Below are 56,671 nucleotides of genomic sequence, written 5' to 3' on the forward strand. Positions count from 1 at the left end.
ATGGCGGCGGTCAGGTGGGCGTTGATGCCCTCGCGGTAGCAGGCGAGCTGCGCCAGCTTCTCCTGCACCGCCTGCTGCTTTTCGAGGCCGGTCTGGCGCACGTTCCACAGCGCCGCGCCGATCATCATGTCGGCGAGCTTGAGATTGCGCTGGACGAAGGCGAAGGCCGAGTAGCGGTGCAGCGTGGCGCGGATGAAGGCGGCCGCGCGGGTGTGCTGGTAGAACAGCACATTCTCCCACGGGATCAGCACGTCGTCATAGATGACCAGCGTGTCGACCTCGTCGAAGCGGTTCGAGAGCGGGTAGTCCTCGGCCGGGGCGCGGCCGGCGAAGCCGGTGCGGGAGATGAACCGTAGGTTCGGCGAGCCGAAGTCGCACACGAAGCCGACGGCGTATTCGGAGAGCTTCTCGTCGCCCCAATTGGCGATGGTCGGCTTGGTGAAGGCCTGGTTGGCGTAGGCGGCGGCGGTCTCGTACTTGGCGCCGCGCACGATGATGCCGGCATCGGTCTCCTTGACGACATGCAGCAGCATGTCGGGATCCTGATCCTGCGGACGCTTGGAGCGGTCGCCCTTCGGGTCGGTATTGGCGGAGACGTGGAACGGGTCGTTCTTGATGACGAGGTCGATGTGGCGCTTGATGTTGGCGGAGAAGCGCGGGTCGACCTCGTTGAGCACGTCCTGGCCGTCGAACAGCGACCACATCTCGCCGACCGTCTCGTCGCCGACGCGGGTGACGATGCCCTTCACCTCTTCCAGCACGGTGTCGGTGGCGCGGCGCTTGTCGTGCCAGTCCTGCTGCGTGTAGGGCAGCTTGAGGCCGATGGCGTAGCGCTCGCCGCCTTCCTCATAGGTCATGACGTCGCGATACTTGGCCTCGTGCGCCATGTCGTAGATGCGCGCGCGGATGTCGACGAGCGGCTTGAACATCGGATGCGTGGTGACGTCGTTCACGCGCTCGCCATTGATCCAGATGCGCCGGCCGTCGCGCAGCGAGTCCCGATACTGATTGCCCGTCCTGATCATGTGTCGCTCACTTTTCCTGATGTGTCTGGCGTCGGCGGGCGCGCGGGCGCCTCAACTCTGGGCCGGTATGCGTGACGTCGTGCAGTAGCTGCGCCGGTTGTGCGCCAGCGGCGTGTGGTCGGCGCCGGTCGCGTGCACGACGCGGCCGATGAGCACGACATGGCTGCCGGCTTCGTGGGCGCTTTCCAGCGTGCAGTCGAAGGTCGCCACCGCGTCGGACAGCAGCCGGCAGCCGGTCGGCCCGGCCTGCCACTCGGCGCAGCCGAAATCGAACGGCGCGCCATTGGCGATCCGTCCGGCGAAAGTGTCGGAAACCGTGGTCTGGTGCGTTGCCAGCAGATTGACCGCGAAGACGCCGTTGGCGCGGGCCGCCGCCGCCGCCGGGCTGCGGCGGTTGACGCAGGCGAGCACCATGGGCGGGTCCGCCGAGACCGAGGTGACGGCGCTGACCGTGATGCCGTAGCGGCCGGCCGGGCCTTCCGTCGTCACCACATGCACGCCCGTCACCGCGCCGCTCATGGCGCTGACGAAGAGATCGCGATCGACCGAGGAGAGTGGAGCCGCTGACACGTCGTCACACTCGCCGCGGGAAGGTCGGGCAGCCGTCGAACATGACACTCCTCCAGATCAGGCACGCGCCGGTCCGGCCTCTGGTTTCACCTTGTGCTGTGGCGAGGAGTGTAGGTGATTGGCCGTATCTACATAATAAATTCTATTGAGTTCTTGCTTCGGGTTTTCCGATGTTGTGTCCCTCCCGGCCGCGATCGCGCCGGGCGGGAAGATGCGCTGGCCCCGTGCGCCGCGATCCACTAGCCTTGCCGAAAACAAGGTCAACAGCCCGTGGAAACGCCTGAACTGCCCGCTCTGCGCTCCTATCATTCATGGATCGCGAACGAGACGCTCGAAGACTATTCGCTGCGCTACACGGCGCGCTCGTTCCGCCGCTGGTCGCCCTTCGTCATCGCCAACACGGCGCTGGGCGGCATTTCCTTTCTTGCGCTGGAGACGATCGGCGGCTCGATCACGCTGAGCTACGGCTTCGTCAATGCCGGGCTGGCGATCCTGGTGGTGTCGCTGTTCATCTTCGTCACCAGCCTGCCCATCGCCTATTATTCCAGCAAATACGGCATCGACCTCGACCTGCTGACCCGCGGGGCGGGCTTCGGCTATATCGGCTCGACGATCACCTCGCTGATCTATGCCAGCTTCACCTTCATCTTCTTCGCGCTGGAAGGCGCGATCATGGCGCAGGCGCTGAAGCTCTACGCCGACATCCCGCTGGTGCTGGGCTACATCATTTCCTCGCTGGTGATCATCCCGGTGACTGTCATGGGCATCACCATGATCTCCCGGCTGCAGATGCTGACGCAGCCGCTCTGGCTGGCGATGATGATCGTGCCTTTCGTGATGATCGCGGTGAAGTCGCCCGAGGACATCGCGGCGTGGACGCGCTTCGCCGGGCTCGACACCGGCACGCCGGGCTTCGACGCGCTGGCCTTCGGGGCGGCGGTGAGCATGATGTGCTCGCTGGTGGTGCAGATCGGCGAGCAGGCCGACTATCTGCGCTTCCTGCCGGAGAAGACGCATTCCAATCGCTTCGCCTGGTGGACCGCCGTGGTCATGGCCGGTCCGGGCTGGATCATCGTCGGCGGGCTGAAGATCCTCGCCGGCGGCCTGCTGGCGGTACTGGTCCTGTCCAGCGGCCTGCCGCGGCAGACGGCGCTCGAACCGATCCACATGTATCTCGTCGCCTATGAATACGTGTTCGAGGCCCCCGCCCTGGTGCTGTTCTGCGCAACGCTGTTCGTGCTGCTGTCGCAGGTGAAGATCAACGTCACCAACGCCTATGCCGGCTCGCTGGCCTGGTCGAACTTCTTCTCGCGCATGACGCACTACCATCCGGGCCGGGTGGTCTGGCTGATCTTCAACATCCTGATCTCGCTGCTGCTGATGCTGCTCGGCATCTTCGACACGCTGGAGGTCGTGCTCGCGGTCTATTCGAACATCGCCATGGCGTGGGTCGGCGCCATCGTCGCCGATCTCTGGGTGCTGAAGCCGCTGAAGGTCAGCCCGAGCTTCATCGAGTTCAAGCGCGCGCATCTGCGCGACTTCAACCCGGTCGGATGCGGAGCGATGGCCTTCGGCTCGCTGGTCTCCGTCACCGCCTTCACCGGCGCGTTCGGCCATGTCGCGCAGGCCTATTCGGCGCCGTTGTCCTTCGTGCTCGCCTTCGTCGCGGCGACGCTGATCGGCGTCGCGACGCGCGGGCGCTACTATCTCGCCCGGCCGCCGGTCGCCGCCTTCGGCAAGGACACCGGTCCGGTCATACGCTGCGAGATCTGCGACCACGGCTATGAGCGGGACGACATGGCCTATTGCAGCTTCTACGAGCGGCCGATCTGCTCGCTCTGCTGCAGCCTCGACGCGCATTGCCACGACGCCTGCAAGAAATCCAACCAGGACCTCGAGACCTCGCGCTCGCGCTATCTCGGCGCGGGCATCACCCGGCGCATCGCGCCGCACATGCCGCAGCGCCTGCTCAAGGTCGGCGGCGTGCTGATCGCGCTCTCGGTCGTCACCGCGGCGCTGTTCCTGCTCACCTACCGCCTGATCGAGCCGGGGGCGGAGACGCCGCATCTCGACAATGGCGCGCTGTTGCTGCGGGTCTTCCTCGCCATGCTGCCGCTGCTGGCGATCAGCGCCTGGTGGATCGTGCTCGGCAATGAGAGCCGGGAACTCGCCCAGCGCAACCTCGTCGGTTCGCTGGAAAAGCTGCACGAGACGCGCGAGGAGCTGACCCGCAGCGAACGCCTCGCCGCCATCGGCCAGCTCACCGCGACGGTGAGCCACGAACTGCGCAACCCGCTCGGCACGCTGATGACCTCGGTGGCGGTTCTCCAGCGCACCGGCAAGCTCGACGGCAATCCCGAGCAGGACGAGCTGGACCGCATCCAGCGCAATGTGCGCCGCTGCGTGCGCATCATCGAGGACCTGCTGGAATTCTCCCGGCGGCCGAACGTCACCATGGTGCCGCTCGCCCTCGACGCCTGGATCGTCGAGCAGGCCGCCGACCTGCGGGCCCTGTCGGCCGTCGATCTGGCGCTGGAGCTGGGCTGCGACCGCATGATCGAGGCCGATGGCGAGAGGCTGCGGCAGGTGCTGGTCAACGTGGTGCAGAATGCCATGCAGGCGATCATGGAGCGCTCCTCGGCGCGGCCGGCCGGGCGGGTGGTGATCTCCACCGCCTGCCAGGGCGACACGGTGCGCATCACCGTGAAGGACAACGGCGTCGGCATGAGCGAGGAGGTCAAGGCCCGGCTGTTCGAGCCGCTGTTCAGCACCAAGCCGTTCGGCCTCGGGCTCGGCCTCGCGTTGGTGCGGCGCATCGTCGAGCGGCACGGCGGGAGCGTCTCCGTCGTCTCCTGGCCCGAGGAGGGCACCAGCGTCGACATCCGCCTGCCGGCCGGTCCTTCGGAGCTCGCCGATGCCGCATGATCCCCCGCTGCGCGCCGCCCCGCCGCGCCGGCTGCTGATCGTCGACGACGATCACGACTTCGCCGCCAGCCTCGCGCGCTTCCTGGCGATCGAGGGCTACGACGTCGCCGTCGCGCATGACGGCGCGGGCGCGCTGGCGGCGGTCGGTCCGGTCGACGTCGCGCTGGTCGACATCCGTCTCGGACGTGAGGACGGGGTGCAGCTCGCCACGCAGCTGCGCCGGCTCAAGCCGGAGCTGCTGGTGGTGATGGTGACCGCCTATGCCTCGGTGCAGACGGCGATCAAGGCGCTGCAAGCCGGCATTTACGACTATGTCTGCAAGCCGTTCGAGCCGGACGACCTGCTCGCCACGCTGGAGCGCTGCTTCGACCGGCAGCGCCTCGTGCGCGAGCGGGCGGAGGCGGAGGAGATGCTGCGCCACAGCCGGCGCATGGAAGCGGTCGGCCGGCTGTCCGCCGGCATCGCGCACGACTTCAACAACCTGCTGGCCGTGGTCGGCGGAAATCTGCGGCTGCTGCAGGAGGAGGTGGCGCGGGGGCGCGAGGGCGACCTCGCCATCCTGCGCGAGCTGGTGGAGGACGCGCTGAGCGCGGTGGAGGAGGGGATCGAGGCCAACCGCCGGCTGCTCGCGGTCGGCCGGGCGCAGCCGCTGCTGCCGCGCCGGCTCGATCTCGGCGCCGCCGTGGCGCAGGCGGCACGCAATTTCCGGCGCGCCCTCGGCGAGGGCGTGGCGCTGGAACTGTGCCTGCCCGACATGCCCTGTCATGCCTATGTCGACGCGCATCAGTTCGAGGTCAGCCTGCTCAATCTCGCGCTCAATGCGCGCGACGCGCTGGCGGGGCAGGGGCGGATCCGCATTGCGGTGGACCCGCTTGCCCTTGGCGCGGGCGCCGCGCTGCTGGTGGATGACATGCGGCCGGGGGCCTATGCGCGCGTCGTCGTCGAGGACGATGGCTGCGGCATGGCGCCGGACATGGCCGAGCGGGCGCTGCATCCCTTCTTCTCGACCAAGCCGTCGGAGAGCGGCAGCGGTCTCGGCCTCGCCACCGTCTACGGCTTCGCGCGCCAGAGCGGAGGCAACCTGATCGTCGAGAGCGAGCCCGGACTCGGCACGCGCGTGACGCTGCTGCTGCCGGCCTTCCTCGCCGGGCCGCAGGAAAGGGCGGAAGAGCCGTAGCGGAGCCGTGCCCGAACCAGCTTCAGTGCCGGACTTCGGTGCCGGGCCGTAGCGGCGGGGTGAAGACGTAGCCCTCGCCGCGCACCGTCTTGATCAGCCGGTCGCCGCCGCCGTCGTCGAGCTTGCGCCGCAGCTTGCCGACCAGCACGTCGATGCTGCGGTCGAACGGCGCCCATTGCCGGTTGGCGACCAGGTCGAGGATCTGGTCGCGGGTGAGCACGCGCCCGGGGCGCTGCGCCAGCGCGACCAGCAGGCGGAATTCGTGGCTGGTGAGCGCGAGGATGGACGCGTCGGGCCGCCTCAGCTCGCGGCGGTCGAGATCGAGCCGCCAGCCGCCGAATTCGAGGCGGTTGGCGGAGGCCTCCGCTTCCCGCTCGGGCGGGGGGCGGCGCTCGCCATAGGCCCGGCGCAGGATGGCGCGGATGCGGGCGAGCAGCTCGCGCGGCTCGAACGGCTTCGTCACATAGTCGTCCGCGCCGATTTCCAGGCAGATGATCTTGTCGATGGTCTCGCATTTGGCGGACAGCACCAGCAGCGGCGTGTCCGACCCGGCACGGACCGTGCGCGCCAGCGAGAGCCCGTCCTCGCCGTTCGGGAAGGTCAGGTCGAGGATGATGAGGTCGAAGCGGGCGGCCTTGAGCGCGTGCCGCATCGACAGGCCATCCAGCGCGAATTCCGCGCAATAGCCCTCGCGCACCAGGAATTTGGTGAGGAACCCGCACATCCGGCGGTCGTCGTCGACCATGAGGATGCGCTGACTGCGCACCATTTCGTTCATCACCGCGCCCCGTGCATTCCCGCTACGAGACGACCCGTTGCGTCGCCCGGCACGATCATAGCCGCTCCGGCCGGCGATGCGCGGGCAACCGCGCGGGGTTTACAAAAAATTACATTGCCGCCCCCTTGGCGCCGCCAAGGCGCTTACATGCGGCTCCTAGCCTCCTGCCGAGGGGTGCAGGTGCGGCGGCTTACGTCCGCCCGCCTGCAGGAACGGCGATAACGCCGCAGCCCCCTCGATAGGAGAGGAAGCTCATGGCGAAGACAGTCTTCAAGATCGATCTCAACAAGGCGCCGGAAGATCAGGCGATCAAGACCCACAACCGCTGGCACCCCGACCTTCCCATGGTCGAGACGTTCAAGCCAGGCGATGAGTTCCGCGTCGAGTGCTATGACTGGACCGGCGGTCAGATCGGCAACAATGACAGCGCCAATGACGTGCGCGACGTCAACCTCACCAAGGTGCACTATCTGAGCGGCCCGTTCGGCGTCGAAGGCGCCGAGCCCGGCGACCTGATGGTGGTGGACATCCTCGACATCGGTCCGATCGAGGGTTCGGAGTGGGGCTTCAACGGCCTGTTCGACAAGAACAATGGCGGCGGCTTCCTGACCGAGCACTATCCGGAGGCGGTGAAGTCCTGCTGGGATTTCCACGGCATCTACACAACCTCGCGCCACGTCCCGCGGGTGCGCTATCCCGGCCTCGTCCATCCCGGCCTGATCGGCTGCCTGCCGGACCACAAGCTGCTCGCGGAAGCCAACCGGCGCGAGGCCGCGCTGGTCGCCACCAACCCTGACCGCGTTCCGCCGCTCGCCTGCCTGCCCTATTCGGACACGGCGCTGATGGGCCAGATGACCGGTTCCCTGCGCGACAAGGCCGCCGCCGAGGGCTGGCGCACCGTGCCGCCGCGCGAGCATGGCGGCAATTGCGACATCAAGAACCTGTCGCGCGGCTCGCGCTGCTACTTCCCGGTCTATGTGAAGGGTGGCGGCCTCTCCATGGGCGACATCCACTTCTCCCAGGGCGACGGCGAGATCACCTTCTGCGGCGCCATCGAGATGGCCGGCTGGATCGACATCGGCGTCGGGCTGATCAAGGGCGGCATGGCGAAATACGGCGTCATCAACCCGATCTTCAAGCCGAGCCCGGTCGACCCGCATTTCGACGACTACCTCATCTTCGAGGGCATCTCGGTCGACGAGCATACGGGCGAGCAGTACTACCTCGACGCCCACGTCGCCTATCGCCGCGCCTGCCTCAACGCCATCGAGTACCTGAAGAAGTTCGGCTATTCCGGCGAGCAGGCCTATTCGATCCTCGGCACCGCGCCGGTCGAGGGCCGCATCGCCGGCATCGTCGACATCCCGAACGTCTGCGCGACGGTGGCGATACCGACCAAGATCTTCGACTTCGACATCAACCCGAACTCCACCGGCCCCACCCGGCAGGTGTCGGGCGTCGACGTCGCCCGCGCGAGCTGAACCCTTCCGGCAACACTGGCGCCCCGGCCGGCTCGTCCGGTCGGGGCCGAGGAGATCAACCATGCTGCTCGGACTTGGCTTGCTCTATGTCGGCGCGGTGCTCGTGCTCAACGGCCTCTGGCTGCTCGGCAAGATCGAGGACCGCGAGATCATCGTCGTGAACGTCGTCTCCGGCCTCGTGACGCTCGCCATCTCGGTGTTCTGGGCCTTCAACCCGCAGGCGGATGCCGGCTCGATCAAGGGCGCGGCGCTGACGCTGCTGTTCACCGCCACCTATTTCTGGGTGGCCTATAACCGCGTGACCAAGGTGGACGGGCGCGGACTCGGCTGGTTCAGCCTGTTCGTCGCCATAACCGTGGTGCCGGTGGCGATCCAGTCGCTGCAGGGGGCGGACAGCCCCATCGGCCTCTGGATGGGGTGGAACTGGGTGGGCTGGGCCCTGCTGTGGTTCTGCTACTTCCTGCTTCTCACCATGAAGCAGCCGATCCTGCGCTTCACCGGGGCCTTCACCGTGCTCATCGGCATCCTCACCGGGTGGGTTCCCGGCGTGTCGCTGCTGCAAGGCTGGATGCAACCCTGACCCCACGGATGGCCCACGGGCCATCCGTTCCCGTCACGGAGCGAGAAAATGCCCCTCTACACCTATTCCTGCGACGATTGCGGCCCGTTCGAGGGCTGGACCACGATGAGCGAGGCCGACAAGCCGGCCTGCTGCCCGGAGTGCAGCGCCACGGCGCTGCGCGAAATGGCGACGCCGCATCTCAGCACCATGAACGGCACGCTCCGCAAGGCCGTGGCGCGGTCGGAGAAGACCGCGTCCGAGCCGAAGGTGGTGTCACGCGAACACCTCGCCAATTGCGGCTGCTCGCTGTGCGGCGCCCGCAAGAAGAAGCCGGCGCCGATCGAGCGGCGCTGGTCGCTCGGCCACTGATCGGCACGGCGAGGCTCGCTCGGGCAGATCGCTCGGGTAGGCAGGTGCCGGACATTGCGCGGCGGCGCCTGCCTGCTTTTGCCGAGGCGCCGCCGCTAGCCGGTTGTCGCCATGTCGGCGAGCACCTTGCGCAGCCGTTCCACCCCCTCGTCGATCTGCGCCGCGCTGAACGGGCTGAAGCCGAGCGTGATGTGATCGTCCACATCGGTGTCGGGATGGCGCGCCAGCAGCGACAGCGGCATGATCTCCAGCCCGGCCCGCGCCGCCGCCTTGGCGAGCGCGCGGGCGCTGATGCCGGGCGCGAGCTGGGCGACGATCTCCATGCCGGTGTCGGTCGGCTGCGCGCTCATATAGTCCGCCAGCCGGCTGGCGACCTTCGCCAGCAGATGCGCCTGACGCTGGGCGTAGAGCTTGCGCATCTTGCGCACATGGCTGGCGAAATGGCCTTCCTGCATGAAGCGCGCGACCAGCACCTGCTCGAGGATCGGCGAGTAGCGCCCGACCACGGTGCGGGCCGAGACGAAGGCCTCCACCAGCGGCGTCGGCACGATGGCGAAGCCGAGCCGCAGGGCGGGAAACAGCGTCTTGCTGAAGGTGCCGAGATAGATCACCCGCCCGCCGCGATCCATGCCGTAGAGCGAGGGCAGCGGGCGGCCGGCATAGCGGAACTCGCTATCGTAGTCGTCCTCGATGATCCAGCTGCCGGTGCGCCGGGCCCATTCCACGAGCTGGTGGCGGCGCTCGAGCGAGAGCACCATGCCGAGCGGAAACTGCTTCGACGGCGACACATAGGCCATGCGCGCGCGCGGCGCGCGGCGCAGCGCGAGATCGACGTCGAGCCCGTCCGCGTCGACCGGCACGGCGACCGGCGTCGCGCCGGTGGCGATGGTCGAGGCGTAGATCCCGTCATAGCCGGGGTCCTCGCAGATCACCTCGTCCTCGGCCATCAGCAGCAGTCGGCAGGCGAGGTCGATCGCCTGCTGCGCGCCGGCGAAGATGATGACGTTGTCGGCCGAGCAATCGATGCCGCGCCCGAACGAGACATGTTCGGCGATGGCGGCGCGCAGCGGCGCGTAACCCTGCGGGTCGCCCTCGCCCATCAGGTGGTTGGCGGTGGCGCCGTCGAGCTTGCGATAGAGATCGGCGGCGAGCTTGGCCCAGAGCTGCACGGGAAAGGCGTCGAGCGCCGGAAAGTTGGAGCGGAAGGGAACCGGCCGGCGCATGTGGCGCAGCGTTTCGGGGGCATGGGCGAGCGCCACGCCCAGCTCGACGCTCGCGCCGGGCTCGATGCCCGGTCCGGGGTCCGCACTGACCCCGAGCTCGGCGCTGCGGTCGAGGCTGCCCGCCGCCTTGATCGCCGGGTTGATGCGGGGCGGTTCCGGCTCGACGATCTCGGCCGGCGGCTGGCGCGAGACATAGGTACCCGAGCCGGAGAGCCCTTCCAGATAGCCTTCCGCCGCCAGTTGGTCGAAGGCGAGCATGATGGTGTTGCGCGAGACGCCGAGCGCCTGCGCGAGGTCGCGGGTCGAGGGCAGGCGCTGGCCGGGCCGGATCGCCCCGCCGACGATTTCGGCCGCCAGCCCGCGATAGATCTGCCGGTAGAGCGGGGCGTCCGGCCGGCGTTCGAGGTTCAGGCCCAGCGCATCGAGCAACACGTCGTGTCCTCCGCCTTCCATGCCCTGCGGATCGACGCAATCGGCGTGCCAGCCGGCTGCCGCGGGTCCGGCGGTTACGCCGCCCGTTCCCGCTCGGGACGGTGGCCGAAGGTCGCCCGCCCCGTGAGCATGAGCACGAACATGATGCCAAGTCCGACGAGGACCACAAGGTTCACGGCGGTCGCCAGCGCGTAGAGCTCCGGCTTTACCCCGTAGCGCAGCGCGCCCCAGGCGACGGAGGGCAGCGTCGGCGTCGCGCCGAGCAGGTAGAACGAAATCTCCAGATTGTTGAACGCCATGATGAAGGAGACGATGAAGGCGCCGAGCAGCCCCGGCCAGATCAGCGGCAGCGTCACTTCGAAGAAGGTGCGGCCGGGCGAGGCGCCGAACACCATCGCCGCGTCGTCGAGCCGCCAGTCGTAGCGGTAGAGCTGCGTCGCCATGATCAGCAGCGCGTAGCTGAAGCAGTGCACCGCATTGGCGAGGATCGCCGAGACGAGATTGCCCTGCAATTCGAGGAACAGCCCGTTGAAGATCAGCGAGGCGATGCCGACGAGCACCTCGGCGACGAAGAGCGGCGCCACGAACAGGGTGAGATAGAGCCCCGCCCGCCGGCCGGCATGCCGCATCAGCCCGAGCGTGGCGGCCGCCGCCAGCAGGGTGGCGAGCGCGCCCGCCCCGATGCCCAGCACCAGACTGTTGAAGAAGGCGGTCTGGTACAGCGAGTTGGCGAAGAGCCGGCCGAAGGTGTCGAGCGTCCAGCGCGGCGGGTAGGGGAAGGTGTGGTTCCTGGCGAAGGCGCCGAGGCCGATATGCAGGATCGGCAGATAGAGGAAGAGATAGGAGACGACCAGCGTCGCCAGCAGGGCGTAGCGCCCGAGCGCTTTTTTCAGCGACGTGCCCATCATCCCCTCCCGAAGCCGGTGAAGCCGGTGCGGCGCAGATTGACCCGCAGGCCGACCAGAAGCACCGCGATGATGGAGGTGAGGAACAGCACCACGCCCATCGCCGCGCCCAGCGCCCAGGTGCCGGATTCGCCGAATTGCTGCGCCATCGCCATGCCGTAGAGCGTGCCGTTCGGCCCGCCGAGGAAGCGCGGGGCGAGCGTGGCCGACAGGCAGGGGATGAAGCACAGGGCGAAGCCGATCAGCGTGCCGAACAGGTTCAGCGGCCACGTCACCTCGAAGAAAGCCCGCATCGGGCTGGCGCCGAAGATCTTGGCGGCGTCGATCAGCCGGGCGTCGAAGTTCAGCAGCGACAGGTAGATCACCGTCACCACGATCGGCAGGTAGAGATAGACGAGGCCGATCGCGCTGGCGGTGTTGGTGTACATGATGAAGCGCAGCGGCGCGCTGCCCAGCGCCATCAGCACGCTGTTGATCAGGCCGAGCGGCCCGAGAAGCCCCTGCAGCGCGATGACGCGCAGCACCTCGCCGGTGAGGAACGGCACGGCGAAGGCGAGGGTGAGCAGCAGCCGGTAGCGTCCGCCATACAGGATGATAGCGTAGCTCACCGGCCAGGCGAGGAAGATGCAGGCCAGCGAGACGATGGTCGCCATCACCAGCGAGCGGATGAGGAAGGTGACATAGGCCCCGCCGGTCGCCAGCGTGACGTAGTTGCCGAGGTTCCAGTCCTGGATGATGTGGTAGTTCTCGGTGCGCCAGAAGCTGAGCACCACCATGGAGAGCAGCGGCAGCACGAACAGCGCCAGCAGGAACAGCGTCGGCACGCCGAGAAGAACGGAACCCGCCCAGCGCCCCCTCATGAGCATCGCTCCCCTTCAGTGTCGAAGGCGTCGATGTCGCCCGGCCCGAAGCTGGCGACCACCGCCTCGCCGGCAAGGAAGGCGCGTTCTGAACGCGGCCGGCTGGCATGGAGCTCGCGCGCGCCGAAGGCGAGGATGTAGTCGGCATAGGCGCCGCGCAGGATCACGTCCTTGACGGTGCAGGCGATGCGGTTCGGGCCGGCGGCGGCATCGGGGCCGGCGGGATCGAGCCGCAGCTTCTCGTTCTTGACGAAGAGCTGCACCTCGCCGGCGGGCGGAAGGCCTGGCGCGGAGAGGGAGAATCCGGCCCCGCAGCGGGTCGTCACGCCGCGCCCGCTGGCGTCGACCGTGCCTTGGAAGCGGTTGGAGCGGCCGACGAACTGGGCGATGAAGGCGGTCTTGGGCAGGTCGTAGATGTTCGTCCGGGCGGCGAAGTCCTCGATGCGCCCCTTTCGCACGACCGCGATGCGGTCGCTCATCGAAAGCGCCTCTTCCTGATTGTGGGTGACGTAGATGAAGGGAATGCCGAGCGCCATCTGATGGCGGCGGATCTCGACCTCCATCTCCTGGCGCAACTCGCGGTCGAGATTGGCAAGCGGCTCGTCGAGCAGGAGGGCCTTCGGCCGTCCCACCAGCCCGCGCCCGAGCGCGACGCGTTGCTGCTGGCCGCCGGAAAGCTGGTTGGGGTAGCGCTTCTCCAGCCCGCCAAGGGAGAGGATGCCCACCACCCAGGCGACGCGCTCGGTGATCTCGGCCGCCGGCAGCTTCATCATGCGCAGCGGGAAGGCGAGGTTCTCGTACACGGTGCGGTGCGGGAACAGGAGGAATTCCTGGAACACCATGGCGACGCCGCGCCTGTGCGGCGGCAGCTCGGCCGCGTCCTCGCCGTCGATGAGGACGCGGCCGGTGGTGGGCTTCTCCAGCCCGGCGATGATGCGCAGCAGCGTCGTCTTGCCGGAGCCGCTCGGGCCGAGAAGCGAGACGAACTCGTTCTTCTCGATCCCCATGGTCACGCGATCGACCGCCCAGATGCTGCCATACTGGCGCGAGACCCCGTCGAGGGTGATGTACACGTATCAGGCTCCCGGAATGTCAGGACAAAGGGCAGGGCACGGCGGCCGGGCGTGGGCGGGCTGGAACCGCCCGGCCGCCGGCGCTCAGGCGGCCTGCATCCGCGACCACACCCGCTCCCATTTCTCGGTCGAGGAGGGCTGGTCGAACATGTACATCTTGGAGAGTTCGCCGGTGCGGTCCATCAGATAGAGCTTCTGCTCCTCCGGGGTCGACAGGGAGCGTATGTCGATGGTGGTCGAGCAGCCGCTGGCCAGCGCGATCTTCTTCATCGTCTCCGGCGCGATCATGGTGTCGATGAAGCTTTGGCAGACATCGAGCATTGCGCCGTCCGGCACGCCGGAGGAGACCAGCCAGGTGTCGACCCAGCCGAGCCCGCCCTCCTTCGGCACCAGCGTGTGGGCGAAGGTGGTGTCGATCTCGCCCTTGGCCTTCTTGGCGAGCAGCTGGCGGTAGACCTGCGCGAATTCCGGCGCCGCGACCACCGCGCCGCTTTCCAGAAGCTGCGCCAGCGTGGCGTTGTCCTGGTAGCGGGTGAGCAGCAGCGGCTTCTGCTCGATCAGCAGCTTCTCGACGCCGGCCAGTTCCTCGTCGGTGAGGTCATAGGGATTGAACGGCTTGCCGTTCGGACGCGGCTTGTCGATCGTGCCCATGCGGCTGGCGACGAGGATGCCGGCCAGCGCGATGTTCTCCTCGAAGCGGGCGCTGGTGGACAGCCGCCCGGCGAAGGCGGGGTCGAACAGCAGCTCGATGCTGTCGGCCTTCCCGGCCGGTACCTCGGCGGTATTGTAGGTGGTGCCGTAGCTGCCCCAGCAGAACGGCACGCCGAAATCGACGCCGGTCTTCTCGTCGGTCAGCAGCTTGAACTCCGCCGGCTCGAATACCGGGAACAGGTGCTGCGTGCTCGGAATCCTGGCGTAGTCGACGGTGCGGATCAGCTTCTCGCGGAAATACAGGCTCGGCCAGAAGCCGTCGGCCTGCACGAGGTCGAAATCCTTGGTGCCGCCGACGCGCAGCTTGTTGTAGGCCTCGGAATTGCCGTCGAAGAAGGTCGGCGCGAACGTGATGCCGTGCTTCTCCTCGAAGGCGGCAATGACGTCGGGCAGCAGATAGCCTTCCCACATCAGGGCGCGCAACTGCGTCGGAGCGGCCGAGGCCGGGCGGATATAGGGCGCGGCGACGGCCGCCATCGCGCCGGCGGCGAAGGTCTTGAGCACCTTGCGGCGGTCGACGGAGGATCCGGCGCGCTCCGCGAGGTCCGGCGTGGCCGCTGGCTCTGCCCCGGCGGAATTCGACACGTGCGGTTTCATGTTCCTGTCCCCTTGTTCGTTGTGGCGTTGACCATCGGCGGGAACCGCCCGTCCTCTCGTGCTCTCCCGATAGCCGGCCCCGGGCTGCATCGGCCCGGGGTCCGTCTGGCTGTCCGGCTGCCGCTCAGGCGGCGACGGCGAAGGGATTGTCGGCGTCGGCATAGTTGACCGGCGTCATGTGCCAGCCCTCCTTGTGCTTGCGCCAATAGGTTTCCTTGATCTTCGCGCTGATCGGGCCGGGGCGGTCATTGCCGTAGATCCGCTCGTTGACGCGCGAGCAGGGCATCACGCCGCCGGCGGTGGTGGTGGTGAACACCTCGTCGGCGTCCATCAGCTCCTCGAAGGTGATCGGCGCCACCTTGCCCTCCAGCCCGAGCTCGGGGCAGAGGTCGAGCACGGCGAGGCGGGTGATGCCGCGCAGCGCGCCGCGATCGGGGGTGATGACCTCGTTGCCCTTCACGATGAAGACGTTGAAGCCGGCGCCCTCAGTCAGGTAGCCCTCGGCATCGAGCAGGATGGCGGTGTCGAAGCCCTTGTCCTTGGCCTCGAACATGCCGCGGGTGAAGTCGCGCCACATGTAGTTCTTCAGCGTCGGGTCGAGCGAGTTCTGCGAGATGCGGGGCACCTGCGCGACCAGCAGATGGGCGCCGCGCGCCTGCACGTCCGGCTTGATCACGTCGACCCACGGCACGGCGTAGGCGATGAAGGTGTTGTCGCAGTCGTCCGGGTCGCGCGAGCCGTAGACGCGCGGGATGCCGCGGGTCGAGATCATGGCCACGAAGGCGTCCTTGAGGCCCGACAGGGCGACCACCTTGCCGAGGATGGAACGCATTTCCTCGCGGCTCACGCCGGGGTTCAGCCGGTAGCCTTCCAGCGAGCGATGGAAGCGGTCGAGATGGTCGTCGAGGCGGAAGAAGCCGCCATCGGTGACGTGGACGACGTCATAGGTGACGTCGGAATGGGTGAAGCCCCAGTCGCCGACCGGGACCTTGGCCTCGGAAATCGGCACGTACTGGCCGTTGATGTAGGCGGCGCCTTTCGAGAAATCGGGTTTCGCCTCGCTCATCGCATGCACTCCAGGCAGTGATCGGTTGCGCCATTGCCCCGCGAAGGTGGCCCAGTGGCCGGGTCGCAGAAAGTGCCGCTTGCCTGAAAAGTGACAGTGCCAATTTTGCGGGCAGCCGTCCGGTCGATGGCCGTCCGGCGTTCTAGACGATGCCGGCGGCGCGTAGCGCCGCCCGCTCCTCCGGGGCGAGGCCGAGCAGCGTTTCCAGCACCTCGTCGGTGTGCTGGCCGAGGGTCGGCGGGGCGAGCGGCGTGCCGGGCGGGCAATCGCCGAGCCGCAGCGGGCTGCGCACCCCCGGCGCGATGCCGCCAAGCGCATGCGGCAGGTTCATCGCCAGCCCCCGCGCCAGCGCCTGCGGTTCGGCGAAGGCCTGGGCGATGGTGTTGATCGGCCCGGCGGGAATGCCCGCCGCGTCCAGCATGGCGAGCCATTCGCCCGTCGTCTGGCGCTTCAGCGCGGCCGCCACGCGCGCAATCAGTTCGTCGCGATGGGCGACGCGGTCGCGGTTGGTGGAAAAGCGCACGTCGGCGGCGATGTCGGGAAGGTCGGCGATCCGGCAGAAGCGGGCGAACTGCGCGTCGTTGCCGACGGCGAGAATGAGGTGGCCGTCCGAGGTCTCGAAGGCCTGGTACGGCACGATGTTGGGATGGGCGTTGCCGAGCCGGTGCGGCGCGGTGCCGCCGACCAGGAAGTTCAGCGCCTGATTGGCCAGGCTCGCCACCGCCACATCGAACAGCGCGACGTCGATATGCTGCCCGCGCCCGGTGCGGTGGCGCTGCTCCAGCGCGGCGAGCACCGCGATGGCGGCGTTGAGCCCGGTGAGGATGTCGACGAGGGCGACACCGATCTTCTGCGGCTCGGTGTCGGGGCTTCCGGTCACCGACATCAGGCCGGACATGCCCTGAATCATGAAATCATAGCCGGCGCGGCCGGCCTCCGGTCCGTCCTGCCCGAAGCCGGTGATGGAGCAATAGACGAGGCGCGGATTGACGGCGGACAGGCTCTCGTGATCGAGGCCGTAGCGCTTCAGCCCGCCGACCTTGAAGTTCTCCACCACGACGTCGCTCTGCTCGGCGAGGCCGCGGATCAGCGCCTGCCCCTGCGGCGTCGCCATGTCGATCGTCACCGAGCGCTTGTTGCGGTTGGCGGTGAGGAAATAGGCACTCTCGCGCGTCGGCTTTCCGTCGCCGTCGACGAGCCAGGGCGGGCCCCAGCCGCGCGTGTCGTCGCCTTCGCCCGGCTTCTCGATCTTGATCACCTCGGCGCCGAGATCGCCCAGCGTCTGCGTCGCCCAGGGGCCCGCCAGGACGCGTGAAAGGTCGAGCACCCGGATCCCCGCCAGTGCCTGCGCGGCGGGTTGGCTCGTTCGGTCGTCGGTCATGAAACGCGTGTCCATCTCGCCATACGGGTCGGCCGGGAAGCGGGACGGCGCACCCGTGTCGGGCCCCTGCGCGCCCGCCTCGCGGTACGATAGCCCCGCCCTTGCAGCCGCGCCATTGCCGGTTCGGATCATCCCCGATGCGGTCCGGCGGAGAGGGCACGATGGCCTTGTCAGGACTCATCATCTGGTATAATCACTACATCAATATATGAGTGAGCTTGTACTCACCGCCGAGGAAACGCATCAGGAGCCGCGCGCCGCGCCCGCCGACAGGCCGGGGTGGGCGGTCCCTTGTCCGGGACAACGACACGCATGACGACGCCTTCCCGTATCGAAGCCGACTACATCATCGAGACCGCGTTCGACCCGCGCGCCGCGGCCGAGGCCATGGCCGGCGAGCAGTCCAGCGGCACCTTCGTCGCCATTCCCGGCGAGACGCCCGAGCTGAAGGAGCGTTCCGCCGCCCGCATCGAGGCGCTGGAGCTTCTGGAGAGCGTCGGGGCGCCGTCGCTGCCGGGCGCGGGACGCCCGAAGGGCGGCGAGGGGCCGATCCGGCGCGCCCGCGTCACCCTCTCCTGGCCGCTCGACAATGTCGGTCCCTCGCTGCCCAACCTCATGGCGACGGTTGCCGGCAATCTGTTCGAGCTGAAGCAGTTCTCCGGGCTGCGCCTCACCGACATCCGCCTGCCGCAGGCGTTCGGCGACACCTATCCCGGTCCGAAATTCTCCGTCGCCGGCACGCGCCGCCTCGCCGGCGTCGAGGGGCGGCCGCTCATCGGCACCATCGTCAAGCCGAGCGTCGGCTTCGGTCCGCAGGAGACGGCGTTGCTTGTTAGCCAGCTATGCGATGCCGGCGTCGACTTCATCAAGGACGACGAGCTGCAGTCCGACGGGCCGCATTGCCGCTTCGACGAGCGCGTGCGGGCGGTGATGCGCGCCATCAACGACCATGCCGACCGTACGGGAAAGAAGGTGATGTTCGCCTTCAACCTCACCGGCGAGATCGACCAGATGCGCCGGCGGCACGATTTCGTGCGGGAAGCCGGCGGCACCTGCGTGATGGCGAGCCTCAACTCGGTCGGCCTCGTCGGCATGATCGAACTGTGCCGCTTCACCGAATTGCCGGTGCATGCCCACCGCAATGGCTGGGGCTATCTTTCCCGCGCGCCGATGCTCGGCTGGTCCTATGTCGCGTGGCAGAAGATCTGGCGCCTGGCCGGCGCCGACCACATGCACGTCAACGGCCTGTCCAACAAGTTCTCCGAAGCCGACGACAGCGTCATCGCCTCGGCGCGCGAATGCCTGACGCCGATGTTCCCCGACAAGCCCTGCATCGCCATGCCGGTGTTCTCCTCCGGCCAGTCGGCCAAGCAGGCGCCGGGCACCTATGCCGCGCTCGGCTCGCCCGACCTCATCTTCGCGGCGGGCGGCGGCATCATGGCCCATCCGGACGGGCCGGCGGCCGGCGTCGCCTCGCTGCGCGAGGCGTGGGACGCGGCGCTCGCCCGCGTGCCGCTCGCCGACTACGCCCGCGACCACGCGGCGCTGGCCCGGGCGCTGGAGGCCTACGCCGGATGAGCGCCGCCGCCGAGGTAACGCCGGAAGCCGGTCTTCCCGCGGGCCCGCTCCTCTCCTTCTATGGCGACGACTACACCGGCTCCTCCGCGGTGATGGAGGTGCTGAGCTTCGCCGGCATCCCGACCGTGCTGTTCCTCGGCACGCCGACGCGCGACCAGCTCGCCCGCTTCGACGGCATGCGCGCGGTCGGCATTGCCGGCGTGGCGCGCTCCATGCCGCCGGAATGGATGGACGCGCATCTGCCGGCGATGTTCGAGGTGCTGGCCGCTCTTCGCGCGCCGATCGCCCATTACAAGGTGTGCTCCACCTTCGATTCCGCCCCGCATGTCGGCTCCATCGGCCGCGCCATCGAGCTGGCGGAGCCGATCCTCGGCGGGGCCTGGCATCCGCTCGTGGTCGGCGCGCCGGCCATCGCCCGCTATCAGGCGTTCGGGCATCTGTTCGCGGCCATTGACGGAGAGGGCTACCGGCTCGACCGCCACCCGGTCATGGCGCGCCATCCGGTGACGCCGATGGGCGAGGCCGATGTGCGCCTTCACCTCGCGCGCCAGACCGACATTCCCATCGGGCTGGTCGACTTCGCGGCGATGAAGAGCGGCCGTTCCGGGGAGCAGCTCGCGGCCGCGCGCGCGGCGCAGGGGCGCATCGGGGCGCGCATCGTGGCGCTCGACGTGCTCGACGAGGAGACGCTGGCGGAGGCCGGCCGGCTCGTCTGGCAGCATCGCGGCGACCGGCTCTTCGCCGTCGGCTCGCAGGGGCTGGAATATGCGCTGGTCGCCCATTGGCGCCGCGCCGGGCTGCTTCCGGCCGAGGTTCCGGCCACCGCCGTGCCGGCGCGCGCGCGTATCGCGGTCGTCTCCGGCTCCTGTTCGCCGATCACCGCCGGGCAGATCGCCTGCGCGCTGGAGCACGGTTTCGCGGGAGTGCGGCTCGACGTCACCCGCGCGGTCGATCCGCAGGCGTGGAGCGCCGAGCTGGCGCGCGGGGCGGCCGAGGCGCTGCGCGCGCTCGGCGAGGGGCGCGACCCGCTCGTCTTCACCGCCAGCGGCCCGGACGACCCGGCGGTGCCGGCGCTGGCGACGGCGGTCGCGGCGGCCGGGGCTCCGGCCGGCGAAGTCAACGCCCGGATCGGCGACGGCCTCGGCCGGGTGCTGGACCGGGTGGTGCGCGAGGCGCGGCTCGGGCGGGCGGTGATTTCCGGCGGCGACACCTCCGGTCACGCCGGCATGGCGCTCGGCATCTATGCGGTGACCGCGCTGGCGCCGCTGGCGCCGGGCTCGCCGCTCTGCCGCGCCTATGCGGACAACGCCCATGACGGGCTCGAACTCGCGTTCAAGGGCGGCCAGATGGGCCGGTCCGACTTTTTCTGCGCCGCCAGGGATGGTGGCGTGCCCAACCGATGACAGATGGGAGTATGCCAGTCATGAAGAAGATCGCGTTGCTGGGAGCCGGCGGCAAGATGGGGGTCCGCCTCTCCACGAACCTGCAGGGCTCCCCCTATGAAGTGATGCATGTCGAGCCGTCCGAGGAAGGCCGCGCCCGGCTGAAGAAGGCGACCGGCCTCGACTGCGTCGACGGCGACAACGCGCTGGCCGATGCCGACGCGGTGCTGATGGCGGTCCCGGACCGGCTGATCGGCAAGATCGCCCACACCTTCATCGAGAAGGTGAAGCCCGGCACCGCCATCATCATGCTCGACGCCGCCGCCCCGCATGCCGGCGAACTGCCCAAGCGCGACGACGTCACCTATTTCGTCACCCATCCCTGCCACCCGCCGATCTTCAACGACGAGGTGACGCAGGAGGCCAAGAACGACTTCTTCGGCGGCGTGCATGCCAAGCAGCATATCGTCTGCGCGCTGATGCAGGGCCCGGACGAGCATTACGCCCAGTGCGAGCAGATCGCCCGCACCATCTACAAGCCGGTGATGCGCGCCCATCGCTGCACGGTGGAGCAGATCGCCATCATGGAGCCGGCGCTGGCCGAGACCATCGGCGCCACGCTGTGTCTCGCCCTGCGCGAGGCGACCGACGAGGCGGTGCGCCGCGGCGTGCCGCGCCAGGCGGCGACCGACTTCCTGCTCGGCCACTTGACCATCGAGCTGGCCATCGCCTTCAACATCTTCCCGGAAGGCAAGTTCTCCGACGGTGCGCTCTATGCGATCGACCAGGCGCGTCCGCAGATCTTCCGGGATGGCTGGCTCGACCGCATCTTCGCGCCCGAGGCGGTCCAGCGCTCGGTCGAGGAGATCTGCAACCCGCCCAAGGCGGCGTGAGGCAGGCGACCAACAGGCGGGAAGGGAGCGCGCGCACCCTTCCCGCGCGTGAAAGTGACCACGCGGGAGCGTTTCGTCTCCCCGCTCGCCACGGACCCTCGACGGTGCGTGGAACGTCCAACATAACGATGAGAGAGGAAACCCCATGAACCGGATCATCGCCCTCACGGCGGCGGCCGTGCTCGGCTTCGCCGCGCCCGCGGCCGCGACCACCGTGATCAAGGCCGGCCACGGCACGCATACCACCCATCCCACCCATCTCGCGCTGGTCAAGCTGGCCGAGATCGTCAATGCCAAGAGCAATGGCGAGATGAAGATCGAGATCTATCCCGACCGGCAGCTCGGCGAAGAGCGCGAGATGGTCGAAGGTCTCCAGCTTGGCACCGTCGACATGGCGGTGGTCTCCACCGGTCCGCTCGTCGCCTTCGTGCCCGAGCTCGGCGTCGTCGATCTGCCCTTCCTGTTCAAGAACTCGCAGCATGCCTACAAGGTGTTCGACAGCGAGATCGGGCAGGGGCTGCTGGAGAAATTCGAGACGCGCGGCATCGTCGGCCTCGCCTGGTGGGAGAATGGCTGGCGCAGCCTCACCAGCAAGAAGGAGGTCAAGTCTCCGGCCGACCTCAAGGGCATGAAGCTGCGCACCATGCAGAACCCGGTGCATATCGCCGCCTTCAAGGAGCTCGGCGCGGCGCCGATTCCGATGGTGTGGGGCGAGGTGTTCACCAGCCTGAGCCAGGGCGTCATCGACGCGCAGGAGAACCCCGTCACCATCATCTACAGCAATTCGCTGTGGGAGGTGCAGAAGTACCTGACGCTCACCCGGCACGTCTACGGCCCGCATGTCGCGCTGTTCAGCAAGTCGGTCTGGGACCGGCTCACTCCCGATCAGCAGAAGATCCTCACCGAGGCGATGATCGAGGCGACCGCCTATCAGCGGGAGACGTCGGCCAAGCTTGAGGCCGAACAGCTGAAGCTGCTCGCCGACAAGGGCATGGTGATCGAGGAGGTCGACATCGTCCCGTTCCAGGAGGCGACCGCCGACACCGCCGCCGCCTTCAAGAACATCGACCCGGCCGTCGTCGCCAAGATCAAGGCCGCCGCCAACTGACGCCGGGCCCTCCGCGCCGTACCCCTGCGAGGGGGTGCGGCGCGGCGGTGCGGCGCGGGAGGCTTAGAGCCCCGCCCCCTCATGGAGCGCGACATGCTTCGCAGATTATGGACCGGCGTGGAATGGGCGGCCAAGGCTGTCCTGGTCCTGCTGGTGACAGCCATGACGATCGCCTGCCTGGCGCAGGTGGTCTGGCGCTACGTCTTCAACGATCCGCTGACATGGTCGGAGGAGCTGGCGCGCTACCTCTTCGTGTGGGTGGGCTACCTGGCGGCCTGGCTCGCCTGGACCCAGCGCGCGCATATCGCGCTCGATGCCGTGACCTATCTGCGGATGCCGTGGCTGGAGCGCGCCTGCCTGCGTCTCGTCGAGGTGATAGTGCTCGTCTATTGCGGCTGGACCTTCTACGCCAGCCTCGGCTTTCTGCAGCTCACCAGCACCCAGCCCTCGGCCGTGCTCGAAGTACCGATGAGCTACATCTATGCCGGCTACAGCGCCATGTGCGCCCTCATCATCGGCGACATCATCGTCGGCTGGATCAGTGGCGAGCGCCACGGCCATCCGGCTCTTCCGCAGGAGTGAGCCTGATGGCCACCGTGCTTTTCATCTCTTTCGCCGCGCTGCTCCTGCTGAACATGCCGGTCTCCTTCGCGCTGGCGGTCGCGTCTGCGCTCTCATTGCTCTGGGGCGGCCTTCCGCTTGCGCTGGTGGTGCAGAAGATGACCGCCGCGATGGACAGCTTCGTGCTGCTCGCGGTGCCGTTCTTCCTGCTCGCCGGCCACCTGATGGCGCGCAGCGGCATTGCCCGCGACATCATCGACTTCGCCGACGCGCTCGTCGGCTGGATGCGCGGCGGCCTCGCCCACGCCAATATCGGCGCCGGCATGCTGATGGGCGGCATGACCGGCTCGGCCGTGGCGGAGGCCTCGTCCACCGGCGGTGCGCTCATCCCGCCCATGCTGCAGAAGGGCTATGATGGCCCGTTCACCGCCGCCGTCACGGCCAGCGCCTCGACCATTTCCGTCGTCATCCCGCCCTCCATCCCGATGATCGTCTTCGCCGTCGTCACCGGCGTGTCGGTCGGCGACCTGTTCATCGCCGGCGTCGTGCCGGGGATCCTGATGACGATCGCGCTGATGTTCACCGCGTGGCTCATCGCCGTGCGGCGCGGCTATCAGCGCGGGCCGCGCCCGACGCTTGGCTCGGTGGCGCGCGCCACCCGGGCGAGCTTCTGGGGCCTGCTGATGCCAGTCGTTATCATCGGCTCGATCCGCTACGGCATCGCCACGCCCACGGAAGCTTCCGTCGTGGCTGTCATTTATGGCCTGCTCGTCGGGCGCTACGTCTACCGTACCATCGCCTGGCGCGACGTGCCGTCGATCGTGCTCGACAGTACCGTGACGACCGGCATCGTCATGCTGATGATCGCCGCCGCCTCGGTCTACGGGCTGATCGTCACCCGCGAGCAGATCCCCCAGGCGGCCGCCCAGCTCATCCTTGAACTGACCACAAATCCCTATCTGGTGCTGGTGCTCATCCTCTGTGTCTACCTCATCGCCGGCATGCTGCTCGATCTCGCCGCCAACATCATCATCCTGGTGCCGGTGCTGTGGCCGCTGGTGAAGCAGGTCGGCATCGATCCGGTGCAGTTCGGCGTCATCACCGTCATCGGCCTCGCCATCGGGCTGGTGACGCCACCGGTCGGCGCCTGCCTGTTCGTGACCTGCGGCATCGCCAAGACCAATCTGCTGGAGGGCAGCAAGGCGGCCGTGCCCTTCATCCTCGCGCTCATCACGGTGGTGTTCCTCATCATCGCGGTGCCCGGCATCGCCACCTGGCTCCCCTACAGCGCCAAGGCCATGCACTGAGGAGGACGGGCGGCGTACTGGTCCGCCGGAAAGCGCGCTGGTATACTGAACACACCAAAGCGGCATGAACCGCGGAGGAACGAAGGGCGGGAGCGCGCAGCATGGCCATCGGCACGGACACCATCATCCGTCGAAAGCTCTCGCACGAGGTGTTCGACCGCCTGCGGACGATGATCACCGGCGGCGAGCTGGGGCCGGGCGATGCCATGCCGTCCGAGCGCGACCTGATGGAGCGCTTCGGCGTCGGTCGGCCGGCGATCCGCGAGGCCATGCAGGCGCTGGCCAATATGGGGCTGATCGCCATCACCCATGGCGAGCGCGCGCGCGTTCAGCAGCTCACCGCGCGCAGCATCTTCCAGCAGATGGACGTCACGGCCAATATCCTGCTCTCGGCCTCGCCCGACAGCCTCGAGCATCTCAAGCAGGCGCGCCTCTTCTTCGAGCGCGGCATGGTGCAGGCGGCGGCGGCGCGGGCGACGGTGCAGGATGTGGAACGGCTGCGCGCCACGCTCGACCAGCAGGCGCAGGCGATCGAGAACGCGGACGCCTTCATCGCCGCCGACATGCGCTTCCACACCCAGATCGCGGCGATTTCAGGCAACCCGATCTTCGAGGCGGTGAGCGAAGCGATGCTCGGCTGGCTGCGTCAGTACCATACCGAGATGCTGAGCTGGACCGGGCGCCAGAACGTCACGCTGACCGAGCATGAGGAGATTCTCCAGCGCATCGCCAATCACGAGCCGGAACGCGCCGAGCAGGCGATGATCCGCCATCTCGACCGTTCGAGCGCGCTCTACACGCATGGCGACTGACGGCCCGCGCCGTGCCCGTGCGTGTCATTCCTCGACGCGGGCGACGGCATAGGCTGGCAGAACTAGCCGTCCGCTCGTGTCGTGTGACACGGGCAATCGGCCCGTCGCCGCGAATGCCGGCACCGCCGCCGCGTCCAGCACGCCGACCCGCTCGCCCCACGGCAGTTCCACGCGCTGCTCGTCGCCGGTGAGGTTGGCGAGCAGGAGGGTGCGTGCGCCCGCGCGTTCGACGGCCAGCGCCAGCAAGCGGTCCTCGGCATCCGACCGGCAGGCGAGCGCCGGCGCTCCGGCGATGCCGGCGAGCAGCGCGGCGGCATGAAAGGCCGGACGGCGCATGAGGGCGTCGCCGGTCTCCGGCGGTTCGACGAGGCCGAAGGAGCCGGTCAGCGCGCCGCCGGTGAAGCTCTCGACACCGGCCTCCACCAGCCGCGCCGCGTAGCCGATCATCCAGGCGGCGGCGAACAGGCCGCGCTGGCGCGGATCGTCCGGCGTCATGGTCATGCGGCGCCCGTGCGGGTTGGGCAGGGTGCGCGCGCCATAGGGATTGTGCCGCATCCCGAGCGTCGACGGCCCGATGCGGTAGGGCGTGGCGGGCCCGACGATCGCCCGCGCCGAGCGCAGGATGAAGGGCAGCGCCTCCAGCGACTGCATGACGCTGCGGTCGTCGGCATCGTGGACGATCGGGCAGGTGCAATGGGTGACGTAGTCGAGCAGGTGCGCCGGCGGGCGCTTGCGGTTCAGCTCGGTGAAATAGCTGAACATGCCGCCGCCGAGGCGCAGGCCCGGAAAGGCCGCGCGCGCCGCCGCATAGACCTCCTCCAGCGGCGGGCAGTCCGGCCAGGCGCTGCCCGGCGGGGTCGAGCGGCGGTCGACCGCCGGGCTGACGGCGATGGCGTCGAGCCGCAGGCGCGCCTGCGCGACCAGCCGGGCGACCTCGCCGAACTCGATGTCGAGCGGGCGGATACAGGGCACGACGCATTCCAGCACGGTCTCGGCCGGCCGGAGCGCGGCGAGGCGGGCAAAGCCGGCCATGGCCTGCGCGCCGTGGCCGGCGGTCGGATCGAAATGGAAGAGCAGCGTCTGCGGGCCGAGTTCCGCGAGGCGGTCGGACGCCTGGAGCGTCGCCTCGGTCTCCTCGGGGGTGACGACGAGCCCGAAGGCGGGCGCCCGGCCGATGACGCCGCCGGTGGTGAGGCGCACGGGCGCCGGCCGCATCGGCGCGGCTGCCGTCCGGCCGCCGGTCACGGCCTCACTGTTGCCGCGCAGGGCGAGCGTCACCGACTGGTGCACCGTCTCGCCCGCCGGCAGCACATAGGGCCAGGGCAAAGCGAGCGGGCGCACATAGGTCTTGTAGGAGGCGTCGGACCAGTTGCGCTGGTCCTCCATCTCGAACGTGTCGCCCTCCATCCGGCAGGTGGCGAAGACGCCGGGCGCCACCTCATGGGTGATGGCGCGCATGTTCCTGAAGGGCTGGGCGGGGTCGATGAGATCGGGCAGCACGGCCCGCGCGACCGAACCGTCGACATGCTCCACTTCGACTGGCGCGCCGGCGAGGCCGACGATCGGGTGCAGGATGGTGAAGCCGCAGCGATTGGTGAGGAAGTCGCCGTTCGGCACGGCCTCGACCGTGAAGGAAAGGCCCGTCGCATCGCCGGCGATGCGGGCGTGATAGAGCAGGCGCGGCCCCTCCGGCGTGCCGCACGCCGCCTCGTAGCGGACGCGGAAGCCCCCGGCCGTCTCCTCCACGGCAAGGCCCCGCAGGACAGGGGCGTAGGTCCCCCAGTCCTGGTCGCGCACCAGATAGGAGATGGCGCGCAGCACCTCGCGTCCGGCCAGCCGGATATTGCGCAGATTGCCGTCGGCGAGTTCGCAGCTCAGTGCCCCGGCGCGCAGCAGGCGGGGGGGCGGGACCGCCTCGTCGGTGCCGAAGTGGATCTTCCGCAGGGCCGCCTCATCCCGGGACCGCGCGTGCGTGTCTCCCCTGTCGCCGACGTCCGGCATGCTCACCCCCGTGCCTCGCCGGCAACCGCCTTCGGCGGCGGTGCGGCACGGCGGCGCACGGCGCGTCCGCCGGCCAGCGCCAGCACGGCGATGACGACGAAGCCCTGCACGATGTCCTGCGTGCCCGGCGGCAGGCCGGCGATTTGCATGGTGGTGACGATGAGCACCAGCAGCAGGCTGCCGAACAGCGTGCCGAGCGCGGTGGAGGCGCCGCCGAAGATCAGCGAGCCGCCGAGCACCACGGCGCCGAGCGACTGCAGCAGATAGGGCGTGCCCATTTCGAGGAAGGCGCCGCCGACATAGGCGCCGAGCAGCATGCCGGTCAGCGCCGCCAGCGTCGAAGAGGCCAGGAAGGCCAGCGCGATGACGCGCCCGGTCTTCACGCCGGCGAGCGCCGCCGCCCGCTCGTTCTGGCCGACGGCGGAGAGCTGGCGGCCATAGACGGTGCGCTGGAGCAGAAAGCCGACCACCGCCACCGTGCCGAGGGCGATGACCAGGATTAGCGGGAATCCCTCAACGCGGCCGGCCGCGAGGGTCTTCAGCAGCGGGCTGACGGTGAAGCCGGCCGCCCAGCGATTGGCGAGGAGGGTGCCGGTGGCAAGGATGTAGCCGGTCGCCAGCGTGGCGATGATCGCCGGGATGCGGAAGGCGATGACCAGCAGCGCGTTGACGAGGCCGGTAACGAGCCCGATGCCGAGCACCGCTAGAAGCGCCAGCGGCAGTCCGGCGTCGCGGCCCGCGGTGACGACGATGCTCGCATAGGCGCTGAGCGTCAGCACGCTGGCGATCGACAGGTCGATATTGCCGCGCCCCGTCGTCACCACCAGCATCTGGCCGAGCGCCACCAGCACGAGGAAGCTCGCCGACACGGCAACGCCGGAGAGCGAGTGCAGGGTGAACCGACCAGTGGTGACGGACAGGATCGCCCACAGCAGGGCGACGCCGAGCGCCGCCCAGACCCAGCGGTTGCGCTCCAGCCACTCCCTCGGGCGCGTGGTGCGGCTCATGGCGCCTCTCCCGTTCGTCACGGTGTCCTCCGGCGGTCGGCCAGCGCGCGCAGCACCAGCATGCCGAGGAGCAGGCAGCCCTGCACGGCGGCATTGTAGTCGGTGCTCACGCTCAGCGCGCCCAGCAGCGCGCCGACGAGGGCCAGCGTCAGCGCCCCGGCGACGACGCCGAGCGGCGAGATCAGCCCGCCGATCAGCGCACAGCCGCCCATCACCACCGAAGCGACGCTGATGAGGGTGAAGGGCGCGCCGGCGTTGATGTCGCTGGCGGTATTGATGGCGGTGAGCGACAGGCCCGCTGCCACCGCGAACAGGCCGGCGATCATGTAGCGGAGCACCGCGTAGCGCAGCGGCGACCAGCCGCCGAGCGCCATTGCCGGCGCGTTGCTGCCGAAGCCGCGCAGCACCACGCCGAGCGGCGAGCGGTCGATGGCGAGCGCCGCCAGCCCCGCGAGCGCGATCAGCACCAGCGTCGCCGGCACGTCGGCGAGATACCAGCCGAAGGCGGCCGACAACCATTGCGGGCTCGATCCGCCCGGCGTGGGCTGCAGCGTGTAGCCGATGCCGATCCAGATGAAGGAGGCCCCCAGCGTCACCACGATGGCCGGGATGCGCCGCAGCTGGATGGTCGCGCCGATCAGCCCGTAGGCGAGGATACCGGAGACGAGGGCGGCGACGCCGAGCAGCGGCGAATCCACCAGCAGCGTGGCGCTCACCACATTGACCAGCCCGGCGAAGGCGCCGACGCCGAGGTCGATCTCGCTGCCGCCGACCACGAACATCTGCGCCAGCGCGATCAGCACCAGGGCGATGGCCGGCCCGAGCAGCAGCTCCAGGCCGAACATCGAGACGGCGAGCGGGTTCACCCACGCCATCAGGGCGAAGACGAGGGCGAGGCTGGCGAAGGGCGCGACGTCGACCAGCCGGTCGGCGAGCCCCTGCGCCGCGCCGGCCGCCTCCCGTTCGGTGCCCGCCGCCGCGAAGGAGGCGTCGACGATGGCCTGTTCGGTGATCGCGGCGCCCGTCAGTTCGCGCACGATCCGGCCGCCGCTGAACACCAGCACGCGGTCGCATTCGAGGAACTCGATGTCCTCGGTCGAATGCCACACGACCAGCCGTCCGCTGCGGGCGACGTCGCCGACCAGCGCGTAGAAATCCTCCTTCGCCGCGACGTCGACACCGCGCGTGGGGTCGTCGAACAGGATGGTCGGGGCGTCGCCGACCAGGGCGCGCGCCACCAGCGCCTTCTGCTGGTTGCCGCCGGAGAGGTCGAGAATGGGGGAGTCGAAACGGTCTGGGTCGAGCTTCAGCCGTTCCGCCGCCTGGCGTGCCGCGGCGTGTTCGGCGCGATCGGAGACGAGGCCGAGGGGCGCGCGCCCGTTGAGCCGCCCGATGGCGATGTTGGACAGCACGCTCCACAGCGGGAACACGCCTTCCTTCTGCCGGTCGCCGGAGACGAAGCTGGCGCCGCCGGCGCGCCGAACCTCGCCGTCCGGGCGGCCGAAGAGCCGGTGCAGCAGGTCGCGCTGGCCGGAGCCTTCGAGCCCGGCAAGGCCGACCACCTCGCCGGCCCTGAGCACCACGTCGCGCCCGAGCGGGGCGACGACCGCGCCGGACAGGCGGGCGATCTCCGGCGCGTCGGCCGGGACGGCGGCGCGGGCGTTGCGCCGGCCCCGCATGGCGGTCTCGGTCGGGCCGCCCATGGCGCTCACGAGGTCGGCCACGGTGGCGTCGGCGCAGGCGCCGTACCAGGCCGAGCGGCCATTGCGCAGCACCAGCACGCGATGGGCGATGTCCACCACCTCCTGCAGCTTGTGGCTGATGAAGATGAAGGCGAGGCCCATTTCCGTCCTGGTGCGGATGAAGGTCCGCAACTGCCGGCTGCGTTCCGGCCCGAGCGAGGAGGTGGGCTCGTCGAGGATGATCAGGCGCACGCGCGGCGCGGTGACGGCGCGGGCGATCTCGACCATCTGCCGCTGGCCGATCTGCAGGCCGGCGACGGCGGCGTCGACATTGATGCTGTGGCCGGGAAACACCGCGTCGAGCGCGGCGCGGGCCTGCGCGCGATAGGCGCCGCGCCAGCCGGGCCGGGCGCGCGCGGCGGCCGGTGCCTCGAGGAAGAAATTCTCCGCCACCGAGAGGTTGTCGCAGAGCGACAGCTCCTGATGGACCATGCGCACGCCGCCAACCTGGGCGAGCGTCGTGTCGTAGAGGCCGGGCTCGATGTCGATGCCGTCGAGTGCGATCGTGCCCTCGTCGGCCCGCGTGACGCCGCACACTATGCGCATCAGGGTCGACTTGCCCGCGCCGTTGCCGCCCACGAGGCCGAGCACCTCGCCGCGCGCGACGACGAGATCGACCTGATGATTGGCGCGGGTCGGCCCGAACGACTTGCAGATGCCGGCGAGCCGCACGACCGGCGCGTGCTTGCCGGGCGCTTCTTCTCTCGTGACGAGGGTGTCCGTCGCGGCCGTCATGGTCGGGGGTGGGGCTCCCGTCTCGGCGGCCGGAAGGGGGCGAAGCGCCGACGCGCCGGCGAGATTCGCCGGTGCGTCCTGCGCGGTGCGGTAGGCCGCGATCATCGATCCCGCTCGCGACCGGTCAGTTGCCGGGCTTGGCGTCGATCAGGTTCTTCTCGACCCATTCCTGCGAATAGGACGGGCTGACGATGACACCGGCGGGCAAATCCGCATAGTCCTTGAGGTTCTCGTCGGTGACGGTTGCCACCGGCATGACCATCATCTTCGGCGGATTGGCCCCCTTGACGATCGAATAGGCCAGCCAGAAGGCGGCGCCGCCGATTCCCGGCGTGGTGTTCATCGAGATGGTGGAATAGCCGTTGGCCTCGTGCTGCTTGGCCCACCACTGGATGAAGTTCGAGCTGCCGCCGCCCTCGATGACCGGCATCTTCTTGGCGTAGGCGCCACCATACTGGTCGAATGCCTGGGCGATGCCGGTGTCGTCGCTGCCGCCCTGGGCGAGCACGGCGTCGACCTGCGGCAGGCTCGGCAGCACGTTCGCCACCGCCGACTGGGCGACCGAGGCGGTGGCCTGGCCGTAGACCGTGGCGACGACCTTCACGTCGGGATAGTTCTTCAGCACGGCTTCCTGCGAGGCGTACATGTCGGCATCGGGAGCCGAGCCCTTCACGCCGCGCACGACGATCACGTTGCCCTTGCCGCCGAGCTTCTTCATGACCCACTCGGCCTGATCGCGCTTGTAGCCCTTGAAGTCGAAATTGAGCTGGTAGTTGCAGGGCGCGGAGGCGACGGAATCGAAGGACACGACCTTGATGCCGGCCTTGCACGCCTTCTCGATGATGCCGTTGACGGCGGTCTCGGAGGCGGCGTCGATCGCGATGGCGTCGACCTTCTTGAGGATCAGCTCAGCGATCTGGCTGTTCTGCTGGGCGACGGTGCCGTCGCCATTGAGGATGATGTAGTCGGCGATCTTGCCGTCGGCCTTGGCCTTCTTGGCCGCCGCCTCGAAGGCCTCGACCATCTGGTGGCGCCAGCTATTGCCGAAATAGGCGTTGGACAGGGCGATGACCGGCTTTTCCGGCGTCGCGGCGGCCGGGCCGGCGGCGGCGAGAACGGCGGTCGCGCAGGCGAAGGCAAGGGTTTTCAGGCGCATCGGTTATCCTCCCATTGGCCTCGTTAGGAGGCTCTCGTGGCATCAGGAACCCGTCGAGGGGCTGCATGATGACGGCAAGATTATCTCATCATACCAGTTATGCAAGAGAGTGATCCCGATGGCGTGCCGGCCCCGGCCGGCTGGAGGCGGCGGAGATTCCCGCCGCGCACGCGCGACCCTTCCGGGGCGGGCTTTTCCTTGACAGGGCGGGCATTGCTGGCTATGAGCGCGGCGCGTGCGCAGTGGGATCAACGTATCCCGCCTGCGTTCCATCAACCCATCGACCGAAAGAAGCCGGTCCACGCCGCAAGGCGGGAGACCGGGCTCGAACGAAAGGACAGAACATGTTCGCGGTCATCAAGACGGGTGGCAAGCAGTACCGCGTTGCCCCCGATGCGCTCGTTACCGTCGGCAAGATCGAAGCTGAGGCGGGTTCTTCCGTGACCCTGCCGGTGCTCATGCTCGGTGGCGAGAGCCCGAAGATCGGCGCTCCGCTGGTCGACGGCGCTTCCGTCACGCTTGAAGTGGTCAAGCACACCCGTGGCGACAAGGTCATTGCGTTCAAGAAGCGTCGCCGTCAGAATTCGCGTCGCAAGATCGGCCACCGGCAGGACTTCACCGTCGTCCGTGTGACCTCGATCGTCGGCGCCTGAGACCGCCAGCTAGGAAATTAGGAGAGCAACATGGCTCATAAGAAGGCAGGCGGTTCCTCCCGCAACGGTCGCGACTCGGCTGGTCGTCGTCTCGGCGTGAAGAAGTTCGGCAGCGAGAAGGTCGTGGCCGGCAACATCATCGTGCGTCAGCGCGGCACGACCTGGCATCCCGGCACCAATGTCGGCATGGGCAAAGACCATACCCTCTTTGCACTCACCGACGGCCGAGTCGAGTTCCGAGCTAAAGCCAATTCCCGCACGTACGTATCCGTCATTCCGGCCGCCGAGGCCGCCGAATAAAGCCGGTGAGGGTTCTTGGAAATCCCGCCGGTCTCGCCCGACCGGTAGGATTTCCCGAACGTCCCTGATGGACACCCGGGGTACCCGACAGGGGAGGCGAGGAAACCGCCTCCCCTTCGTCGTTCTGGTCCCAGGAGCCCTCAGATGACCATTGTCGAAGCGACCCTCGGGTCTCCCCTCGCCGAGAGCAGTACCGCCGTCCTCGAAACTGGCCGCCTCCTCCTGCGCGTGCCGCGGATCGAGGACATGACGTGGATCGCCGAGCTCGCCGACAACCGCAAGATCGCGGAGATGACGGCCAACATCCCCCATCCCTACGGCATGGCGGATGCGGCGGCCTTCATCGCCAACATGCCCGGCGGCGCGCAGGCGGCGACCTTCGCCATCTTCCTTAAGAACGAGGCGGCGCTGCGCGTTCCGGGGCAGGCGGGCTTCGGCCCGGCCATTCCGGTCGGCATGTGCGGCTTCGTCCGCCGCGACGAGGACGCGCCGGAGATCGGCTACTGGCTCGGCGAGCCCTATTGGGACCATGGCATCGCCACCGAGGCGGTGCGCGCGCTGATCGACCACGCTTTCGGCGACCGCAAGCTCGAGGCGCTCATCGCCTCGGCTCGCGTCGTCAATCCGGCCTCGCGCCGGGTGCTGGAGAAGTGCGGCTTCCAGTGGACCGGCGTCGGGCTCGCCCGGGTCCGGGCCATCGGGGCCTCGGTGCCGGTCGACCGCTTCCGGCTGGAGCGGCGGCTGTGGACCTCGCTGCGGGCCTGGGGCGCCACCAAGCCGCCGCGTCTGCACGATATCGACACCACCCGGCACTGAGCCGGCCTTTTTGCTATACCTGACCGGGTCCCCGCAGTGGCGGGGCCCCTGCAACGCTGAGCCCTTCCGATGAAATTTCTCGACCAGGCCAAGATCTATGTCCGTGCCGGCGACGGCGGGGCGGGCTGTCTCTCGTTCCGGCGCGAGAAATTCATCGAGTTCGGCGGTCCGGATGGCGGCGACGGCGGGCGCGGCGGCGACGTGTGGATCGAGTGCGTCGACGGGCTCAACACGCTCATCGACTACCGTTTCCAGCAGCACTTCAAGGCCAAGAAGGGCGGCTACGGCATGGGCAAGAACCGCGCCGGGGCGAAGGGGGACGACGTGGTGCTGAAAGTTCCGGCGGGCACTGAAATCCTCGAGGAGGATGGCGAGACCGTGCTCGCCGATCTGACCGAGATCGGCCAGCGGCTGCGCTTCCTCAAGGGCGGCAATGGCGGCTTCGGCAACGCGCATTTCCAGACCTCGACCAACCAGGCCCCGCGCCGCGTCAATCCGGGCCAAGAGGGCGAGGAGCGGTGGATCGTCCTGCGGCTGAAACTCATCGCGGATGCCGGTCTTGTCGGCCTGCCCAATGCCGGCAAGTCGACCTTCCTCGCCGCCACCACGGCGGCCAAGCCGAAGGTCGCCGACTACCCCTTCACCACGCTGCATCCCGGGCTCGGCGTGGTGCGGGTGGACGAGCGCGAATTCGTGCTGGCCGACATTCCCGGCCTGATCGAGGGCGCGCATGAAGGCGTTGGGCTGGGCGACCGCTTCCTCGCCCATATCGAGCGTTGCCGCGTGCTGCTGCATCTGGTCGACGGCACCTGCGAGCATGCCGGAAAGGCTTACAAGACGGTGCGCGCCGAGCTGGAGGCCTATGGCCCCGAGCTTGCCGACAAGCCGGAGATCGTCGCCCTCTCCAAGATCGATTCGCTCGACAAGGAGACGCTGAAGACCCAGCTCGCCCGCCTGCAGCGCGCCGCCAAGAAGAAGCCGCTGGCGCTCTCTGCCTCCTCCGGCGAGGGCGTTCGCGAGGCGCTGCGGGCGCTTGTCGCCATCATCGACGAGGGCCGCGTCGCGGAGACCGAGAAGGTGGTCGCCGAACCCTGGCGACCGTGAGGCCAGGGCGTCGGTGAGAGAGGCCGGTCATCCCGGCCGTGGCGAGGCAGAGAGCCGGGATCGCCCGCCATCCGTCCTACGGTCCCGGACCGGCCTTCGGCCCCCGGGATGACGAACCGGCCTCCACAAATGCCGCGCGCCGGCCGGCAAATCGGCGTATGAAGCGCGCCGTCCCTTTCCGTCCAGACGAAGCCCGCCGAGATGAAACACGCGCCTGCAAACGCTGCTGCCACCTCAAGCTGCACGACCGGCCCCGCGCCGGCTGCACCGCAGCTCGCCTCCTTCCGCCGCATCGTGGTGAAGGTCGGCTCGGCGCTGCTGGTCGATTCGGCGCGCGGCGCGCTGCGCCATGCCTGGCTGGCGGCGCTGGCGGAGGATGTCGCCCATCTGCACCGCGGGGGCCGCGAGGTGCTGGTGGTCTCCTCGGGCGCCATCGCGCTGGGGCGCAACGTGCTGGGGCTGCCCAAGCGCCCGCTGAAGCTGGAGGAGAGCCAGGCCGCCGCCGCCGTCGGCCAGATCGCGCTGGCGCGGGCCTGGTCGGAGGCGCTGGCCCATGAGGGCGTGACCGCCGGGCAGATCCTCATCACGCTGGGCGACACCGAGGAGCGCCGGCGCTACCTCAACGCCCGCTCCACCATCGGCAAGCTGATGGAGCTGAAGGTGGTGCCGGTGATCAACGAGAACGACACGGTGGCGACCTCGGAAATCCGCTATGGCGACAATGACCGGCTGGCCGCCCGCGTCGCCGGCATGGCGAGCGCCGACCTCCTGGTGCTGCTGTCCGACATTGACGGGCTCTACACCGCCCCGCCCAACGACAACCCGGACGCGCAGTTCCTGCCGCTGGTGCCGCGCATCACCGCCGAGATCGAGGCGATGGCCGGGGCGGCCGGCTCGGAGCTGTCGCGCGGCGGCATGAAGACCAAGATCGAGGCCGGCAAGATCGCCACCACCGCCGGCGCCCACATGGTGATCGCCTCCGGCAAGGTGAAGAACCCGCTGCGCGCCATCGAGGCGGGCGCGCGCTGCACCTGGTTCCTCGCCCCCGCCAACCCCGTCGCCTCGCGCAAAAGGTGGATCGCCGGGGCGCTGGAGCCGCGCGGCGTGCTGCATCTGGATGCCGGCGCGGTGGCCGCGCTGCGCCGCGGCTCCTCGCTGCTGCCGGCCGGGGTGAAGCAGATCGAGGGCGAGTTCCAGCGCGGCGACGCCGTGGTGCTGCGCGGCCCGGACGGCGCCGAGGTCGGCCGCGGGCTGGTGGCCTATGACCACGACTACGCCGCGCGCATCAAGGGCCGCTCCTCGGACGAGATCGTCGGCATCACCGGCTTCGAGGGCCGCGCCGCCATGGTGCACCGGGACGATCTGGTGCTGGGCGGGGGTGGGTGAGGGTGAGGGTGAGGGGCTTCAGCTAATCCTCTAGAGCCTTCTTTTGTGCAGTGAGCATGTCGATGAGGCGCTGAATTTCTTTCGGCCCGATCTCGTCTTCTCCCCGATAGAGCACGATGACTTGCTTATCGGGGCCGACTTTGGCCCGAAACCACTCCTCGCCCTCGATCGCGGGCCGACCTCTTTCTTCCGGCAGTGTCTTTGGTGGTGGGGGCGGCGTTGGAGGGGTGTTCCTCTCAACGATGACTTCGTCCATTGGAATGCCCGTGTCGCTTCCGTCAACTGCCACCCACTGGGCGTCATCCGATACCCAGCGGACGCGCGTCGGCCGTTCCAGGGAGAGTACTCCGCCGCTTTCCCATTGGATGAGATCGCCAACTTTAGCTCCGCCGTACTTAATGGAGTTACCGGCGTCTCGCCGTTCAGAGGGTGCGCCGTGATCGTCCGCTGATCCGGGACTGTCGGCGGCTCCAAGTTCCTCGATGTATCGCATAGTCTCAAGGAACGCTTTGGCAGCCGGTCGAACAGCGGTCGGATTGAAGCCCTGCCGGTTGAGATAGGTGATCACCCCTTCTTCGGGCGGGATGGTCAGTCCTGCAAAACGCTCTCGAAGTTCATTGAATAGCTCAGGCTCAGAAGCTGCTGCAAAAAGATTTTCGATCCTTTCGTGATCGTTGTTTGCGTGGAGTATGGCGCGTGCGCGGGACGTGACTCTTGTCTCTCCTTTTCCGGCGCGCTCGAGAAGTCCGTAAGACGCCAGAGCGGCTAGTGCCTTGTTGGCTGGCCCGCTCAGGGAGGAGTAGCCGATCAGTCGCGCCGCAATCTCCCGATCAACGGCGTTATTACGATACTTCGCCTCAATTTTCCGAACACTTTCAACGGCCTCTCTTAGGGGCATGCTCGGATACGATGGGCTCCGAATCGGCTTGGCGGAATCGTTCATGGCTCTCTCCCATTCGACCGTCAATATATAGTCTGAGGAATGAACGAGCAATGGAAATTACTCGATGACTTGACGGTTTCTCCAATCGAATCCATATTGCTGGGGTTGGCGCGAGTCGCCGACAAGGCCCCGGTATGAACCGGGGCCCCGCGTGACGGCATAACCGGCGATGGTCGCCGAGTAGAAAGGAGAGTGACGGTGAGAAGCCGTCTCGGGAGGATAGGGCTTGCACCCCTATCGTTCCCATTGCTCTTGTTAAAGAACAAAACGGCGGGGCAGTGCCCCGCCGCATTTTTATCAGGCGTTGGTTGAGGGTTCAAGAATCTTGCATAGCGTTGATGTTACGCGTCAAGACAACGATCTACTCGATGAACCCTCCTAGCATCGTGACTCCCCTGATCTTCTCAGGCGCCCCATCTTTCCTGGCATGCACGTCGTTCCCCGCTCGCCGCGCCCCGGCTTCTCCTCGGCCCGCGCCGCGCCGCCCTTCCGGCTTCGCCTTCCTTGCGCTTCCCCCCGAAACGAAACCCCGCGCCTTTCGTCCCTGCCGTCTTTCGCGCCTGAGGCGCGTGCCTCGCGGCGGGGCAGGGTGATGAAAACGGCGCCATAAGCGGCGGGCGGGGCCGCGCGGGCCGGGCCCTGGGCGCGGGCGCCGCCGCGCCGCGTCGCCTCGGTACAGCCGGGCCGTCGGCTGCGTGCAACGCGGCCGCGCGGCTTCGGGCGCTGGCACGCTTCGTGCTCACCTCCTGTCCGGTCCGACCGCCCAGATACCCGAACCGCCGGGCGGCACTCTCGAGGGGATAGCCGTGACGAAGAAGCCAGACGCTCCGAACTCGTCGATCGAAACGCTGCTCGCCGCCCGCAGCTTCACGCGCCGCGTGCTGTTCAAGGGCGCGATGAAGAGCGCGCTTGCCGCCGGCACCCTGGCCGCCGCCGGCCCCTTTATCGTCCGCGACGCCTTCTCCTCCTCCGGCGAGCTGAACATCCTCAACTGGGCCGACGAGCTGCCCGACCCGGTGATCCCGGAATTCACCAAGAAGACCGGCATCAAGGTCAATTCCACCCCGTTCTCGCAGAACGAGGAGCAGATCAACAAGCTGCAGGCCACCGAGGGCGAGGGCTTCGACCTGTGCGCCCCGACCCGCGACCGCGCGCCCCAGTTCAAAGAGCTGGACGTGCTGGCGCCCTACGACACGTCGAAGCTCAACCTCGGCAACGTGCTGCCGGCGATGCTGGAAGGCTCCACCAGCGTGTGGACCTGGGATGGCGGGCTCTACCATGTGCCCCATTGCTGGGGCTCGGAAGCCATCGCCTGGCGCACCGACCTCGCCAAGCTGGAATACCCCACGCTGAGCTACGGCACGCTGTGGGCGCCCGAGTTCAAGGGCAAGATGCAGGGCCGCCCGCACTCGCTGCTGCTCGGCATCGGCCTGTGGTGGGACAAGACCGGCAAGCTGCCCTCCAACCGCATGCTCGACGCCTTCAAGGACGAGGCGACGATGAAGAAGATCTACGATCCGATCCTCGAATTCGCCATCGCCAACAAGGCGCAGGTGAAGCAGTTCTGGGATTCGGCCGACAACACCAAGTCCGGCTTCATGGAGAATGGCTGCGTCATCGGCCAGACCTGGGACGGCCCGGCGCTGTCGCTGAAGAAGGACGGCAAGCCGGTCGCCTACATGGCGCCGCAGGAAGGCGCCATCACCTGGATCGACGGCTGGTCGATGACCAAGGCGGCCAAGAACACCGCGCAGCTCTACGAGTTCATCAACTTCCTGCACACGCCGGAAATCTCCGCCATGGTCGCCAACGGCTCGGGCTACAACCCGGTGGTGAAGGGCGCGGACAAGTTCCTCTCCGAGGTCGCCAAGAAGAACTTCGCCGAGGCCTATCCCGGCAACGCGCTCGACAACCTGTGGAGCCGCCCGCCGGAGCCGTCCTGGTACGCCGAGCTGCGCACCCAGTACGCCGAGAAGTTCAAGGCGGCGTGAGCGCGCCGGCGGCGTGCGCGCCGCCTCTCCCCGTCATCCCGGACGCGCCGACGGCGCATCCGGGATCGCGTGACAGCTAGCCGCACGATCCCGGAGCGCCGCCGCGCGGCGTCCGGGACGACGGCAATCGATTGAACGGAAAACCGCATGGCCGCAGCCGTCGAGCTTGAGGGCGTCAACGTCACTTTCGGGGACTTCGTCGCGGTGCGCGAGGCCAACCTCACCATCGAGCCGGGCGAGTTCTTCTCCTTCCTCGGCCCCTCGGGCTGCGGCAAGACCACGCTGCTGCGCACCATTTCCGGCTTCATCGAGCCGACGCGCGGCACGGTGCGCATCGGCGGCCGCGACATGAAGGGCATCGGCCCGAACCGGCGGCCGACCGCGCTGATCTTCCAGAACCTCGCTCTGTTCCCGATGATGACGGTGGCCGAGAATATCGGCTACGGCCTGCGCGTGCGCGGCGTGCCGCGGCACGAACGCGACGAGAAGGTGAAGAACCTCCTGATCCAGGTGGCGCTGACCGAGCACGGTCATAAGCGCGTGTCGGAACTCTCCGGCGGCCAGAAGCAGCGCGTCGCCATCGCCCGGGCCCTTGCCGTGGAGCCGTCCGTATTGCTCCTGGACGAGCCGCTCTCGGCGCTCGACCTCAAGCTGCGCCAGCACATGCGCACCGAGCTGCGCGCCATCCAGAAGCGCGTCGGCATCACCTTCATCTACATCACCCACGATCAGGGCGAGGCGCTGACCATGTCGGACCGCATCGCCGTGATGAATGCCGGGGTGATCGAGCAGGTCGGCGACGGCCGCGCCGTCTATGCCGAGCCGCGCACGCCGTTCGTGGCCTCCTTCGTCGGCGAGAACAACCGCATACGCGGGCGCGTGGCGGCGGTCGCGGACGGACTGGCGACGCTCGACACGCCGCTCGGCCCGCTCACGGGGCGCAACCCGGTGGCGCTGGAGGTCGGGCAGGAGGCCCTGCTGTTCGTGCGGCCGGAGGCGATGCAGCTCCGGGCCAATGGCGGCACCGCCGGCTTCGAGGGCGAGACGCTGGACGTCGCCTATGAGGGCAGCGTCACCCATGTGACGCTGCGGGCGAAGACCGGGCAGAAGGTGACGGCGAGCGTGGGCGCCGGCGTCACGCTGCCGGTCCCGGGCGAACATCTGCGCGTCGGCTTCAACCCGGAGGACGGGCTGCTGCTGGCCCGGCTGGAAGGACACTGAGATGAATGGCAGCCTCGCCTTCGTCTTCGGCCTGCCGGCGGCGGTGGTCGTCCTGTTCTTCGCGCTCGCCGCCTATGAGCGGCGCACCGGCGTGGCGGCGGGCCCCGGCTTCTTCCAGCGCAACGGCCTCGCCATCGGCCTCTATCTCGTCGTGGCGGTCGGCTTCTGGGCCTTCTTCATCATCCTGCTGCCGCAGCTCGCCATGGTGGACATGTCGTTCCGCCCGAAGCTGCCGCCCTCGCAGATGGGCGGGCCCAAGGACCTCTATACGCTGGAGAACTACCGCTACTTCCTGTTCGGCTCCACCACCTCGACCGAGGAATGGAACTGGCTGCACATCAAGGCCTTCTTCCTCACCATCGGGGTGAGCATCGTCATCACCGTGCTCAACTTCGCCATCTGCTACCCGCTGGCCTTCCACATGGCGCAGTCGGCGACGGCGGCGCGGCTGCGGGTGCTGCTGCTCCTGCTCATCCTGCCCTACTGGGTCAACGAGATCCTGCGCGCCTTCGCCTTCCGGGTGCTGCTGTCCTCGGGCGGCATCATCAACCAGGCGCTGATGGGGATCGGGCTCACCTCCGAGCCGATCGACTTCCTCGGCGCCGATGTCGGCCTCTATATGGGGCTCTCCTACGCCTACCTGCTGATGATGATCTTCCCGCTCTACAACGCCATCGAGAGCCTCGACAAGAACCAGGTCGAGGCGGCGCGCGACCTCGGCGCGCCGTGGTGGCACATCCACGCCTTCATCGTGCTGCCGCACGCCAAGCCGGGCATCGCCTCGGGCTGCACGCTGGTGTTCATGCTCACCGCCGGCGCGCTGGCGGCGCCGCTGGTGCTGGGCGGGCCGCGCACGCTGTGGTTCACGCCCATCGTCTATGACCGCTTCTACCAGGCCTTCAACTGGCCGCAGGGCGCGGCCTACGCCTTCATCCTGCTGATCAGCTGCATCATCTTCGTGCTGGTGGTGCTGAAGGCGTTCCGGCTCAGCCTCGGAGAAATCACGAGATGATGGAAATTACGCGATGACGGAGATCACGCGATGAAGCCCGGCGCGTTCCAGCGCGTGATGTTCGCGCTCTATGCGGTGATGTTCTTCATGTACCTGCTGGGCCCGCTGGCGGTGATGGGCATTTCCGCCTTCAACACCCCGCAATACCCGCAGGTCTGGCCGTTCGAGGGCTTCACCCTCGACTGGTTCGCGGCGCTGTTCGCCGACCGGGACATGATGACCGGCCTGCAGATGAGCGTGTGGATCGGCATTCTGGTGGTGGCGATCTCGGTACCGATCGGGTTGGCGGGCGCCATCATCATGACGCAGATCCAGCCTCGGGTGCGCTCGCTCTATTATCTCGTGGTGGTCTCGCCGGTGCTCACCCCGGGCATCATCATCGGCATCTCCACCGTGGTGTTCTGGCGCCAGTTCACCGGGCAGACCGGCACGCGCTTCCTCTATGACGGCGTGGTGCTGACCGTGCTCGGGCAGGCGAGCTTCATCTCGGCCTATTGCATGCTGATCATTCTGGCCCGGCTGCAGCGCTTCGACCGCTCGCAGGAGGAGGCGGCGCTCGACCTCGGCGCCAGCTACCCCCAGGTGTTCCGGCATGTCCTTCTGCCGTTCCTCAAGCCGGCGCTGGCCTCGGCGGCGGTGCTGGCCTTCCTGTCCTCCTTCGAGAACTACAACACCACCACCTTCGCCATCCTTTCCGACAAGACGCTGACCACCGTGCTGGCGGGCCGCGTGCGGCAGGGCTCGACCCCCGCCATCTCGGCGCTGGCGGTGGTGATCGTGGCGGCGACGGTGATCGGCGCCATCGCCTTCGAGATCTACAAGCGCCGGGCGGACGCGGCGGCGGCGCGGCGCCAGCGCGCGGCGCTGGAGGCCGAGGAGGCCGAGCTTTCCGGCACGCCGGTGCCGGCCATGGGCTGAATTTCCGCGAAGGCGGGGCGTGCGAGGGCGGGCGGCGCGAGAAGGCTCAGCGCCGCCTTCGGCCGAGCACGAGCAGCAGCACGGCGGCGGCGAGCGTCACCGCCGACAGCACGAGCGAGAGGACGAGCGATGCCGCCGGCCCGACATGCTCGCCGACCAGCGCATAGGCCACCGGCGCGGCGGCCGAGAGCATGAAGCTCGGCGCCACCAGCCGGCCGACCACCGTGCCATAGGAGCGGGGATCGAACAGCACCAGCGGCAGCGTGCCGCGCGTGATGGTGAGAAGCCCGTTGCCGGCGCCATAGAGGAAGGCGAAGGCGCCGGCGGCCAGCGTCGAGCTGCCCGAGAACAGGCCGGCGGCGAAGGCGAGCGGCAGCAGCAGCGCGGCGAGGACGTTGAGCGCCAGCGGATCGAGGCGCCCGCCCGAGGCGACCTCGGCAAGCCGGGCGAGCGACTGGCCGACGCCGCGCAGCGTGGCGATCCACACCGCCGCCGCGGCGGCGACGCCGAGCCCGGCCAGCAGCCCGATCATATGCGCCGACATGCCGGCATTGAGGAAATTGGTGACGCCGGTGCCCAGCGCATAGAGCCCGCCGAGCCGGGCGACGTCGCCGGCGCTGCGCGCCAACGGCCGGGGCGGGGCGGGGGCGCTCGCATCGACAGCAACCGTCATCGCCGCGCGCGGCAGCGCGAGATACAGCGGAACGGTGAGCAGGGCGAAGCCGGCATAGGCGAGCACGGCGCCGCGCCAGCCGACATGCTCGGCCAGCAGATGCCCCACCGGCCAGAAGACGGTGGAGGCGAGGCCGCCCAGCAGGGTGATCTGCGACATCGGCCGCCGCGCCTGCGGGCCGGCGATGCGGGCGAGCGTGGCGAAGGCGGCGTCGTAGAGCGTGAGCCGCATGGCGAGGCCGAGGACGACCCAGGCGGCGTAATAGGCCGGGAGGCTGGTGCTGGACGCCAGCGCGACGCAGCCCGCCGCCGTGACCAGCGCGCCGGCGACCATGACGGGGCGACCGCCATGGCGGTCGATCAGCCGGCCAATCAGCGGCGAGGTCAGGCCCATCACCACCAGCGCCACCGCGAAGCCGCCATAGACGGTGCCGCGCCCCCAGCCGAGATCGGCGGCGATGAGATCGGCGAACACGCCGATCAGGTAGTAGCTGATCCCCCAGGCGACGAGCTGCGAAAGCGCCAGGCACAGGACGGCGCGGGCGGGGATCACCGGGCGCCGTCCGGCGCCGACGCCTCCGGCAGGGTCGTGTCGCCAGGGCCGAGCGGGCGCTGCATCAGCACCGAATCCACCCAGCGGCCGAACTTGAAGCCGACCGCGCGGAGGCTGCCGGCCGGGGCGAAGCCCAGGCGGCGGTGGAGCGCGATCGACCCCGCATTGCCGCTGTCGCCGATGACCGCCAGCATCTGCCGCCACGGCCCCTGCTCGCAGCGGGCGATGAGCGCGCCGAGCAGCGCGGTGCCGACGCCCCGGCCGCCGCAGCCTTCGGCGACATAGACCGAATCCTCCACCGTGAAGCGGTAGGCCGGGCGCGGGCGGTAGGTCGAGGCGTAGCTGTAGCCGACGACCCGGCCCGCGCGCTCGGCGACGAGATAGGGCAGGCCGAGGTCGAGAACGACGGCGCGGCGCGCCATCAGTTCCCCGGTCGCCGGCGGCACCTCCTCGAAGCTGGCGAGCCCGGTGAGGACGTGGCGGGCATAGATCGACTGGATCGCCGCCATGTCGGCGTCGACGGCGTCGCGGACGAGAAGGCCGCCCTCGGGCGGCGGCGAGGCAGGGGGATGCACGATGTCCTCACATATTATTTGCCGGCGAATGACCGGCCGGCGCGGCGTCCCTGACGGTGCGCGCTGCCCGATATCGACCAGCATGGGGCTTCCGCTCGCATAAGAGAAGCTTGGGAGAATTATACAAAGTATGAGATTTTCTTTGCATGAAGAATCTCAATCTCGACCAGCTCGACACCTTCGTCGCGGTGATCGAGCTGGGCAGCTTCTCGGCGGCGGCGGAGCGGCTGGGCCTCAGCCAGCCGGCGGTAAGCCTGCAGATCCGCCAGCTCGAGCGCCGGCTCGGCGCCGGGCTCATCGAGCGGGTGGGGCGCAAGGCGCGCCCGACCGCGGCCGGCGCCGAGCTGCTCGCCCATGCGCAGGCGATCGGCGCGGCGGTGGAGGCGGCGGTCGACGCGGTCGCCCATCACGCCACCGGCTCGGCCGGGCGGGTGCGGCTCGGCACCGGCGCCACCGCCTGCATCTTCCTGCTGCCGCCGGTGCTCGGGCGCCTGCGCCGCAGCCATCCTGGCATCGAGATCACCGTCACCACCGGCAACACGGCCGACGTGGTCCGGGCGATCGAGGCGAACCTCCTCGATATCGGGCTGGTGACGCTGCCGGTGACGGGGCGCGCTCTGGAGATCGTCCCGGTGCTGGACGACGCCTTCGTCGCCATCGCCCCGCCCGGCGCGAAGCTGCCGCCGCGGGTGACGGCGGCGCGGCTCGGCGCGCTGCCGCTGCTGCTCTACGAGCCGGGCGGCAACACGCGCCGGATCGTCGACCGCTGGTTCGCGCGCAGCGGCGTGGCGGTGCGCCCGGCGATGTCGCTGGGCAGCATCGAGGCGATCAAGGCGATGGTGGGGGCGGGGCTCGGCTGCTCGGTGCTGCCGGGCATGGCGGTGCCCGACCGCTCGGCGGCCTGCGGCCTGACGGTGCGCCCGCTGGCGCCGGGCCTGGCGCGCCGGCTGGCGGTGGTGATCCGCCGCGACAAGCGGCTCTCGCGCGGCATCCGCGCGGCGGTCGAGGCGCTGAAAGGGCTGGGCGACCCGCCCGCGGCGTCCCGACAGGCCGATGATTAGAGCGCTTGCGAGTGAAGGCGAGGCGGCCGCCCCGCGGGGCGGGACGGCCGGGACGCTACGGCTCAGCCCTTGATGAAGGCGAGAATGTCCGGGTTGATGACGTCGGCATGGGTGGTCAGCATGCCGTGCGGGAAGCCGGGATAGACCTTCAGCGTGGCGTCCGGCAGCAGCTTTGCCTGGAGTTCGGCGGCGTTCTTGTAGGGGACGATCTGGTCGTCATCGCCCTGCAGCACCAGGGTCGGGACGGTCATCGCCTTGAGGTCCTCGGTCTGGTCGGTCTCGGAGAACGCCTTGATGCCCTCGTAATGCGCCTTGGCGCTGCCGATCATGCCCTGGCGCCACCAATTGTCGATCACGCCCTGCGAGACCTTGGCGCCGTCGCGGTTGAAGCCGTAGAACGGGCCGGCGGCGACATCGAGGAAGAACTGGGCGCGGTTGGCGGCGAGCGCCGAACGGAAGCCGTCGAACACCTCGATCGGCAGGCCGCCGGGATAGGCCGCGGTCTTCAGCATGATCGGCGGCACGGCGGCGACCAGCACGGCCTTGGCGACGCGGCCCTGCGGCAGGCCGAACTTGGCGACATAGCGGGCGACCTGGCCACCGCCGGTGGAGTGGCCGATATGGACGGCGTTCCTGAGATCGAGATGCTCGACCACGGCCGAGACGTCGGCGGCGTAGTGATCCATGTCGTGGCCGTCGCTCACCTGCGCCGAGCGGCCATGGCCGCGGCGGTCGCTGGCGACGACGCGGAAGCCCTTGCCGAGGAAGTACAGCATCTGCGCGTCCCAGTCGTCGGACGACAGCGGCCAGCCATGATGGAAGACGATCGGCTGCGCGTCCTTCGGACCCCAGTCCTTGAAGAAGATCTCGACGCCGTCCTTGGTAGTGACGTAGCCCATGGTTCGGTTCCTTTGTTCGATGCTGGGAAGATCTTGCGTGGAAGTTCGTCGGTCGGCTCGGCGGCGCGGAACCTCTTTCCGCGCCGCGAAGACGTAGGACGGATGCGTGTCAGGCGTGGGACACCGGGGCCCGTCGGAGCAGAGCCGGCGGGACGCTGTCTCAGCTGCCCATCTGGAGCGCGAAGGGCAGCATGACCAGTCCCCCGCCGAGCAGCCCGACATCGAGCAGCACGAAGGCCGCGATGGCCCAGGCATGCGGTTTCGGGAGGCTGGCGATCAACGTGCCGCCGATCACCGTCAGGAGCAGGCCGGCTGTAAGGTTGACCGCCGCAAGAGTGAGACTCATCGCCGTGCTCCACATTGCTCTGCCGGGCACGCGATCCGGGACGGAGTCCCGTTCAGCCTGTTGCCAGCCCCTGTCGAGCAACCTACGAGACGCCCGGAATTACTCAATTCAGACAGTCGTTTAGGATGCCATTACCTCGGGATGGAGGACCCATACCTAGGTATGATCGGCGCTGACCGCGGTGCCGATCCGCGCCTTCAATGCGGCGTGGCGGAGGGCGCCGCGCCATAGCCGCCGGCATGGACGACGGTCTTGCCGCGGAACACCCAGTAGGCGTGCGCCTGATAGGCGAGCACGATGGGGATGATCACGGCGACGCCGACGCCGATGAAGGCGAGCGTCTGCGGGTCCGAAACGCCGTCCCACACGGTCACATGGCGCGGCACGACATAGGGCCAGAGGCTGACCACGAGGCCGATCAGGCCGAGCGCGAACAGCACCAGCGCGAGCAGGAAGGTGCGGATCTCCGCGCCCTGCCACAGGCCGCGCCCGATCGAGACGATGACGGCGAGCGTCACCAGCGGCACCGGGGCGAGCAGCAGCAGATTGGGCCAGGCGAACCAGCGGGCCGCCACTTCCGGCACGCTGAGGGCGCTCCAGGCGCTGACCAGGGCCATCATGGCGGCGGTGAGGATGAGCGCGGCGCGGGCGATCTCGCGGGCGAAGATCTGCGTCGGGCCGTCGGTCTTCCAGATCAGCCAGCCGGCGCCGATCAGCGCGTAGCCGCCGACGAGGCCGACGCCGCACAGCACGCCGAGCAGGCTGAGGAAGCTGAACGGCCCGCCGGCGAACATGCCGTTCTCGACCGGCACGCCGTCGATCAGTCCGCCGAGGATGAGGCCCTGGCAGAAGGTCGCCAGGAACGAGCCGGCCGCGAAGGCGATGTCCCAGACGAGGCGGAACCGCGTCGCCTGCACGCGGAAGCCGAAGGCGACGCCCCGGAAGATCAGCGCGAACAGCATGAACATGATCGGCAGGTAGAAGGCCGGCAGCAGGATGTAGTAGCCGGCCGGGAAGACGGCGAAGAGCAGCGTGCCGCCCATCACCAGCCAGGTCTCGTTGCCATCCCAGACCGGCTCGATCGACTGCATCATCAGATCGCGGTCGGCGTCGCGCGGGGCGGCGAGGAACAGGATGCCGACCCCGAGATCGAGGCCGTCGGCCAGCACATAGACCGTGACGCAGAAGACGGCGACGGCGGCGAAGAGGAGCGGGATGTGGTCCGCCTGCATGAACGCGGTCATCGTCAGGCCCTCGCTTGCCCGGTGCCGCGCGCGGGCGACGGAGCGGGATGGGTGGAAAAAAGGTCGACATTGATCCGGTCGAGGCCGGGATGCTCGCGGGTGGGCGGCGCGGTATCGGCCGGCCCCTTGAGCGCGACGCGGGCGGCGAACCAGAAGAAGCTGGCCAGCAGCACGTTGTAGACGGCGAAGAAGATGAGCAGGCTGGTCGTCACCGCGCCGGCCGCGACCGGCGCCACGGCGTCGGCGGTGCGCAGCGCGCCATAGATGATCCAGGGCTGGCGCCCGGCCTCGGTCACGGTCCAGCCGGCGAGCACGGCGAGGAAGCCGAGCGGCGTCGCCGCCATGGCGACAAGCTGGAACCAGCGCGCCTCGTAGAGCCGGCCACGCAGCCGCAGGATGAAGCCGGTGATGGCGGTGGCCAGCAGCACCATGCCGATGCCCGCCATGATGCGGAAGGCGAAGAACACGATCGGCACGTTGGGCTGGTCCTGCGGCGCCACCGCCTTGAGCCCCTGCACCTCGCCGTCCCAGCTATGGGTGAGGTAGAGGCTGGCGAGATGGGGAATGTCGATGGCGTAGAGGTTCTTCTGCGCCTCCATGTCCGGCCAGGCGAGGACGGTCATGGCCGGGCCCTTCGTGGTGTCCCACAGGCCCTCCATGGCGGCGAGCTTGGTCGGCTGCTCGACCAGGGTGTTGCGTCCGTGCAGGTCGCCGATGACGATCTGCAGCGGCGCCAGGACGAGGGCGAGCCACAGCGCCATGGAGAAGGCGGTGCGCGAGGCCGCGACGTGCTGGCGGCGCCAGAGATGGAAGGCGGAGACGCCGGCGATCACGAAGGAGCAGGTGAGGAAGCTGGCGCACACCATGTGGGCGAGGCGGTAGGGGAAGGACGAGGTGAAGATCACATCCCACCAGCTCACCACATGATAGATGCCGTCGGCATCGGCGACCGCGCCGGCGGGGGTCTGCATCCAGCTGTTGGCGGCGATGATCCAGGTGGAGGAGATGAGTGCGCCCATGGCGACCATCAGGCAGGCGAAGAAGTGCGCGCCCCTGGAGACCCTGCCCTCGCCGAACAGCATGATGCCGATGAAGCCGGCCTCCAGGAAGAAGGCGGTCATCGTCTCATAGGCGAAGAGCGGGCCGAGCACATTGGCGACGGAGCGCGAGAAGCCGGCCCAGTTGGTGCCGATCTCGTAGCTCAGCACGATGCCGGTGACGACGCCCATGCCGAAGCCGAGCGCGAAGATGCGCATCCAGAAGCGCATCAGGTCGCGATAGACCGGCTTGCCGGTGCGCCACCACAGGAAACTCAGCACGGTGACGAACCAGGCGGTGCCGATGGTCAGCGTCGGCCACAATATGTGGAAGCCGATGGTGAAGGCGAATTGCGCCCGGGCGAGTTCGACGGCGTCCATGGTCAGCGCGCTCCCTGCGCGGCGGCGGCCTTCACGAGGCGCACCGGCACGGCCTTGGAGGAGGGGGTGAAGCTCTGCGGGTCATGCGCGTAGAGCGGCACCAGCGGGTTGGTCTCGGGGTAGTAGGCGGCGCAGCTCCCGTCCGGGAAGCTGTAGGGCACCACCTTGAAGCCGCGCACGGCGCGCGTGATGCCGTCCTGCGACAGCGTCTCGATGTCGACCCGGTCGTCGGCCTTCAGGCCGCGCCGCTCCATCTCCCGCGCGTTGAGGAAGATCACGTCGCGCTGGCCGTAAACGCCGCGATAGCGGTCGGACAGCGAGTAGAGCGTGGTGTTGTACTGGTCGTGGCTGCGCGCCGTGGTCAGCCACAGCGCCTCGGGATCGTCGACCCCGGGATCCTCGCAGAGCCCGTCGCACACCAGCAGGTTGGCCTTGCCGGACGGCGTCGCCCAGATCCGCTCGCGGGCGAGCGAGGTGAGGTGGAAGCCGCCGGGCTGCGCGATGCGGGCATTGTAGCCCTGGAAGATCGGGAACACCGCCTCGATGTCGTCGCGGATCAGGCGGTAGTCGCCGATCCGCGCCTCCCAGTCGACCCTGGAGCGCGCGCCGAGCGTGGCGCGGGCCATGCCGGCGATGATGGCGGGCTCGCTCTTGAGATGCTCGGAGGCGGGCGCGCGGATGCCGGTCGAGGCATGTACCATCGACATCGAATCCTCCACCGTGACCGATTGCGGGCCGCCGGCCTGCAGGTCGATCTCGGTGCGGCCGAGGCAGGGCAGGATGAGCGCGGCGCGGCCATGCACGAGATGGCTGCGGTTGAGCTTGGTGGCGATGTGGACGGTGAGGTCGAGCTTGCGCATCGCCGCCCGGGTCTGCTGCCAGTCGGGAATGGCGGCGGCGAAATTACCGCCCAGCCCGATGAAGACGCGGGTCTCGCCCTTCACCATGGCCTCCAGCGCGGTGACCACGTTGTGTCCGAAGGCGCGCGGCGGGGTGAAGCCGAAACGGGCCTCGAGGGCGTCGAGCAGCGCGTCGCCGGGCACTTCGGTGATGCCCACCGTGCGGTCGCCCTGCACGTTGGAATGGCCGCGCACCGGGCAGATGCCGGTGCCCTCGCGCCCGACATTGCCGCGCAGCAGCGCGAGATTGGCGAGCTGCTGCACGTTCTGCGTCCCGTGCCGATGCTGGGTGATGCCCATGCCGAAGACCAGGATGGCACGCTCGGCCGTCGCATAGGCCCGCGCCGCCACCGCGATGTCGCCGCGGGCGATGCCGGACCTGGCCTCGATGTCCTCCCAGGCGGTGGCGTCGAGATCGGCGATCAGCGCCTCGATGCCGAGGGTGTGGCCGTGGATGAAGTCCCAGTCCAGCACCGGCGCGCCGTCCGCCGCCTTCGCCGCGCGGTCGGCCTCGACCAGCCACTTCATGAGGCCCTTGATCAGCGCTACATCGCCGCCGACCTTGACCTGGAACAGGCGCGAGGAGATCGGCGTCGAGGTCAGCGTCGCCATCTCCACCGGGTTCTGCGGCGCCTGGAAACGCTCCAGCGCCCGTTCGCGGAATGGGTTGAACGACATGATGGTGGCGCCGCGCCGCGCGGCGTCGCGCAAATCCGTCATCATGCGCGGCGAATTGGTGCCGGGGTTCTGGCCGAAGATGAAGATGCAGTCGGCGCGTTCGAAATCCTCCAGCAGCACCGTGCCCTTGCCGACGCCGAGCGACTGCGGCAGGCCGACGCTGGTGGCCTCGTGGCACATGTTGGAGCAGTCGGGGAAATTGTTGGTGCCGTATTCGCGGGCGAAGAGCTGGTAGAGGAAGGCGGCCTCGTTGGAGGCGCGGCCGGAGGTGTAGAAATCCGCCATGTTCGGGTCGGGCAGGGCGTTGAGGTGCTGGCCGACGAGGGCGAAGGCTTCCTCCCAGCTTACCGGCACATAGCTGTCGGTGTAGGAATCGTAGCGCATCGGATGGGTGAGCCGGCCCTGCATCTCCAGCTCGAAATCGGTGAAGGCCTCCAGCTCCGACACGGTATGGGCGGCGAAGAATTCCGGCGTGCAGCGCTTTGCCGTCGCCTCCCACGCCACCGCCTTGCCGCCATTCTCGCAATATTCGAACGGCGAGGGATTCTTCGGGTCGGCCCAGCCGCAGCCGGGGCAGTCGAAGCCGCCCGGCTGGTTCATATGCGCGAGCAGGGCCATGCCGGAGACGGCGATGTCCTGCTCGGCGAGGGCGGTGCCCATCGCCTTCAGGGCACCCCAGCCGCCGGCCGGCTCGTGATAGGGACGGATGGTCTTGACGATGCCCATGGGTCTCTCCCGGGTCGCGAGCGGTCGGCGGGGATGGATGCGAAGCGACGCGGGCGGGCTCAGCCCGGCTGGATGCCGACCTGGCCGCGCGGGAAGCGGGCGATCGCGGCGGGGTCGATGTTGAGGTGCTGGGCGACGAGTTCCGGCGGCGCGTGGGTCAGCCAGTCGGAGAGGTCGACTTCCTGATATTCGGGCGCGCGGAACACGACGAGGACCTGCAGGTCCTCCTCGCCGGTGTTCTCGATGTAATGGCCCTGGCTCTTGGGCACGACGCCGAGATCGCCGGCCTGGAAGTCGATGGTCTGGGCGCGCGGACCGGTGTTGAACACCGTCATGCGACCCTTGCCCTTGATCCAGTACTGCCACTCGTCGGCATTCGGGTGCCAGTGCATGCGCCGCAGCGCGCCGGGCTTGATGGTCTCGATGGCGGCGGCGATGGTGTTGGAGGCCTTGAAGGTGCGGCTGTCGGCGAGCTGGACGTGGCCGCCGGCATTCTGCTTCACCGGCGTGGTGGCGGTGAGCGAGAAGGTGAACGGCTCGGCCGGCGAGCCGGCGCCGGCCACGGCGGCCTGATCGACGGCGAGCGGCGGCGGTTCCTTGCCCTGGAAGATCCAGAGGTCCTGCAGCGGGATGTTCTTGAAGGTGTCGGCCGGCACGCCGAAATTCTGCGCCAGGATCGCCGGCGGGGTGTGGGCGATCCAGTCGGTCAGCAGCAGCGTGTTGTATTCGGACTGGTAGGCGTCGTCGAAGACCAGCAGGAATTCGGCGCCGTCCGGGCCGAGGCCCTGCAGCGAGTGCGGGTAGCCGGCCGGGAAGAACCACAGATCGCCCGGCCCGACGTCGCGCACATAGGGGTGGCCGTCCTTGTCCAGCACGGTGACGCGGCAGCGGCCATTGGTCATCAGCGCCCATTCGCCGGCGAGGTGCCAGTGCATCTCGCGGATGCCGCCCGGCCCGAGGCGCATGTTGACGCCGGAGACTTCCTTGGCGGCGGGGAATTCGGTGGCGGTGATCTGCCGCGCCCAGCCGCCATTCTGGATGCGCTTGGGCATGATGTTGAAGGACGACCACAGCATCGGCATGTTGCCGACACCGGTGGCGGGCGGGCTCTGGAAGGCCGGGATCTGCGCTTCCAGCGCCGGGCTCTGCGGGCCGGGGCTGGACAGCGCGCCGGGGGTGGAATTGATCGCGCCTTCCGGGGGCTGATCCGGATTGCCGAAGGTCGCGGCCTGCGCCGCGCCGGAAGCGACGGCGGCGCCGCCGAGGGCGCTCAGTGCAAGCAGGGTGCGCCGGGACAGGTCTTCCATGTTTCGCTCTCCTCGATTGCAGCGTGCCGGCAGGCACCGCGCCGTGACCCGGAGGGACGAGGCTCGATCGATGCGGCGGCCGGGGGACCGTGCGGCCGCCTTGCCGACTGGGGCGAGGTTGCGGCGGGAGCGGCGGAAAATCTTCCGCGCATGCATGCGGCCCTGCCGGTGCGGCGGGCGCTTTGGCAAAAACGACCCTTGGGGAGGTGGCGCCGAAGCCTTGGTATGAGCCGGTGCTACGGGTGGCGCCGCGCGGCGGCCCGTCGCGCCGGCGCGGATTTCGCGGCGGCGGGCACGGATATGCGCCCCGTCGCGCCGGCGCGTGATCCGATCAGGTGATTCCACCCGATCGGAAAGGGCTCAGCGCGGGCGGTCGCAGGATGGCGGAAGAGAGTGGGAGTCGAACCCACCAGGGACCGGCTCGCGGCCCCTTCCGGATTTGAAGTCCGGATACCTCACCGGAGGTAACGCTCTTCCAGAAGTCGTGTCCGCATCCGCTGCTGGCGTGGCAGTGTCGTCGATCGCGCCGAACAGGTCCAGCCGGTGGCGGTTGAGGCGGCGCAGGTCGCCGCGGCGCAGCGTGACGCCGTGGCGGTCGAAGAATTCGAGGATCTGGATCGCCACCTTGCGGCCGACCGCGTGCTCGCCCTGCTCGATGCGGTCGCGGAAGGTGCCGGCGGCGAATTGCCGTCCGGTCGCGCCGTCGGAGAGCTCGCGCACCATGGCGACCATCGCGGTCACGGTCGGGCGCAGGTAGAAATGGTCGTGCGCCACCTCGTCGACCTTGCCCATGCGGGCGAGCAGCTTCAGGAGCCGGCGAATATCGGATTCCGCCTCGCCGGTCATGGCCGCGAGGTCGCGCACGCGCGGCGGGCGGAAGCGCTCGGTGCCGCCGAGCTTCGGCTCGACCAGCTCCCACAGCAGCTCGTCCTGGCGGGTGAGGCGCACCTCGTGCCCGGCGAGCCGGACCCAGGCGCCGTCGAGCACCAGCCTCGACGCATCGGAAAGGCGGCGCAGCGCCTCCAGGAAGACCGGCCTGGGCAGGCGCGGCACCAGCGCCAGCCGCAGCTTTTCGGTGCCCATGCCCGGCAGATCGGGATTGGCGTCGTGGAAGCCCTCGAGCGCGGCGAGCAGCGCCTCGCCATAGTGCGCCCAGCGCGCGGCGGAGAGCACGGTGAGCCCGCCGCCGGCGGCGAAGCCGACGAGGCCGAGCCGTCCGGCGATCGCCGGCGCGGCGTCGGCCGCCAGCGCCCGGTCGCGGGCGAAGGCGTCGAGGTCGAGATGCCAGGGCGCGACGGCAAGGAGGCCGGCCACGGCCGCGTCGGGATCGGCCTCACGGAGGGCTTCGAGCTGGGCGAGGCGCTCGGGCGTGCGGCGCTTGCGGGCGGGGGCGCGCAGGTCGATCAGCCGGCCGCCGCCGATGCTGCGCCGGGCCGAGGTGTCGCGAATGACATAGCGGTCCCCCGCCGCGGCCGCGATGGGCTGTTCCAGCACGATCTGCACCAGCCCGGTCTCGCCCGGCGCGAGGGTGTCGGCGGAGAGCGGCACGAGGCGGGCGCCGATGTCCGCCGCGCCGTGATGGAAGCGCACCGGGAACCACTGGCCGAGCGGCTTGGGCTCGCTCGCCAGCACGGTGAGGGTGGCGTCGATGCGCTCGGTCGGGGCGTGCAGCGCCGGGTCGAGCACCATGTCGCCGCGTCGGACGGCCTCGGCCGAGATGGCCTCGCCCGCGAGGTTGAGCGCGCAGCGGTCGCCGGCGCGGCCCTGCTCGGCCTTGCGGTTCTGCGCATGCAGGGAGCGCACGCGCGCCGGCAGGCCGGAAGGGCTCACCACCACCTGATCGCCCGGCTTCACCGCGCCGGAAAGCACCGTGCCGGTGACCACCGTGCCGGCGCCGGCCAGCGTGAAGCAGCGATCGACGGCGAGGCGCAGGCGGCCCTGCGCGCTGCGCTCGGCAAAATTCCGGGCCGCCTCGACGAGGCGGGCGCGCAGCGTGTCGATGCCCTCGGTGGTGAGCGAGGACACCGCCAGAACCTCGGCGCCCTGCAGCGAGGTGCCCTCCACCAGGGCGCCGATCTCGGCGCTCACCTCGGCCCGGCGGGCGTCGTCGGCGAGGTCGGCCTTGGTCAGCGCGACGAGGCCGCGCGAGATGCCGAGCAGGTCGAGCAGCGCCAGATGCTCGCGGGTCTGCGGCATCACCCCGTCATCGGCGGCGACGATCAGCAGCGCGAAGTCGATGCCGCTGGCCCCGGCCAGCATGGTGTGGATGAACTTCTCGTGCCCCGGCACGTCGATGAAGCCGAGCGTGCCGGCCTCGGTCGAAAGGTAGGCGAAGCCGAGGTCGATGGAGATGCCGCGCGCCTTCTCCTCCTTCAGCCGGTCGGTATCGACGCCGGTGAGCGCGCCGACCAGCGCGGTCTTGCCATGGTCGATATGGCCGGTGGTGCCGATGATCATCCCGGCACCCGCAGATGGCCGAGGCTGTCGAGGAAGCCGGCCTCGTCCTCCAGACAGCGCAGATCGAGGATCAGCGCGCCCTCGGTGATGCGGCCGATGATGGGGACGGGAAGCGCCCGCAGCGCGGCGGCCAGCGCGTTGAGCCGTCCGCCGGAGGCCTCGCCGGCCGGGCGGATGGCGAAGGCGGCGCTGGCCAGGGTTTCCAGCGGCAGCGCGCCCGAGCCGATCTGGCTGGCGCAGTCGACGATCTCGATGTCGAAGCCGTCGCCCAAAGCGGTGGCGAGCGGCTCGGCGAGGGCGTGCGCGCGGGCGGCGATCTCGGGGCGCGTGCGCGCCAGCAGGCGCAGCGTCGGCAGCCGGGCGGCCAGCCGCTCGGGATCGCGGTAGAGCTTCAGCGTGGCCTCCAGCGCGGCGAGGCGGATCTTGTCGACGCGCAGCGCCCGCTTCATCGGATTGCGGTTGATCTTCTCGATCAGCGCGGCGCGGCCGACGATGAAGCCGGTCTGCGGCCCGCCGAGCAGCTTGTCGCCGGAGAAGGTGACGATGTCCGCCCCCTCCGCCACCGCCTCGCGCACGGTCGGCTCATGGGCCAAGCCTGATTGGGCCAAGCCTGATTGGGCGACGCCGAGGCGGGCGAGATCGACCAGCGTGCCCGAGCCGAGATCGTTGACGAGGGGCACGCCGCGGGCCTGGGCGATGGCCGCCAGCTCGCGCGCCGGCACCTCTTTGGTGAAGCCCTCGATGCGGTAATTCGAGGTGTGCACCTTCAGCACCAGCCCGGTCGCCTCGGAGAGCGCGCCGGCATAATCCTTCGGGTGGGTGCGGTTGGTGGTGCCGATCTCGACCAGCCTTACCCCGGCGCGGGCCATGATGTCGGGCATGCGGAAGGCGCCGCCGATCTCGATCAGCTCGCCGCGCGAGACGACGGCCTCGCGGCCCAGCCCGAGCGTGTTCAGCACCAGCAGCACGGCGGCGGCGTTGTTGTTGACGACGGTGGCGTCCTCGGCCCCGGTCAGCTCGATCAGCAGCGCGCGGACATGGTCGTCGCGCTCGCCACGCTTGCCGGTGGCAAGGTCGTATTCCAGCGCCACCGCCGCGCGCATGGCCTGCGTCGCGGCCTCGACCGCCTCTTCCGCCAGCACGGCGCGGCCGAGATTGGTGTGCAGCACCGTGCCGGTGAGGTTGAACACCGGTCGCAGGCTGGAGCGCGCCGCCCGCTCCAGCGCCTCGGCGGCGGCGAGCGCCACATGGTCGGGCGAGGGCAGCGCGGCGAGCTTGCCGGCCAGCAGGCAGGCGCGCACCTCGTCGAGCGCGGCGCGGATGGCGGTGGTGGCCGGGGCGCGGCCGAACGCTTCGACCGCCTGCTGGCCGGCCGGGGTCTTCAGCACGAGATCGACCGCGGGCAGGTCGCGCGGCGACAGCGGGGCGGGGGAGGGGTGAGGCCCGGCCGGGCGGGGCTGCGCGTCCATCCTCGCCCCCGTCAGTAGCCGAGAAGGAAGGGGTTGAAGGCGGCCCGCCGGTAGGGGCCCTCGCGCATCATCAGGTCGAGCGCCAGCGTGCCGATGTCGTCCGCCACCGGCTCGATGGTGGTGTCCTTGCTCTGGTACATCACCTTCACATAGGTGCGGCACTCGTCGCAGGTCTCGGCCTTGACGGTGCCGGGGCTGCCCTCGATTTCCTGATAGCCGATGCCCTTGGTGGTGCCGCAGGCGCAGCAGCGTATGCGCACATAGTTCCACAGGGTGGAGCACAGCGAGCAGGCGCAGAAGCGGCTGCCATGCGCGTTCGGCCATTCGACGATGAGCGAGGCGACCGGCGGGCCGCCGCAGGCCGGGCACACGCCGTCGCCCACCGGCACGAGGCGCTTGGCGTCGAGCGTGGCGGCTAGGCGGGCGAAATGCACCTGCAGCGCGCCCGCGACATAGACATGCTCGGCCAGCGTCTCGACCGGCATGTCGTGGGCAAGCACGTCGCGCACCATCTGCGCACGCTCGGCGCCGTCGGCCAGGCGTACGCGGGTCAGCGCCTGCGCCGCCTCGTCCGGCATCGCCACGCGCGCCGCCGCGTCGAACAGC

47 protein-coding genes, 1 tRNA gene and 1 pseudogene (2 of these 49 only partly in view) are annotated in these 56,671 nt (G+C 69.1%); 22 read left to right on the forward strand and 27 right to left on the reverse strand.

Translation table 11 applies throughout. The features are described 5' to 3' along the window. Positions 1 to 1,025: the 5' portion of a 4-hydroxyphenylacetate 3-hydroxylase family protein gene (locus tag AC1PZ7_RS04200; RefSeq protein WP_482358258.1), read on the reverse strand. Its footprint begins 439 nt before the window's first position; the window shows 1,025 of its 1,464 coding nt (coding positions 1-1,025); the start codon lies at positions 1,023 to 1,025; the stop codon falls past the left edge of the window. A 51-nt stretch (positions 1,026 to 1,076) separates the two neighbouring features. Continuing rightward, positions 1,077 to 1,595, reverse strand: a complete 519-nt coding sequence (locus tag AC1PZ7_RS04205; RefSeq protein ID WP_482358259.1) for a flavin reductase family protein — start codon at positions 1,593 to 1,595, stop codon at positions 1,077 to 1,079. A 270-nt stretch (positions 1,596 to 1,865) separates the two neighbouring features. Here AC1PZ7_RS04205 and AC1PZ7_RS04210 point away from each other — a divergent pair, with 270 nt between their 5' ends. Then, positions 1,866 to 4,520: an ATP-binding protein gene (locus AC1PZ7_RS04210; RefSeq protein ID WP_482358260.1), complete on the forward strand. Its 2,655-nt coding sequence runs from the start codon at positions 1,866 to 1,868 to the stop codon at positions 4,518 to 4,520. Beyond that, positions 4,510 to 5,697: a response regulator gene (locus tag AC1PZ7_RS04215; RefSeq protein ID WP_482358261.1), complete on the forward strand. Its 1,188-nt coding sequence runs from the start codon at positions 4,510 to 4,512 to the stop codon at positions 5,695 to 5,697. The genes AC1PZ7_RS04210 and AC1PZ7_RS04215 overlap by 11 nt, the downstream gene beginning before the upstream one ends. 22 nt (positions 5,698 to 5,719) lie before the next feature. Here AC1PZ7_RS04215 and AC1PZ7_RS04220 read toward each other — a convergent pair whose 3' ends face one another. Continuing rightward, complete coding sequence (locus AC1PZ7_RS04220) at positions 5,720 to 6,475, reverse strand: winged helix-turn-helix domain-containing protein (RefSeq protein WP_482358262.1); 756 nt, start codon at positions 6,473 to 6,475, stop codon at positions 5,720 to 5,722. 254 nt (positions 6,476 to 6,729) lie between these two features. On the opposite strand from AC1PZ7_RS04220, the gene fmdA reads away from it, so the two are divergent. The 3 genes from fmdA (at position 6,730) to AC1PZ7_RS04235 (ending at position 8,887) form a co-directional block, all read left to right on the forward strand. Beyond that, positions 6,730 to 7,956, forward strand: coding sequence for a formamidase (gene fmdA, locus AC1PZ7_RS04225; RefSeq protein ID WP_482358263.1), 1,227 nt, complete (start codon positions 6,730 to 6,732; stop codon positions 7,954 to 7,956). Between the two features lie 61 nt (positions 7,957 to 8,017). Then, complete coding sequence (locus AC1PZ7_RS04230) at positions 8,018 to 8,536, forward strand: AmiS/UreI family transporter (protein ID WP_482358264.1); 519 nt, start codon at positions 8,018 to 8,020, stop codon at positions 8,534 to 8,536. Positions 8,537 to 8,584: 48 nt separating this feature from the next. Further along, positions 8,585 to 8,887, forward strand: a complete 303-nt coding sequence (locus AC1PZ7_RS04235; protein ID WP_482358265.1) for an FmdB family zinc ribbon protein — start codon at positions 8,585 to 8,587, stop codon at positions 8,885 to 8,887. Between the two features lie 95 nt (positions 8,888 to 8,982). Here AC1PZ7_RS04235 and pdxR read toward each other — a convergent pair whose 3' ends face one another. From pdxR to AC1PZ7_RS04270, 7 genes are all read right to left on the reverse strand, one after another. Next, complete coding sequence (gene pdxR, locus AC1PZ7_RS04240; protein WP_482358266.1) at positions 8,983 to 10,542, reverse strand: MocR-like pyridoxine biosynthesis transcription factor PdxR; 1,560 nt, start codon at positions 10,540 to 10,542, stop codon at positions 8,983 to 8,985. 74 nt (positions 10,543 to 10,616) lie between these two features. After that, positions 10,617 to 11,447, reverse strand: a complete 831-nt coding sequence (locus tag AC1PZ7_RS04245) for an ABC transporter permease (RefSeq protein WP_482358267.1) — start codon at positions 11,445 to 11,447, stop codon at positions 10,617 to 10,619. Beyond that, positions 11,447 to 12,307, reverse strand: a complete 861-nt coding sequence (locus tag AC1PZ7_RS04250) for an ABC transporter permease (protein ID WP_482358268.1) — start codon at positions 12,305 to 12,307, stop codon at positions 11,447 to 11,449. The genes AC1PZ7_RS04245 and AC1PZ7_RS04250 overlap by 1 nt, the downstream gene beginning before the upstream one ends. Then, the gene (locus AC1PZ7_RS04255) at positions 12,304 to 13,380 is read right to left on the reverse strand and encodes an ABC transporter ATP-binding protein (RefSeq protein WP_482358269.1); all 1,077 of its coding nucleotides are present in this window, start codon (positions 13,378 to 13,380) and stop codon (positions 12,304 to 12,306) included. The genes AC1PZ7_RS04250 and AC1PZ7_RS04255 overlap by 4 nt, the downstream gene beginning before the upstream one ends. Before the next feature lie 84 nt (positions 13,381 to 13,464). Beyond that, positions 13,465 to 14,688: an ABC transporter substrate-binding protein gene (locus AC1PZ7_RS04260; RefSeq protein WP_482358270.1), complete on the reverse strand. Its 1,224-nt coding sequence runs from the start codon at positions 14,686 to 14,688 to the stop codon at positions 13,465 to 13,467. Between the two features lie 124 nt (positions 14,689 to 14,812). Next, the gene (locus AC1PZ7_RS04265) at positions 14,813 to 15,754 is read right to left on the reverse strand and encodes an aminotransferase class IV (protein WP_482358271.1); all 942 of its coding nucleotides are present in this window, start codon (positions 15,752 to 15,754) and stop codon (positions 14,813 to 14,815) included. Between the two features lie 142 nt (positions 15,755 to 15,896). Next, complete coding sequence (locus tag AC1PZ7_RS04270; RefSeq protein WP_482359563.1) at positions 15,897 to 17,135, reverse strand: CaiB/BaiF CoA transferase family protein; 1,239 nt, start codon at positions 17,133 to 17,135, stop codon at positions 15,897 to 15,899. Between the two features lie 312 nt (positions 17,136 to 17,447). On the opposite strand from AC1PZ7_RS04270, the gene AC1PZ7_RS04275 reads away from it, so the two are divergent. From AC1PZ7_RS04275 to AC1PZ7_RS04305, 7 genes are all read left to right on the forward strand, one after another. Next, complete coding sequence (locus AC1PZ7_RS04275) at positions 17,448 to 18,713, forward strand: ribulose-bisphosphate carboxylase large subunit family protein (RefSeq protein WP_482358272.1); 1,266 nt, start codon at positions 17,448 to 17,450, stop codon at positions 18,711 to 18,713. After that, on the forward strand, positions 18,710 to 20,116 hold the full coding sequence (locus tag AC1PZ7_RS04280; protein ID WP_482358273.1) for a four-carbon acid sugar kinase family protein: 1,407 nt from the start codon (positions 18,710 to 18,712) through the stop codon (positions 20,114 to 20,116). Before AC1PZ7_RS04275 ends, AC1PZ7_RS04280 begins: the two co-directional genes overlap by 4 nt. Positions 20,117 to 20,136: 20 nt before the next feature. After that, complete coding sequence (locus AC1PZ7_RS04285) at positions 20,137 to 20,988, forward strand: phosphogluconate dehydrogenase C-terminal domain-containing protein (protein ID WP_482358274.1); 852 nt, start codon at positions 20,137 to 20,139, stop codon at positions 20,986 to 20,988. Between the two features lie 145 nt (positions 20,989 to 21,133). After that, a complete protein-coding gene (locus AC1PZ7_RS04290; RefSeq protein WP_482358275.1) occupies positions 21,134 to 22,096 on the forward strand; it encodes a TRAP transporter substrate-binding protein in 963 nt (320 codons plus the stop codon). Between the two features lie 93 nt (positions 22,097 to 22,189). After that, the gene (locus tag AC1PZ7_RS04295) at positions 22,190 to 22,678 is read left to right on the forward strand and encodes a TRAP transporter small permease (protein ID WP_482358276.1); all 489 of its coding nucleotides are present in this window, start codon (positions 22,190 to 22,192) and stop codon (positions 22,676 to 22,678) included. Positions 22,679 to 22,683: 5 nt separating this feature from the next. Next, a complete protein-coding gene (locus AC1PZ7_RS04300; RefSeq protein WP_482358277.1) occupies positions 22,684 to 23,964 on the forward strand; it encodes a TRAP transporter large permease in 1,281 nt (426 codons plus the stop codon). 101 nt (positions 23,965 to 24,065) lie between these two features. Continuing rightward, positions 24,066 to 24,776: a transcriptional regulator NanR gene (locus AC1PZ7_RS04305; RefSeq protein ID WP_482358278.1), complete on the forward strand. Its 711-nt coding sequence runs from the start codon at positions 24,066 to 24,068 to the stop codon at positions 24,774 to 24,776. 24 nt (positions 24,777 to 24,800) lie between these two features. Here AC1PZ7_RS04305 and apnL read toward each other — a convergent pair whose 3' ends face one another. The 4 genes from apnL to AC1PZ7_RS04325 are packed head-to-tail and all read right to left on the reverse strand — an operon-like array spanning position 24,801 to position 31,417. Then, on the reverse strand, positions 24,801 to 26,777 hold the full coding sequence (gene apnL / locus AC1PZ7_RS04310) for a D-apionate lactonase (RefSeq protein ID WP_482358279.1): 1,977 nt from the start codon (positions 26,775 to 26,777) through the stop codon (positions 24,801 to 24,803). Between the two features lie 2 nt (positions 26,778 to 26,779). Further along, on the reverse strand, positions 26,780 to 27,784 hold the full coding sequence (locus tag AC1PZ7_RS04315) for an ABC transporter permease (RefSeq protein WP_482358280.1): 1,005 nt from the start codon (positions 27,782 to 27,784) through the stop codon (positions 26,780 to 26,782). A gap of 17 nt (positions 27,785 to 27,801) precedes the next feature. Next, positions 27,802 to 30,366, reverse strand: coding sequence for an ATP-binding cassette domain-containing protein (locus AC1PZ7_RS04320; protein ID WP_482358281.1), 2,565 nt, complete (start codon positions 30,364 to 30,366; stop codon positions 27,802 to 27,804). Between the two features lie 19 nt (positions 30,367 to 30,385). Beyond that, positions 30,386 to 31,417 (reverse strand): substrate-binding domain-containing protein, encoded by a 1,032-nt coding sequence (locus AC1PZ7_RS04325; RefSeq protein WP_482358282.1) that lies wholly within the window; start codon positions 31,415 to 31,417, stop codon positions 30,386 to 30,388. 344 nt (positions 31,418 to 31,761) lie between these two features. Between AC1PZ7_RS04325 and rplU the strand changes: the two genes are divergently transcribed. The 5 genes from rplU (at position 31,762) to proB (ending at position 35,676) form a co-directional block, all read left to right on the forward strand. Next, positions 31,762 to 32,070: a 50S ribosomal protein L21 gene (gene rplU, locus AC1PZ7_RS04330; protein ID WP_482358283.1), complete on the forward strand. Its 309-nt coding sequence runs from the start codon at positions 31,762 to 31,764 to the stop codon at positions 32,068 to 32,070. Positions 32,071 to 32,100: 30 nt separating this feature from the next. Beyond that, a complete protein-coding gene (rpmA, locus tag AC1PZ7_RS04335) occupies positions 32,101 to 32,370 on the forward strand; it encodes a 50S ribosomal protein L27 (protein WP_482358284.1) in 270 nt (89 codons plus the stop codon). Between the two features lie 144 nt (positions 32,371 to 32,514). Beyond that, positions 32,515 to 33,186, forward strand: coding sequence for a GNAT family N-acetyltransferase (locus AC1PZ7_RS04340; RefSeq protein ID WP_482358285.1), 672 nt, complete (start codon positions 32,515 to 32,517; stop codon positions 33,184 to 33,186). 69 nt (positions 33,187 to 33,255) lie between these two features. Next, complete coding sequence (gene obgE / locus AC1PZ7_RS04345) at positions 33,256 to 34,290, forward strand: GTPase ObgE (RefSeq protein WP_482358286.1); 1,035 nt, start codon at positions 33,256 to 33,258, stop codon at positions 34,288 to 34,290. A gap of 201 nt (positions 34,291 to 34,491) precedes the next feature. After that, entirely contained in the window at positions 34,492 to 35,676 is a 1,185-nt protein-coding gene (gene proB, locus AC1PZ7_RS04350) for a glutamate 5-kinase (protein WP_482358287.1), read from the forward strand. A 22-nt stretch (positions 35,677 to 35,698) separates the two neighbouring features. Here proB and AC1PZ7_RS04355 read toward each other — a convergent pair whose 3' ends face one another. After that, a complete protein-coding gene (locus AC1PZ7_RS04355; RefSeq protein ID WP_482358288.1) occupies positions 35,699 to 36,619 on the reverse strand; it encodes a hypothetical protein in 921 nt (306 codons plus the stop codon). Between the two features lie 806 nt (positions 36,620 to 37,425). On the opposite strand from AC1PZ7_RS04355, the gene AC1PZ7_RS04360 reads away from it, so the two are divergent. The 4 genes from AC1PZ7_RS04360 (at position 37,426) to AC1PZ7_RS04375 (ending at position 41,761) form a co-directional block, all read left to right on the forward strand. After that, positions 37,426 to 38,610, forward strand: a complete 1,185-nt coding sequence (locus tag AC1PZ7_RS04360) for an extracellular solute-binding protein (protein ID WP_482358289.1) — start codon at positions 37,426 to 37,428, stop codon at positions 38,608 to 38,610. Between the two features lie 147 nt (positions 38,611 to 38,757). After that, the gene (locus tag AC1PZ7_RS04365; protein WP_482358290.1) at positions 38,758 to 39,831 is read left to right on the forward strand and encodes an ABC transporter ATP-binding protein; all 1,074 of its coding nucleotides are present in this window, start codon (positions 38,758 to 38,760) and stop codon (positions 39,829 to 39,831) included. Position 39,832: 1 nt separating this feature from the next. Continuing rightward, positions 39,833 to 40,843 carry an ABC transporter permease gene (locus AC1PZ7_RS04370; RefSeq protein WP_482358291.1) on the forward strand — a complete coding sequence of 337 codons (1,011 nt, stop codon included), beginning with the start codon at positions 39,833 to 39,835 and terminating at the stop codon, positions 40,841 to 40,843. A gap of 30 nt (positions 40,844 to 40,873) precedes the next feature. After that, the gene (locus AC1PZ7_RS04375; protein ID WP_482358292.1) at positions 40,874 to 41,761 is read left to right on the forward strand and encodes an ABC transporter permease; all 888 of its coding nucleotides are present in this window, start codon (positions 40,874 to 40,876) and stop codon (positions 41,759 to 41,761) included. Positions 41,762 to 41,807: 46 nt separating this feature from the next. Here the strand turns inward: AC1PZ7_RS04375 and AC1PZ7_RS04380 are convergent, their stop codons facing one another. Together AC1PZ7_RS04380 and AC1PZ7_RS04385 are read right to left on the reverse strand one after the other, a co-directional pair. Then, on the reverse strand, positions 41,808 to 42,986 hold the full coding sequence (locus AC1PZ7_RS04380) for an MFS transporter (RefSeq protein ID WP_482358293.1): 1,179 nt from the start codon (positions 42,984 to 42,986) through the stop codon (positions 41,808 to 41,810). Continuing rightward, positions 42,983 to 43,495: a GNAT family N-acetyltransferase gene (locus tag AC1PZ7_RS04385; protein ID WP_482359564.1), complete on the reverse strand. Its 513-nt coding sequence runs from the start codon at positions 43,493 to 43,495 to the stop codon at positions 42,983 to 42,985. The genes AC1PZ7_RS04380 and AC1PZ7_RS04385 overlap by 4 nt, the downstream gene beginning before the upstream one ends. Before the next feature lie 212 nt (positions 43,496 to 43,707). Here AC1PZ7_RS04385 and AC1PZ7_RS04390 point away from each other — a divergent pair, with 212 nt between their 5' ends. Continuing rightward, positions 43,708 to 44,622 (forward strand): LysR family transcriptional regulator, encoded by a 915-nt coding sequence (locus AC1PZ7_RS04390; protein ID WP_482358294.1) that lies wholly within the window; start codon positions 43,708 to 43,710, stop codon positions 44,620 to 44,622. A 62-nt stretch (positions 44,623 to 44,684) separates the two neighbouring features. Here the strand turns inward: AC1PZ7_RS04390 and AC1PZ7_RS04395 are convergent, their stop codons facing one another. From AC1PZ7_RS04395 to fdhE, 10 genes and pseudogenes are all read right to left on the reverse strand, one after another. Then, positions 44,685 to 45,521, reverse strand: coding sequence for an alpha/beta fold hydrolase (locus AC1PZ7_RS04395; protein ID WP_482358295.1), 837 nt, complete (start codon positions 45,519 to 45,521; stop codon positions 44,685 to 44,687). A 160-nt stretch (positions 45,522 to 45,681) separates the two neighbouring features. Beyond that, positions 45,682 to 45,867, reverse strand: coding sequence for a hypothetical protein (locus AC1PZ7_RS04400; protein WP_482358296.1), 186 nt, complete (start codon positions 45,865 to 45,867; stop codon positions 45,682 to 45,684). A gap of 197 nt (positions 45,868 to 46,064) precedes the next feature. Next, complete coding sequence (gene cydB, locus AC1PZ7_RS04405) at positions 46,065 to 47,111, reverse strand: cytochrome d ubiquinol oxidase subunit II (protein ID WP_482358297.1); 1,047 nt, start codon at positions 47,109 to 47,111, stop codon at positions 46,065 to 46,067. 2 nt (positions 47,112 to 47,113) lie between these two features. Continuing rightward, positions 47,114 to 48,529 (reverse strand): cytochrome ubiquinol oxidase subunit I, encoded by a 1,416-nt coding sequence (locus tag AC1PZ7_RS04410; protein WP_482358298.1) that lies wholly within the window; start codon positions 48,527 to 48,529, stop codon positions 47,114 to 47,116. Between the two features lie 2 nt (positions 48,530 to 48,531). Beyond that, complete coding sequence (locus tag AC1PZ7_RS04415; protein WP_482358299.1) at positions 48,532 to 50,832, reverse strand: FdhF/YdeP family oxidoreductase; 2,301 nt, start codon at positions 50,830 to 50,832, stop codon at positions 48,532 to 48,534. Positions 50,833 to 50,891: 59 nt separating this feature from the next. Next, the gene (locus AC1PZ7_RS04420) at positions 50,892 to 52,139 is read right to left on the reverse strand and encodes a cupin domain-containing protein (protein ID WP_482358300.1); all 1,248 of its coding nucleotides are present in this window, start codon (positions 52,137 to 52,139) and stop codon (positions 50,892 to 50,894) included. Positions 52,140 to 52,520: 381 nt separating this feature from the next. Further along, positions 52,521 to 52,616: transfer RNA gene (locus tag AC1PZ7_RS04425), tRNA-Sec, on the reverse strand. Positions 52,617 to 52,748: 132 nt separating this feature from the next. Continuing rightward, positions 52,749 to 54,596 (reverse strand): annotated as a pseudogene (gene selB / locus AC1PZ7_RS04430) (selenocysteine-specific translation elongation factor); the annotation flags it as partial. Then, positions 54,593 to 56,065, reverse strand: a complete 1,473-nt coding sequence (gene selA, locus AC1PZ7_RS04435) for an L-seryl-tRNA(Sec) selenium transferase (RefSeq protein WP_482358301.1) — start codon at positions 56,063 to 56,065, stop codon at positions 54,593 to 54,595. The gene selA and the pseudogene selB, both read right to left, overlap by 4 nt. Positions 56,066 to 56,076: 11 nt before the next feature. Next, positions 56,077 to 56,671 carry the 3' portion of a formate dehydrogenase accessory protein FdhE gene (fdhE, locus tag AC1PZ7_RS04440; RefSeq protein WP_482358302.1) on the reverse strand. It continues 317 nt past the right edge of the window, so 595 of the gene's 912 nt are visible here — the last part of the coding sequence; the start codon falls outside the window, past its right edge — the gene reads right to left on this strand; its stop codon occupies positions 56,077 to 56,079.

Source organism: Ancylobacter sp. TW_SC_1, assembly GCF_056836805.1.

What these genes read in the sequence shown, in the direction of transcription:
- AC1PZ7_RS04215 (WP_482358261.1), top strand. Translation starts at nt 4,510, where the DNA reads ATGCCGCATGATCCCCCGCTGCGCGCCGCCCCGCCGCGCCGGCTGCTG.
- AC1PZ7_RS04220 (WP_482358262.1), bottom strand. Translation starts at nt 6,475, where the DNA reads ATGAACGAAATGGTGCGCAGTCAGCGCATCCTCATGGTCGACGACGAC.
- fmdA (WP_482358263.1), top strand. Translation starts at nt 6,730, where the DNA reads ATGGCGAAGACAGTCTTCAAGATCGATCTCAACAAGGCGCCGGAAGAT.
- AC1PZ7_RS04230 (WP_482358264.1), top strand. Translation starts at nt 8,018, where the DNA reads ATGCTGCTCGGACTTGGCTTGCTCTATGTCGGCGCGGTGCTCGTGCTC.
- AC1PZ7_RS04235 (WP_482358265.1), top strand. Translation starts at nt 8,585, where the DNA reads ATGCCCCTCTACACCTATTCCTGCGACGATTGCGGCCCGTTCGAGGGC.
- AC1PZ7_RS04245 (WP_482358267.1), bottom strand. Translation starts at nt 11,447, where the DNA reads ATGGGCACGTCGCTGAAAAAAGCGCTCGGGCGCTACGCCCTGCTGGCG.
- AC1PZ7_RS04250 (WP_482358268.1), bottom strand. Translation starts at nt 12,307, where the DNA reads ATGAGGGGGCGCTGGGCGGGTTCCGTTCTTCTCGGCGTGCCGACGCTG.
- AC1PZ7_RS04260 (WP_482358270.1), bottom strand. Translation starts at nt 14,688, where the DNA reads ATGAAACCGCACGTGTCGAATTCCGCCGGGGCAGAGCCAGCGGCCACG.
- AC1PZ7_RS04265 (WP_482358271.1), bottom strand. Translation starts at nt 15,754, where the DNA reads ATGAGCGAGGCGAAACCCGATTTCTCGAAAGGCGCCGCCTACATCAAC.
- AC1PZ7_RS04270 (WP_482359563.1), bottom strand. Translation starts at nt 17,135, where the DNA reads ATGACCGACGACCGAACGAGCCAACCCGCCGCGCAGGCACTGGCGGGG.
- AC1PZ7_RS04275 (WP_482358272.1), top strand. Translation starts at nt 17,448, where the DNA reads ATGACGACGCCTTCCCGTATCGAAGCCGACTACATCATCGAGACCGCG.
- AC1PZ7_RS04280 (WP_482358273.1), top strand. Translation starts at nt 18,710, where the DNA reads ATGAGCGCCGCCGCCGAGGTAACGCCGGAAGCCGGTCTTCCCGCGGGC.
- AC1PZ7_RS04285 (WP_482358274.1), top strand. Translation starts at nt 20,137, where the DNA reads ATGAAGAAGATCGCGTTGCTGGGAGCCGGCGGCAAGATGGGGGTCCGC.
- AC1PZ7_RS04290 (WP_482358275.1), top strand. Translation starts at nt 21,134, where the DNA reads ATGAACCGGATCATCGCCCTCACGGCGGCGGCCGTGCTCGGCTTCGCC.
- AC1PZ7_RS04295 (WP_482358276.1), top strand. Translation starts at nt 22,190, where the DNA reads ATGCTTCGCAGATTATGGACCGGCGTGGAATGGGCGGCCAAGGCTGTC.
- AC1PZ7_RS04300 (WP_482358277.1), top strand. Translation starts at nt 22,684, where the DNA reads ATGGCCACCGTGCTTTTCATCTCTTTCGCCGCGCTGCTCCTGCTGAAC.
- AC1PZ7_RS04305 (WP_482358278.1), top strand. Translation starts at nt 24,066, where the DNA reads ATGGCCATCGGCACGGACACCATCATCCGTCGAAAGCTCTCGCACGAG.
- apnL (WP_482358279.1), bottom strand. Translation starts at nt 26,777, where the DNA reads ATGCCGGACGTCGGCGACAGGGGAGACACGCACGCGCGGTCCCGGGAT.
- AC1PZ7_RS04315 (WP_482358280.1), bottom strand. Translation starts at nt 27,784, where the DNA reads ATGAGCCGCACCACGCGCCCGAGGGAGTGGCTGGAGCGCAACCGCTGG.
- AC1PZ7_RS04320 (WP_482358281.1), bottom strand. Translation starts at nt 30,366, where the DNA reads ATGATCGCGGCCTACCGCACCGCGCAGGACGCACCGGCGAATCTCGCC.
- AC1PZ7_RS04325 (WP_482358282.1), bottom strand. Translation starts at nt 31,417, where the DNA reads ATGCGCCTGAAAACCCTTGCCTTCGCCTGCGCGACCGCCGTTCTCGCC.
- rplU (WP_482358283.1), top strand. Translation starts at nt 31,762, where the DNA reads ATGTTCGCGGTCATCAAGACGGGTGGCAAGCAGTACCGCGTTGCCCCC.
- rpmA (WP_482358284.1), top strand. Translation starts at nt 32,101, where the DNA reads ATGGCTCATAAGAAGGCAGGCGGTTCCTCCCGCAACGGTCGCGACTCG.
- AC1PZ7_RS04340 (WP_482358285.1), top strand. Translation starts at nt 32,515, where the DNA reads ATGACCATTGTCGAAGCGACCCTCGGGTCTCCCCTCGCCGAGAGCAGT.
- obgE (WP_482358286.1), top strand. Translation starts at nt 33,256, where the DNA reads ATGAAATTTCTCGACCAGGCCAAGATCTATGTCCGTGCCGGCGACGGC.
- proB (WP_482358287.1), top strand. Translation starts at nt 34,492, where the DNA reads ATGAAACACGCGCCTGCAAACGCTGCTGCCACCTCAAGCTGCACGACC.
- AC1PZ7_RS04355 (WP_482358288.1), bottom strand. Translation starts at nt 36,619, where the DNA reads ATGAACGATTCCGCCAAGCCGATTCGGAGCCCATCGTATCCGAGCATG.
- AC1PZ7_RS04365 (WP_482358290.1), top strand. Translation starts at nt 38,758, where the DNA reads ATGGCCGCAGCCGTCGAGCTTGAGGGCGTCAACGTCACTTTCGGGGAC.
- AC1PZ7_RS04370 (WP_482358291.1), top strand. Translation starts at nt 39,833, where the DNA reads ATGAATGGCAGCCTCGCCTTCGTCTTCGGCCTGCCGGCGGCGGTGGTC.
- AC1PZ7_RS04375 (WP_482358292.1), top strand. Translation starts at nt 40,874, where the DNA reads ATGAAGCCCGGCGCGTTCCAGCGCGTGATGTTCGCGCTCTATGCGGTG.
- AC1PZ7_RS04385 (WP_482359564.1), bottom strand. Translation starts at nt 43,495, where the DNA reads ATGGCGGCGATCCAGTCGATCTATGCCCGCCACGTCCTCACCGGGCTC.
- AC1PZ7_RS04390 (WP_482358294.1), top strand. Translation starts at nt 43,708, where the DNA reads ATGAAGAATCTCAATCTCGACCAGCTCGACACCTTCGTCGCGGTGATC.
- AC1PZ7_RS04395 (WP_482358295.1), bottom strand. Translation starts at nt 45,521, where the DNA reads ATGGGCTACGTCACTACCAAGGACGGCGTCGAGATCTTCTTCAAGGAC.
- AC1PZ7_RS04400 (WP_482358296.1), bottom strand. Translation starts at nt 45,867, where the DNA reads ATGAGTCTCACTCTTGCGGCGGTCAACCTTACAGCCGGCCTGCTCCTG.
- cydB (WP_482358297.1), bottom strand. Translation starts at nt 47,111, where the DNA reads ATGACCGCGTTCATGCAGGCGGACCACATCCCGCTCCTCTTCGCCGCC.
- AC1PZ7_RS04410 (WP_482358298.1), bottom strand. Translation starts at nt 48,529, where the DNA reads ATGGACGCCGTCGAACTCGCCCGGGCGCAATTCGCCTTCACCATCGGC.
- AC1PZ7_RS04415 (WP_482358299.1), bottom strand. Translation starts at nt 50,832, where the DNA reads ATGGGCATCGTCAAGACCATCCGTCCCTATCACGAGCCGGCCGGCGGC.
- AC1PZ7_RS04420 (WP_482358300.1), bottom strand. Translation starts at nt 52,139, where the DNA reads ATGGAAGACCTGTCCCGGCGCACCCTGCTTGCACTGAGCGCCCTCGGC.
- selA (WP_482358301.1), bottom strand. Translation starts at nt 56,065, where the DNA reads ATGGACGCGCAGCCCCGCCCGGCCGGGCCTCACCCCTCCCCCGCCCCG.